We start from the raw sequence: 55,159 nt of genomic DNA, 5'->3' as shown, positions 1-55,159 counted from the left end.
GCTGGCGTACTCGGGCATCGAGGATGCGCAGTTCGCCATCCAGTTCGTGGTCAAGAAAGACCGGGTGAACGATCCGCTGGTGCAGAAGTTCATCCGCATCTACCAGCATTCGCAGGCCGTGCGCGAGGTGACGCGCAAGGCCTACAACAACGACGAGCGCCTGTACACGCTGGCGTGGCTGAAGAAGTGAGGGGCACCGCCATGGCTCGAGCTATCCGCATACCTCGCCGCGCCGCCGTGCTGGCCACGGCCGCCGTACTCGCCGCATTTGCATTGGCGGGCGCCGCATCGCCGGCGCTGGCCGCCGACAGGATCAAGATCGCCTCCACGCCCGGCGCCACCTCCGACGCGATCAAGGCCGCCATCGGCGACGCCAGGGCCCAGGGGCTGGACGTGGAGCTGGTGGAGTTCACCGACTGGACGGTGCCCAACGAGGCGCTGAACAACGGCGACGTGGACCTCAACTTCTTCCAGCACCAGCCGTTCCTGAACAATGCCATCAAGGAGCGCGGCTACAAGCTGCAGTTCATCGGCTATGGCCTGCTGCAGAACATCGGCATCTACTCCGACCGCCATGCCTCGCTCGACAAGGTGCCCGACAAGGCCAAGGTGGCGATCGCCAGCGATCCGGTGAACCAGGGCCGTGGCCTGCTGCTGCTGCAAAAGGCCGGCTTCATCAAACTGCGCACCGGCAACGCGCCGGGCGCCAGCCTCGCCGACGTGGCGGACAACCCCCGGCAGCTGCGCTTCTACGAGGTGGAGGGGCCGCAGCTCATCCGCTCGCTGCCCGACGTGGACCTGGCCGTGCTCTGGCCCAGCTACTTCGCCAGCGCCAGCCGCAAGGAGCAGGCCAGCAAGGGGCTGCTGTATTCGGGCATTGCCGACCGCTTCTATGCCATGGGCTTCGTTGCGCAGGCGGCGCGCGCCAACGATCCGAAGCTGCGCAAATTCGTCGAGGTGTTCCAGAACTCCAGCGCCGTGCGCCAGGCGATCAGCCAGCAGTTCAACCACGACCCCAAGCTGTACACACTGCCTTGGCTGGGAGCGCAATGATGGCGGCCACCACACTTCTGCCGCGCCGCCTGTTCGGTGGCGGCGTCGAGCTGCTGCGGCCCGGCGCGGCGCGGCGCGGCGGCGCCTTGGCGCCGGCCCCGGCACGGCCGGCGGGCGCCGGCGATGCGCCGCGCGCCGGCACGGTGCAGCTGCGCGAGCTGGGCAAGGTCTACCGCTCGCAGGCCGGCGAAGTGCCGGCGCTGCAAGGCATCACACTCGATATCGAGGCCGGCAGCGTCTTCGGCATCATCGGGCGCAGCGGCGCGGGCAAGTCCAGCCTGCTGCGCACCATCAACCGGCTCGAGCGCCCGAGCAGCGGCCAGGTGCTGGTCGACGGCGCCGACATCGGCACGCTGGACGAGGCCGGCCTGGTGCAGCTGCGCCGCCGCGTGGGCATGATCTTTCAGCACTTCAACCTGCTGTCGGCCAAGACGGTCTTCGACAATGTGGCGCTGCCGCTCAGGGTGGCGGGCACGCCCGCGGCAGAGATCGAGCGGCGCGTGAGCGAGCTGCTGGCGCTGGTGGGCCTGCAGGACAAGCGCCGCGCCTACCCCAGCCGCCTGTCGGGCGGGCAGAAGCAGCGCGTGGGCATTGCCCGCGCGCTGGCCACCGGGCCCGAGATCCTGCTGTGCGACGAGGCCACCTCGGCCCTCGATCCGGAGACCACGCAGTCCATCCTGCAGCTGCTGCGCGACATCAACCGCCGCCTGGGGCTGACCATCGTCCTGATCACGCACGAGATGAGCGTGATCCGCGAGATCGCCGACCGCGTGCTGGTGCTGGAGCAAGGCCGGATCGCCGAGCTGGGCGAGGTCTGGCAGGTCTTCGGCAACCCGCAGCATGCGGCCACGCGCGCGCTGCTGGCGCCGCTGCAGCATGGCCTGCCGCAAGAGCTGCGCGAGCGCCTGCTGCCCACCGCGCCCACGGACGGCCGCTTCGAGCAGGTGCTGCAGCTGGGCTACCGCGGCGAAGGCGGGCTGGAGCCGGACTTTCCACGCATCGCCCAGGCGCTGGGCGGCGCGGTGCGCCTGCTGCATGGCGGCATCGACCGCATCCAGGGCCACGCGCAGGGCCAGCTGGTGATCGCGCTGCAAGGCGCGGCCGCCCGGGGCGACTGGAGCCACCTGGCCCAGGGCGCCGAGGCCATCGCACATGACATCAAGGGTTTGGGCTATGTCGTTTGATCTGAGCATTTCCATCGACCGCTACGGGAAGGCGCTGGCCGACACGCTGGCCATGGTCTCGGCCTCCGCCGGCATCGCGCTGGTGGTGGGCATTCCGCTGGCGGTGCTGCTGATCGTCACCGCGCCGGGGGGCTTCCTGGAGTCGCCGCGCATCAACCGCGTGGTGGGCAGCGTGGTCAACGGCTTTCGGGCCACGCCCTTCATCGTGCTGCTGGTGGCGCTGATCCCGTTCACGCGCCTGGTCACGGGCACCACCATCGGGGTGTGGGCGGCCATCGTGCCGCTGGCCATCAGCGCCACGCCGTTTTTCGCGCGCATTGCCGAGGTGAGCCTGCGCGAGGTCGATCCGGGCCTGGTCGAGGCCGCGCAGGCCATCGGCTGCAAGAAATGGGACATCGTGCGCCACGTCTACCTGCCCGAGGCGCTGCCCGGCATCGTCGGCGGCTTCACGATCACGCTGGTGGCGCTGATCAGCTCGTCGGCCATGGCCGGCGCGGTGGGCGCGGGCGGGCTGGGCGACCTGGCCATCCGCTACGGCTACCAGCGCTTCGACACGCAGGTGATGCTGATCGTGATCGCGGTGCTGATCGCCCTGGTCACCATCGTGCAGACCGGCGGCGACTGGCTGGTGCGCCGGCTGCGCAATCGCTGAAGGTTTGCGCAGCGGCACCTTTCCATCCACTTTTTTCGAAAGCCAATCAATGACTTCAGCCGAAGTCGTGGGCGAAGCCTTGCCCACGCCAACCGAACCAGTGCCGCAGAGGCTGCCGCGGCCGCCCAGCCGGCCGCACCGCATCGCCAGCGAGGCCGAGGCCGTGCAGGCGGCGCAGCGCCTGGCCGCGGACTTTGCCCGCAACGCCGCGCAGCGCGACCGCCAGCGCCTGCTGCCGTGGGACGAGATCGAGCAGTACACCGCCAGCGGCCTCGGCGCGATCACCGTGCCGCGCGAATATGGTGGCCTGGGCGCATCGTACGAGACCCTGGCCCAGGTGTTCGCCACCCTCTGCGCGGCAGACCCGTCGCTGGGCCAGATTCCGCAGAACCACTTCGCGCTGGTGCAGAACGTCAAGGATTTGGGCACGCCCGCCCAGAAGCAGCGCTGGTTCGCCGATGTGCTGGGCGGCCACCGCCTGGGCAATGCCGGGCCCGAGCGCCAGTCGCGCGCCCGCGTCATCACCGAGGCCACCGCGCGGCTGCACCGCGATGCCGAGGGGCGGCTGCGCGCCAGCGGCACGCGCTTTTATTCCACCGGCGCGATCTTCGCGCATTGGGTGCCTTTCCGTGCGCAGGACGAGCAGGGCCGCCCGGTGCAGGTCTGGGTCAGGCGCGATGCGAGCGGCGTGACGGTGATCGACGACTGGGACAGCATCGGCCAGCGCACCACCGCCAGCGGCAGCGTGGTGTTCGACGACGTGGCGGTCGATGCGGGCGACATCATCGAGGTCTGGCGCCATGCCGACCGGCCCACGCTCAGCGGCCCGGTCTCGCAGCTGATCCAGGCCAGCATCGACGCGGGCATCGCGCGCGGCGCGCTGCGCGATGCGCTGGACTTCGTGCGCGACAAGGCGCGGCCCTGGGTGGACTCGGGCGTGGCCAGCGCCACGCAGGATCCGCACCTCGTCCACGAGGTGGGCGCGCTGCAGGTCGAGGTCGATGCGGCCCATGAGGTGCTGCTGGAGAGCGCGCGCCTGCTCGACGCGCTGGCCACCCGCCCGGTGGACGCCGCCGCCAGCGCCCGCGCATCGGCCGCGGTGGCCGAGGCCAAGATCCTCACCACCGAGGCGGCGCTGAACGCCAGTGAGCAGCTGTTCGCGCTGGCCGGCTCGTCGGCCACCCGCGCCGCGCACAACCTCGACCGCCACTGGCGCAATGCCCGGGTGCACACGCTGCACGATCCGGTGCGCTGGAAGTACCACCTGCTGGGCAACTACCTGCTCAACGGCGCCGCGCCGCAGCGCCACCAATGGAACTGAACACGGCCATGACACAGACCGCACACATCATCCGCACCGAAGCCGAGGCGCTGCAGGCCGCCGAGCAGTTCGCCCAGGGCATCGCCACCGGGGCGCTGGCGCGCGACCGCGACCGCATACTGCCGTTCGACGAGGTGGATCAGTTCAGCCGCAGCGGGCTCTGGGGCATCACCATCCCGCGCGAATACGGCGGCGCGGGCGTTTCCACCGGCGTGCTCACCCGCGCGGTGCTGCGCATCGCGGCGGCCGACGGCAATTTCGGCCATATTCCGCAGAACCACTACTACGCGCTCGAAGTGCTGCGCGTGGGCGCGACGCACGAGCAAAAGCAGTTCTTCTACAACGAGGTGCTGCAAGGCCGGCGCTTTGGCAATGCGCTGGCCGAGATCGGCAAGAAAGACTTCGTGCGCCGCACGCAGCTGCTCAAGGATGAGGGCGGCTGGTTCGTGGACGGCCGCAAGTTCTATTGCACCGGCTCGCTCTACGCGCACTGGATTCCGACGCTGGTGACGGCCAGGGAAGGCGCTGGCGAGCGCCTGTACCTTGCCTTCGTGCCGCGCAGCGCACCGGGCGTGGCGCTGACCGACGACTGGGACGGCTTCGGCCAGCGCGTCACCGGCAGCGGCTCGGTGGAGTTCAACCGCGTGCGGGTGGAGCCTGAGTGGGTGGTGCCGTTCACCGAGTCGTTCGAGCGGCCCACCACCATCGGCCCGTTCGCGCAGATCATCCATGCCGCGCTCGATCTGGGCATCGGCCGCGGCGCATTCGAGGCCACCCTGCCTTTCATCCGCGAGAGCGCCAGGCCGTGGATAGACGCGGGCGTGGACCGCGCCGCGCAAGACCCGCTGCTGCTGCACCAGATCGGCCATGTGCATGTGCGCCTGCGGGCGGCCGAGGCGCTGCTGGCGCGCGCCGCCCGCTTCGTCGATGCCGCGCAGCGCCAGCCCGATGAAGACAGCGTGGCCCAGGCATCGATCGCGGTGGCCGAGGCCAAGGCCCTGGCCACCAGCGCCAGCGTGCTGGCCGGCAGCAAGCTGTTCGAGTTGGGCGGCACCGGCGCCACGGCGGCCCGGCACGGGCTGGACCGCTACTGGCGCAACGCCCGCACCCACACGCTGCACGATCCGGTGCGCTGGAAATACCACGCCATCGGCAACTACGCGCTCAACGGCGTGCGCCCGCCGCGCCACGGAGCACTTTGAGGACACGACAATGCACCAGCAACGATTTTTCCAAAAACTCACCGCCCTCGTCGCCACCGCCTTGCTGGCCGGCGCCGCCGCCGCCGCGCCGCTCAAGATCGGCGTGGTGCCGGGCATCTTTGCCGACTCGGTCGAAATCGCCGCCAAGGAGGCCCGCAAGCAGGGCCTGGAGGTGGAGGTCGTCGAATTCACCGACTGGGCCACGCCCAACGTTGCGCTGGACGCGGGCGACATCGACCTGAACTACTACCAGAACAGCAACTACCTGGCCAATGCCGTGCGCGACAAGGGCTTCAAGATCAGCAGCGTGCAGGCGGGTATCCTCTCCTACCTGGGGCTGTATTCGCTCAGGCACAAATCGCTGGCCGAGCTGCCCGTGGGCGCCAAGGTGGCGATCGGCAGCGATGCCGTCAACCTGGGCCGCGGGTTGCGCCTGGTGCAGGCGGCGGGGCTGATCAAGCTGCGCCCCGACACCGGCCTGCTCGGCAAGCCCGGCGACATCGTGGACAACCCGAAGAAGCTGCAGTTCGTCGAGGTCGAGGGCCCGCAGCTGGTGCGCGTCACCCCCGATGTCGATCTGGCCGTGGGCTACCCGTATTTCATCCTGGCCTCCAAGGCCTTCGACGCCACCAAGGCGCTGGCGCTGACCAGCTACGAAGACGATTCCTGGGCGATACAGTTCGTCTCCCGCACCGAGCGCGCGGCCGACCCGCGCATCGCCAGGTTTCTCAGCGTATACAGCAACTCGCCCGCCGTGCGCAGCACCATCCACCAGTTCTACCAGGGCGAGCAAAAACTCTACCGGCTGGCCTGGCTGAAGAAGTGACGGCCATGCCCCAGAAGCACAAGCACATCCACGTCAACGCGTTCAACATGAACTGCGTCGGCCACATCCACCACGGCCTGTGGACGCATCCGCGCGACCGCTCCACCGAATACCACACGCTGCAATACTGGACCGACATCGCCCGGACCCTGGAAAAAGGCCTGTTCGACGGCATCTTCATCGCCGACGTGATCGGCTACTACGACGTCTACCAGGCCGGCGTGGACCTGACGCTGCGCGAAGGCATACAGCTGCCGGTGAACAACCCGTGGCTGCTGGTGTCGGCCATGGCGGCGGTAACCAGGCACCTCGGCTTTGGCCTCACGGCCACCGTGGGCGCGCACAACCCCTACACCTTCGCGCGCGACGTGAGCACGCTCGACCAGCTCACCAATGGCCGCGTGGGCTGGAACATCGTTACCGGCTACGTGGACAGCGGCGCGCGCGGGCTGGGGCGCGACGGCCTGGCCGAGCACGACAGCCGCTACGACCAGGCCGACGACTTTCTGGAGCTGGCCTACAAGCTCTGGGAGGGCAGCTGGGAAGATGGCGCGGTGATCGCCGACAAGGCCCGCCGCATCCACGCGCTGCCGCACAAGGTGCACCCGGTGGTCCACCAGGGCCCGTACTACCGCGCCAACGCTATCCACATGAGCGCGCCGTCGCCGCAGCGCACGCCGGTGCTGTTCCAGGCGGGCACCTCGGCGCGCGGCCTGCGCTTTGCCGGTCGGCATGGCGAAGGCATCTTCATTGGCGCGCGCACGCCCGAGGCGGCGCGCCAGGCATCGCGCCAGCTGCGCGCCGCCGCGGTGGCCGCGGGCCGCCGCCCGGACGACATCAAGATCTACGCGGGCGCGGCCGTCGTCGCCGCACCCACGCAGGCCGAGGCCGAGGAAAAGTACGCGGACTACCTGGCCCACGCCAACGCCGAGGCCGGCCTGGCCCATTTCGCCGCCAGCACCGGCGTGGACTTTGCCCGCTACGACCTGGACGAGCCCATCGCCTTCGGCCAAAGCAACGCGATCCAGTCCGCCGCGCAGGCGGCGCAGCAAAACGGCTGGACCACGCGCCGCAAGCTGCTGGAGCAGTTCGCGCTCGGCAGCCGCTACAACACCATCGTCGGCGATGCCAACCGCGTGGCCGACGAGATGGCGCGCTGGATCGACGAGGGCGAGATCGACGGCTTCAACCTCACCCGCATCGTGGTGCCAGAGACCTGGGAAGACTTTGCCGCCATCGCGGTGCCCGAGCTGCAGAGTCGGGGGCGCTACCGCACCGCCTACGAAGCGGGCACGCTGCGCCAGCAGCTTTTCGGGCGGGGCGACCGGCTGCCCGCCAATCATCCGGCGGCGCAGTGGCGCAGGACGGCGCAGGCACCCCAGCCGCAACCCACGGAGGAACTTGCCCAATGAAACACTATGCATTCATGCTGGCCGCGCTGCTTTGCGGCAGCGCCCTGGCCGCGCCGCTGAAGATCGGCGTCACACCCGGCTCGCTGGCCGATTCGGTCAACGTCGCCGCGCAGGAGGCGCGCCAGGCGGGGCTGGAGGTGCAGGTGATCGAGTTCACCGACTGGACCGCGCCCAACACCGCGCTGGATGCGGGCGACATCGATATGAACTACTTCCAGCACCAGGCCTTCCTCGACAACGCGATCCGCGAGCGCGGCTACCGCATCGAAAGCGTGGGCCTCGGCCTGCTGCCCAACATCGGCCTGTATTCCAAGAAATACCAGTCGCTGGCGGATATTCCCAACGGCGCATCGGTGGGCGTGGCCAACGATCCGGTGAACCAGGCGCGCGGCCTGCTGCTGCTGCAATCGGCGGGGCTGCTCAGGCTCAGGGACGGCGTGGGCGCCAAGGCCGGCGTGGCGGACGTAGTGGACAACCCGCGCAGGCTGAGGCTGGTGGAGGTGGAAGGGCCGCAGCTGGTGCGCGCCATCGACGACCTGGCGCTGGCCCAGGGCTATCCGGCGCACTTCGTCAATGCCGGCCAGAGCGAGCTGGCGCGCCGCGCCCTGCGCTACTCGACGGTGGACGACGTGTACTACGCGATCCGCTTCGTGGCGCGCAGCGACCGCAAGGGCGATCCGCGCATCGCGCGCTTCATCGGCATCTACCAGTCCTCCGATGCCGTGGCGCGGCAGATCGCCAAGTCCTTTGCCGGCGACGGCAAGCTGTACTCGCTGCCCTGGCGGGGCGCCGCTACCCGGTAGCCAGCCGCTGCATGCAGGTGTGAGGCCCGCGCGGCGCCTCTGGCGGATTGTGCATGGCGGCACCCTGTCACAGCCCCGTCACGGCGGCGGCAAAGAATAGGGCCCGTGCTCCACACAAGGCACGGTTTGCGTGCCTCCGCCATGAATTCCTATACTGCGGCCGCCGGCTCCACATACCCCTCATCCCCCGCTTCCCCGGTGCACCGTCCCCGGCTGGAGCAGCGGCCCAGCCTGGCCACCATCGTCTTGTTCGTCGGCCTGCTGGCCCTGGGGCTGGCCTATACCGCATGGAGCCTGGCCCGCGACATGGGCACCACGGGCGTGGAGGCAACGACCTATGTGTCCTTCATCCTGCTGGGCGTGGCGCTGCTGATAGCGCTGGGCTTCGAGTTCGTCAACGGCTTTCACGATACCGCCAACGCCGTCGCCACGGTGATCTACACCCACTCGCTGCCTCCGGGCGTGGCGGTGGTCTGGTCGGGGGTGTTCAACTTTCTCGGCGTGCTGTTCTCCAGCGGGGCGGTGGCTTTCGGCATCATCTCGCTGCTGCCGGTGGAGCTGATCCTGCAAGTGGGCTCGGGTGCCGGCTTCGCGATGGTGTTCGCGCTGCTGATCGCGGCCATCGTCTGGAATCTTGGCACCTGGTGGCTGGGGCTGCCGGCCTCGTCGTCGCACACGCTGGTGGGCTCCATCATCGGCGTCGGCATTGCCAATGCGCTGATGCGCGGCCGCGACGGCACCAGCGGCGTGGACTGGAGTCAGGCGGCATCGGTGGGCAAGGCGCTGCTGGTGTCGCCCATCGTGGGCTTCGCCTGCGCTGCCCTGCTGCTGCTGGCGATGAAGGCGCTCGTCAAGAAGCGCGAGCTGTACGAGGAGCCCAAGGCCGATGCGCCGCCGCCATGGTGGATCCGCGCACTGCTCATATTCACCTGCACTGGCGTGTCGTTTGCCCACGGCTCCAACGATGGGCAAAAGGGCATGGGCCTGATCATGCTGATCCTGGTGGGTACGGTGCCGCTGACCTATGCGCTCAACCATGCCGTGCCCGACAGCCACACGCCGCAATTTGCGGCCATGGCGCAGGTGACGCAGATGCAGCTGCGCGGCAGCCAGGTGGCCTCTGCGCCACAGCTTGCCCCTGAGGCCGCCCGCAAGCTGGTGTCGGACTATCTGCGCACCAAGACCGCCACGCCCGAGGTGGTGCCCGCGCTGGCTGCGCTGGTGGACAGCATCGGGCAGCAGGTCAAGGAGCACGGTTCGCTGTCCAAGGTGCCGGCCACCGCGGTGGCGAACGTGCGCAATGACATGTACCTGGCGTCGGAGGCGATCCGGCTGATCGAGAAAAGCGGCGCGCCCAGCCTGCCCGAGCAGACGCAAAAGCAATTGCATGCCTTCAAGGGCGAACTGGACCAGGCGACCAAGTTCATTCCGCTGTGGGTCAAGGTGGCGGTGGCGATCGCGCTGGGCCTGGGCACCATGGTGGGCTGGAAGCGCATCGTGGTGACCGTGGGCGAAAAGATCGGCAAGACCCATCTGACCTATGCGCAGGGGGCCTCGGCCGAGCTGGTGGCGATGGCCACCATCGGTGCGGCCGACATGTATGGCCTGCCGGTATCCACCACGCATGTGCTGTCGTCGGGGGTGGCGGGCACCATGGCCGCCAACCGCTCGGGCCTGCAGATGTCCACGCTGCGCAACCTGCTGCTGGCCTGGGTGCTGACGTTGCCCGCCGCGATGCTGCTGTCCGGCAGCCTGTACTGGCTGCTTTCGCACCTGTTCTGAGAGCGGCCACCTGTCCCAAGGCTTCCGAGAGAGAGAGTATTGCCATGAATTTTGACGACCGCGATGATTGGGTGCGCCGTATCGAGAGCGATTTGCTCGACAGCCTGGACGAAGAGCTGGAACTGGAGATCGAGGACCGCACGCACCATCTGGCCGAGCGCCCGGCCGGCCAGGAGGCGGGTGGTGAAGTGCGCGAGCAAAGCCGGGTGCAGCGGCTCGCGTATTTCAAGGAGCTGTTCCGGCTGCAGGGCGAGCTGGTCAAGCTGCAGGACTGGGTGGCCTCGACCCGGCAGAAGGCGGTGATCATTTTCGAGGGCCGCGATGCGGCGGGCAAGGGCGGCGTGATCAAGCGCATCACCCAGCGGCTCAATCCGCGCGTCTGCCGCGTGGTGGCGCTGCCGGCGCCCAACGACCGCGAGCGCACGCAGTGGTACTTCCAGCGCTACGCGGCGCATCTGCCGGCGGCCGGCGAGATCGTGCTGTTCGACCGCAGCTGGTACAACCGCGCCGGCGTGGAGAAGGTGATGGGCTTTTGCTCGGACGAGGAGTACGACGAGTTCTTCCGCTCGGTGCCGGAGTTCGAGCGCATGCTGGTGCGCTCGGGCATCAAGCTGCTCAAGTACTGGTTCTCGATCACCGACGAGGAGCAGCACCTGCGCTTTCTGGGCCGCATCCACGATCCGCTCAAGCAATGGAAGCTGTCGCCCATGGACCTGGAGTCGCGCCGCCGCTGGGAGGACTACACCCGCGTCAAGGAGGCCATGCTGGAAGAGACGCATATCCCCGAGGCGCCATGGTGGGTGGTGCCCGCCGACGACAAGAAGCGGGCGCGGCTCAACTGCATCAGCCACCTGCTGGAGCAGTTCCCCTACGAGGAGATCGCGCGGGCAGAGGTGCTCTTGCCGCAGCGCGTGCGCCATGCGGACTATATCCGCCAACCCGTTCCCGAAGCCATGATCGTGCCGCAGGTGTATTGAGGCTCCACCGCCCCGGCCGGGGCCTACGGCAGGAAGGCGGGCGACAGCAGGCGCAGGCCGATGGAGAACCAGCGCTCCCCGGTGCCGCTGCCCGCGCGGTTTCCATAGGTGGCATCCAGCTGCACGCGATCGGGCACCAGCCAGTAGCGCAGGCCCATCTGGTAGAAGGGGCGGCCCTGGTGCTGGCCAAAGGTTTCGGCGATCAGCCAGGTGGATTCGGCCAGCCGGGCCTCGGTGCCCAGGCCCCAGGTCAGGCGGTTCTTGTGGAACTCCCTGTCGCGCAGCCAGCCGAGGTTGGCATGCAGGAAGGCGCGGTCGTCGCGAAACGAGAAGGTGACCGGCACATAGGCGTAGAGGTCGCCGACCAGATTGCTGCCGCTTTGAATCGGCGGGTGGCGCACATTGCCCAGCGCCAGCCCCCAGGACCAGCCATTGGGCTGCAGCGTCTTGAACAGGGTCTTGCCCTGGATGAGCAGGTCGGTGGTCTGGGTGCCGAGATCGTCCTTGCCCCGGGCCGCGCCCAGCGCCAGTTCGAGATTGCCGCTGAAGTTGCAGGCGGGCTGCACCCAGTATTCGGTGCTGTTGCGGTTGGACTTGGCCCAGCTTTCGAGCTGGCAGGCCTTCGCATCGACGATGCGGGCATCGTCGGTGACCATGGGGCGCGCGCCATGGGCCGGGCCGGCGGCCAGCAGGGCCAGCACCAGTGGGGACAGCCGGAATGCGGAGGCTAAAGTTTGCGCCGCGGTCATGGGCATTTCAAGGAATGCCTTGCGTGGGTGGGGTTGGCCATGGGGGCCAAGTTTCCCAGAGTATTGTGACCGGCGCATGTGAGCCGATGCAGGCGGCTCTTTGGCGCCCGCGCTTGCTCTGGCCTGCCCGACAGGAATCGAACCTGTGACCCACGGCTTAGAAGGCCGTTGCTCTATCCAACTGAGCTACGGGCAGTCAAGAAGAGGCCGCATTATCGCTGAATTCGCGGCCTGCCACGGCTCAATGCTGGTGGCCGTGCCCGCCAGCCGGGGCCGCCGCCGTGCTGGCGGCGCGCACCGGCACGTCGATGGTGCGCTCGCGCCGCTGGCCCTTGGCGTCTTCCACGGTCAGGGTCAGCGCAATCGTCTGCCCCGCGGCCAGCGGCTGCTTGAGCTGCATCAGCATGATGTGGTAGCCCCCCGGTACGAGCTGCACCGGCTGGCGCGCGGGCAGCGCCAGCTTCGGGATGGCGCGCATGCGCATGACGTTGTCTTCCAGCTTCATCTCGTGCACCTCGGCGATGCCGGCGGCCGGCGTGCTCACCGCCACCAGCGCCCCGCCCAGCGGGGCCTGCAGCGTCATGAAGATGCCGGTGCCGCTTTGGCCGGGCACGGTGGCGCGGGCCCAGGGGTCGCGGGCATCGATGGCGGCGACGTTGGCGGGCAGCACCTCCAGCCGGGCGGCGGGCTGCCTGGGCTCGGGCTGGCCGGGCTGGGGGATCTGCGTCCAGGCGGTCTCGCCCACATCGCAGGTCTGGCGCACCGGGAAGTACAGCGTGCCGGGCTTGTCGGGCAGGGTGCCGCGCAGCACGAAGTCGGCCGCCGTCTTGCCGCGCAGCGCGGCCTCGGGCGATTCGGCGCTCCAGGCGACTTCGCCGCCCTGGCTGCCGGCGGCCGGCGCGCTCAGCTTCCAGCCGGCGCGCGGCAGGGCCTGCTGCAGGCGAAAGCCGGCGGGCAGCTGCACACGGATGGCGGTGGTGGCCTGGGCGCCCTCACAGGGGTGGCCCACATGGAAGGCGGCGTCGTAGCTGCTCGACACATTGGCGCCGCCCCGGGGCAGCGATACATGGCTGTGGGCCGGCAGGCTGGCCAGCAGCAGGGTGCCCAGCAGGCTGGCGGCGCAAAGGGAAGGGTGTTTCATGGGGGGCTCCTGTGAACTAGGCGTTGATGGCGATCAAGATGGAGGGCCTACATATCCCATTGCAGCGAGGCATGGTAGGTGCGCTGGGGGTAGGGGTGGAAGTTCCAGTACTGGTAGTTGTTGGCATTGTCGATGCCGAAGGCGGCGCTCCACTGGCGGTTGAACCAGTAGCGGGCGCGCAGGTCGACGGTGAAGTACTTGCTGGCGCCCATGTAGCTGAAGCCATTGACGTCGCTGTTGTCCAGCGCCGAGTACTGGCGGCCGCTGTAGCGCGCCGCCACGGTGAAGGCCCAGTGCTCGCCGGGCTGGTAGGTGGCGTAGGCGGTGGAGCGCCAGCGCGGCACGCGCGGCTGCCACTTGCCGACGCTGGCGGGGTTGGCGGCATTGGCGGCGATCCTGGAGTTGGCGAAGGTGAGGCTGGCGCCCAGGTCGAGCCCGCGCACCCCGACCGATTGCCCGGTGTAGGCCAGCTCCAGCCCCCAGGTGCGCACGCGGTCCACGTTCTGCACGCGCGAGGTGGTGGTGCCGGGCACCAGCTGGCTGTACAGCGCGTCGCGCGTCGTCTCGTGGAACAGCGTGGCGCGGGCCAGGCCGTTGTTCAGGTCTTTTTCCGCGCTCAGCTCGCCGGTCCACGATTGCTCGGGCTTGAGGTTCGGGTCGTTGATGAAGGACAGCGCGCCGCCCGAGGTGGCACCATACAGCTCGCCCACGGTGGGAAAGCGCACCGCCCGGCCGGCCGAGGCCTTGAGCACGGTGTCGGCGCTCCACTGGTAGGCCAGCGCGGCCTTGGGCGAGGCATGCGATTCGCTGCGCCTGGCGTAGCCGAGCTGGCTGCCGGCGTTGCCGGTATTGCCGTCCTGCGCGCGCCAGTTTTCCCAGCGCAGGCCCAGCACCGTGGTCCAGGCCGGGGCGAGGCGCCAGGTGTCCTGCGCCCACAGGTAGCGCGTGCTGCTGCGGCCGCCGACGCTGCTGAGCAGCGCCGCCGGGTCGGCCACGCCGCCCTGCCAGTCGCCGACGGTGGCGAACTTGTCGATCCGCAGCTTGTACGCGTCCTGCCCGGCGCCGAAGTCGACGATGTGCGCGCCGCGCATGCCATCCGGCCGCCAGGTGCCCTGGGCGGCCAGCGTGTGCCAGCCGGTGCCGTCCTGGCGCTGCACGGTGCCGGGGCCGCCTTGCAGTGCACCGGGCAGCGCGGTGCCGGGGGCGGTCTGGCGGTCCTGGCCGTAGTCGTAGAGGCTGGCCTTCAGTGCCCAGTCGAACACGCCGTTGGTGCGGCTTTGCAGCGCGAAGCCGTGCATGGTGTGGATCTGCGCATCGTTGGTGGACGGGAAGGCCGTGGGGCCCAGCGTGTAGCGGCTGCCGTCGATATTGACGTTGCCGCTGTATACCGGCTGGCCATCGGGTCCGCGCAGGTAGCTTTCGGAGCGGCCTTGCGCATCGTTGCGCCACCAGCCCAGCGTGTAGCTGGCACGCAGCGTGGCGTTGATGTCGTAGGCCAGCTTGAGCTTGGCCTGCTCCTGCACCGTGCGGTACTGCGTGCCGGTGCCCAGGATGTACCAGGGCTTGTTGGTGGTGTTGAGCCCGGGCACGGCGCCGGTCACCGGCGTGCCGCCCGCGCCCGGCATACCCGATGCCAGCGTGGCCGTGGCAAAGGTGAGCGGCTGGCTGTCGCTTTGCGAGCGGTTCAGCGCCAGCCACCACGACCAGTCGCCGCTCCTGCTGCCCAGCGTGGCGCTGCTCTGCCAGCTGTTGTAGGTCTGGCGCGTGCCGTACAACTCGTTCGGCTGCGACGCGAAGCCGGCCTTCACATGGGCCTCGAAGCTGGTGGGCATGCGGGTGACGTAGTCGACCACCGCGCCGGCCGAGTTGCCGGGGTAGGCGGCGGAGAACGGGCCGTACATCACGTCCACGCGCTCGATCTCCTCGGGGCTGAGCATGCCCCAGCGGGGCGCATAGTTGGTGCCGTTGGCAATGCCGTTGCCCAGGTAGTTGGACAGCAGGATGCCGTCGGCATACACCGCCGAGCGCGCGCTGTTGCCGGTGCCCGAGGCCCGGGTCGACAGGATGGCGTGGTTGTAGTCGCCGATGTAGCGCTTGCGCACCAGCAGGCTGGGCAGGTATTTGAGGGCATCCTCGCTGTCGGTGGCGTTGATGCGGGTGTCCACCTCGTCGCGGGTCACGCTCTCCAGCGTGGTGGGTATGTGCGTGGGCAGCGAGCTGGGCTGGCCGCCCTGCACGGTGACCACGCCCAGCGTCTTGCTGCGCTCGGCCGCCGATCCGGTGGCCTCCTGGGGTTCGTCCGCCGCCCAGGCGCTGCCCGCCAGGCAAGGCAGCAGCGCACCGCCGCACAGCAGTGCTCCATAAAGCTTGCTCATGAAAATCCTCGTGGCGCCGCGATCGGCACCGTGTCTTTGATGCGGCCGCGTGCATGGCAGGCGCCAGGCAGCGGGAGAGTCAGACGGCGAGGAGGGCGGGCGGGGCGCGCGCGGACAGCGGCGCGGCGGTCGCGGCCGCGATATGGGCGGCACGCACCGGCTGCAGCGCATGGGCCAGCGGCGATGGCGGGGGCAGCAGCGGGGCTGCGAACGGCGGCGGCGCCACCATGGGCAGGCACAGCGCGCAGTCCAGGTGGCCGTGGCCAATCTCGGCGGTGCCGTCGTCCAAGGTACTCACGAGCTTGATGCTGCCCGCCGAGGTACAGACCACCTGCATGGCCTGCGGATGCACCAGCGGCGCCGCGGTGGCCACCGCCAGCGACAGCAGCCACCATGCCAGCACCCAGCGGCCTAGGCGCAAAAGGAGGGAGCTGGGGCTGCTGCGGTACATGGCCGGGCAGCATACCATGGGCTGTGGCTATTAAAAAAGTGAGCTGCTAGCGCGTGCTATATAACGATTTCCAATATAAATCATATTGAAACCATTGTGTGGCAAGCGCTGGCAGCTCTTATTTTTGTGGCTGCTGCTGGCTTCAATCCGCCTCGTCGTAGACCAGGGACGGGTTGTTCATCGAGCGCGCCACATCCTGCAGGCTGTCGACGATGTGGTTGGCGAAGAAGCTGCTTTGCGTGTCGGGCTCCAGCGCGGCGATGGCCAGGTTGGCATAGGGCTGGTTCAAGGGCACGTAGTAGCTGCCGGCGGGTACGTCGACCGAGCTGCGCACCAGGTTCACCGTGACCCGCTCGACCGGCTGCTCGCCGCTGGCGGCGCCGCGCACGTCGTCGCGGGCCGCGCTGCGGCGGCTGGTTTCCTGGTAGGTGTCGGCCAGCAGCGAGCCGGGCTCGGCCACGCGCAGCACCTGCAGGCCCAGCAGCTTGAGCTTGTCGGCGGCCTCGGACGACGAGGCCGACAGCCAGTAGCCGCAGGGCCGGGCACGGGTGTTCAGCGTGCGCAGCTTGACCGACGAGTTCCAGTTCACCTCCTGCGGGCGGTCTTCCCCGGTGGCGGGGTCGAGGAAGATGATGCGGCGCTGCTCGGGCGTTTGCGCCACGTCCACCGCGAACTGGCCCTTGCAGGCCTGCGAGCTGATGTCGCGCCCCACGTAGGAGCGCACCTGGCGCAGGTCCTTGGCGCGCTGGGCGGTGGTCTGCAGCGCGCTGGTGGCGGCCAGCACATGGCTGTGCACGCGGCGCTGGATGTGCGCGCGGCCTATGCCTATGCCGCGGGTCTCGATCAGCAGGCTCGCGGCGTTGCGCAGGCCGTTGACATTGCGGCCGGTGTCGGGCCGCACGCCGCCCATCGACAGCGTGTGGTCATCCGGCCTGGCGGTGGTGGTGTAGTACCAGTTGGTGCTCTGGCCCTGGTCGGTCAGCGCCTTTTGCATCGGAAGCAGGTACCACTCGTTCGCGGCCTTGGCCACGAATTCATGGATGTTGCCGGTGGTCGGGGTCTGCAGCAGCGCATCGTAGCGCTGCACGCCCTGGAACTTCTCGACATAGCGTCCGGCGACCGTGAACTCGTGCGAGTCGAAGGTGGCGATGGGGCGGTAGGCGCGCACCAGCTCGGCCAGCGCCCGGGCCTCGGGTGTCTTGAGCAGCAGGTGGTCGCGGTTCATGTCGATGCCGTTGGCCGTGGTGCGGCGGTTGGCGGCGGCGCCGTCGGGGTTGGCGCGGGGCACGATCAGCACATTGACCTGCTCGAGCAGGCTGGCCAGCCTGCCGCCGCTCAGCTCGCGCGCCATCACCAGCAGCGCCTCGGCGCCGGCCGGCTCATTGCCGTGCTGCTGGCCCACCAGCATCACGGTGGGGCGGCCGCTTTCGTCCAACTGCTGCAGCGAGGTGCCGGCGGCGCGCGTGAGCAGCAGGGCCTGGATCGGCGCGCCCTCCTGCGAGGTGCCGGGCGTGAGCAGCTCGGCCTTGGAGCCGGCCTGCCGGGCGGTGCTCACCAGCTGGCGCAGCATCTGGCTCAGCTCGGCATTGGTGGTGAAGCTGCTGCGGCCATCGGCCAGGCCGGGCGTGTCGTAGCGCGTGGGCGGGTCGGGAAAGCGCGCGGCGACGCCGGGGCTTTCCTGCCAGCTGCCCAGCGGGCTGGCTTCCAGCGGCGTGGTGTCCACCGGGCTGGCGACGGCGCCGGGGGCACCGGGAACCTGCGCCTGTGGCTGCGGCGCGGCAGTGACGGTGCCCGGCGTGGCGCCCGACGAGGGCCAGGGCGGCAGCGGCGTGCTGCTGCAGGCGCTGAGCAGGACGGCCAGCGTGGCGGCGCCGAGCGTAGCCATGGGGCCGGCCGGGCGCAGGTGAGTGGGGCCTTGCGCCGCACGGGCGGCGCAAGGCGGGAACGGTATTGTGTTTTTCGTATGGCGGATCACGAAAACCCTCCGGGAGTGGGCCAGTAGCGGGATTATGCGGGAGGGGACGGGCCATTCCACGTAGGAAGCGAGCGATGAATGACAACAACCAGCTACGCCTGGGGCGCATCGCCAGCAGGCCCGCTGGCGCCCCCCGCCTGGCGCGGCAGCTGCATGCGCAGCAGGGCGCGCACGAAGCCATGGTCGGAGCGGGTGCGGTCGTGCCCCTCGTGCAGGTGGTCGTTGAAGTAGTCCACGCGGCGCACGTCGCCGATCGCATGGCGGCTGAGGGGATCGAACTCTTCGCTGACCAGGATCTGGTCCAGCACCGCGGGCGCTCCCTGGTGGATGTGCGAATAGGCCACGTCCTTCTTCAGCGCGGCGTTGCCCAGCAGGTCGCTGGCGTTGAACAGCGCCGAGTCGCGGGCGCCGCGGTCGTAGGCCACGTCGGAGGTGGCGGCCACCATCTGCGTGGTGACGCTGTCGGGCGTGTCGTTGAAGTCGCCCATGACCACCAGCGGCATGCGGGTGTTGTGCAGCAGGTCGATCACCAGGCAGCGCAGCGCGGCCGCCTCGACGCCGCGCATCATCAGCGCGCGCAGCGACGCCAGCGTGGCGATCTTGGGATCGTCGCGGTCTTCGAGCGGCTGGCCGTCCTCGCTTTGCAGGAACTTGGGGCGCTTGGACTTGAGGTGGGTGACCAGCACCGAAACCTGCTGGCCGCGCTTGAGCTCCAGCGTGGCCACCAAGGGCGGGCGCTCGAATTTGGCATGCACGCCCAAGCCCGGCACCGCGATGGCCAGGTTGGCGGGAAAGTCGCTGAACGACTGCGTCGCCAGCACCTTGAGGCGGGTGGCCAGGCCCACGCGCGGCGTGCCCTGGGCGCCGACGGCGCCATTGCCGTCCTCGGCGCCGGGCACGGCCACGAAACCGTAGTGCAGCCCGCTGGCCTTGAGCGCGGCCTGCAGGGCCGACAGGTCCCACACCTCCTGCACCGCCAGAATATCCGCGTTCAGCACCCGAAAGCGCTCGCCCAGCCACTGGATCTTGCGCTCGTACTGCTGCTCGGTATAGGGGTCCTGGTTGGGGTAGAACAGGCGCTGGGGACGGGCCAGGTTCAGCAGGTTGCAGGTGGCCACGGTGAGCGTGTCCAGGGTCGGAGGGGGATCGAAGGGCCGCATGGTGCAGAAAGAGTGGGCGACCCCGCAACCCTAGCCGAAGCTGGCCGAATCGGCAATCGGCAATCGGCAATCGGCATGGGAAGCCTGCGCCAGGCCTTCAGCTGCTCTCGCGCACGATGAGTTCGTAGCCCAGGTCGAGCTGGCGCTGCGCCGGCGCCTGCCGGCGCATCAGCTGCAGCAGCAGGCGCGAGGCCTCGGCGCCCATGGTGGCGCGCGGCGTGCGCACCGTGGTCAGCGGCGGCACCATCTGGTCGCTGCCCGGCAGGTCGTTGAAGCCGGCGATGGCGACCTGGCCCGGCACCGCGATGCCGCTGCGGTTGGCCTGCAGCAGCGCGCCCTGGGCGATATCGTCATTGCAAAAGAAGATGGCATCCGGTGCCGGCCGCCGCTGCAGCAGCTGCATGAAAAGCCGCGCGCCCAGCGCCATCGACGAATGCTCGGGGCACAGCAGCTCCAGCGCCGGGTCGTACCGGCCCGCGGCCCGCAGCTCGCTGCGGTAGCCCGACAGGCGCTGCATCACCCGCGCATCGAGCTGGGCGCCGCAAAAGGCGATGCGGCGGTAGCCGCGCGCCAGCAGGTGGCGGGTCAGCGCCGCCCCTGCCGCGGCCTGCGAGAAGCCCACGGCATGGGTGGCGGCGTCGCCGCCCAGCTCCATCAGGTGCACGCGTGGGATGGCGCTTTGCGCCAGCAGCTCCCGGGCGGCCGGGCTGTGCTCGAAGCCCGTCAGCAGCAGCCCGGCGGGGCGCATCGGCAGGTAGCTGCGCAGCAGCTGCTCTTCCTCGGCCGGGTCGTAGTGGGTCACGCCGATCAGTGTCTGGTAGCCCTGCGGAAAGAGTTCGCGGTGCACCGCGTCGAGCAGTTCCACGAACAAGGTGTTGGACAGCAGCGGCACCAGCACCAGCACCTGGTTGCTCTTTTGCGACGCCAGCGCGCGTGCGGCCGGGTCGGGCACATAGCCCATCTGGCGCGCCACCGCCTGCACCCGCTCGACCAGCTCGGGCGCCACGCGCCGCTCGCCGCGCAGCGCCCGCGACACGGTGATGGGGCTGACGCCGGCGGCCTGCGCCACGTCGCTCAGCGTGACGCGGCCGCTGGCGCGCGAGGAGCGCGCCTTGTTCCCGGCGGGCTGGGCCGGCTGGGCAGATGAATCGGGCGGTGGGCGGCGGCGTTCGGGCAAGGGATTCTCCTAGGTGGAGCCGGCTTGGAGGCAGGCTATGATAGCGCTATCCAAGCCGTTGTGAACCGGGTTTTCTCCAAGCCGGATTGCAGGCGGGAAGCTGCGGTGGAGCATGCTCTGCCTTCTTTTTAGCATCTATAGGATAGCGCTGTCCCATGACGAAACCAAGCACTTTGAAACCAACCGCTCTCGTGGTGATGGGTGTTTCCGGCTGCGGCAAGTCGAGCGCCGCCGCCGCTGTGGCCGAAGCCCTGGGCTGGCAGCTGCTGGAAGGAGACGCCTTCCACCCGGCCGAGAACGTGGCCAAGATGCGCCAGGGCACGCCGCTGAACGACGGCGACCGCCAGGGCTGGCTGGCCGAGCTGGCGGCCCAGCTGGCGCAGGCCGGCGAAGCCCATCCCCGGGTGCTGACCTGCTCGGCGCTGAAGAAGAAATACCGCGACCAGCTGCGCGCGGCCCAGCCCCGGCTCGGCTTCGTGTTTCTCGATCTGGACTATGCGACCGCGCTGGCGCGGGTGCAGTCGCGCGCCGGCCATTTCTTTTCGCCCGAGCTGGTGGCCAACCAGTTCCAGACGCTGGAAAGCCCGGTCGGCGAGGGCGACGTGCTGCGCGTGGACGCCACCGCCAGCCTGGAGCAGATCACGGCCCAGGTGCAGGAGTGGTTGCGCTCTTGGCAGCACTCTTGAGCGGGACAAGGCATTGGCCTGCATTGGCCCGCCTTGCCCCGCAGCTACGATAACGCCCATGCCTATACCGCTACACCGATTGGCTCTGGCAGACATCAGGAAGACCCCCACATGAAACTCCACGCAACTATCGATGCGGTCACGCGCCGCATCCGCGAGCGCAGCGCCGCCACGCGCGCCGACTACCTGGCCCTGGTGGACGAGATGGCGGCCCGCCCGCCCGGCACCCAAAGCCTGGGCTGTGCCAACGTGGCCCATGCCTTCGCCGGCCTGCCGGGTTCGGACAAGATCCGCATCGTCGAGCAGAAGGCGCCCAACGTCGCCATCGTCACCGCCTACAACGACGTGCTCTCGGCCCACGCGCCGCTGGCGCGCTACCCCGACATCCTGAAGGACGAGGCCCGCAAGCTCGGCGCCACCGCCCAGGTGGCCGGCGGCGTGCCGGCCATGTGCGACGGCGTGACGCAGGGCGCCCCCGGCATGGAGCTGTCGCTGTTCAGCCGCGACAGCATCGCGCTGGGCACGGCCGTTGCGCTCAGCCACGACGTGTTCGACGCCGCGCTGATGCTGGGCGTGTGCGACAAGATCGTGCCCGGCCTCTTGATCGGCGCGCTGCATTTCGGCCATTTGCCGACGGTGTTCGTGCCCGCCGGGCCCATGACCTCGGGCCTGTCCAACACCGCCAAGGCCAAGGTGCGCGAGCAGGCCGCGCAGGGCCTGGTGGGCCGCAAGGAGCTGCTGGCCGCCGAATCGGCCGCCTACCACGACCAGGGCACCTGCACCTTCTACGGCACCGCCAACAGCAACCAGATGCTGCTCGAAGCCATGGGCCTGCATGTGCCGGGCACGGCCTTCATCAACCCGGGCGACGCCGAGCGCGAACTGCTCACCCGCGAAGCCATGCGTAGCGTGCTGGCCATCACCAAGGCCGGGCGCTTCGCACCCATCGGCCGCGTGGTGGACGAGCGCTGCATCGTCAACGCCATGATTGCGCTGCTGGCCACCGGCGGCTCGACCAACCACCTCATCCACTGGGTGGCCGTGGCGCGCGCGGCCGGCATCGTCATCGACTGGAACGACTTTGCCGAACTGTCGGCCGTGGTGCCGCTGCTGGCCCGCGTCTACCCCAACGGCAGTGCCGACGTGAACCAGTTCCAGGCCGCCGGCGGCCCGGGCTATGTGATCGGCGAGCTGCTGCGCGCCGGACTCATGCATGGCGACGTGCTCACCGTACGCGACGATGGGCTGCAGGCCTATGCGCGCATTCCGCGGGTCGAAGGCGCCAGCCTCGCCTGGCATGACGCGGCCGAGTCCGGCGATCTGGCGGTGCTGCGCCCGGCCGGCGATCCGTTCAGCCCCAGCGGCGGCCTCAAGCTGCTCACCGGCTCGTTGGGCCGCAGCGTGATCAAGGTCAGCGCGGTGCCCGAGGACCGCCACGTGATCGAGGCGCCGGCGCGCGTGTTCGACTCGCAAGAGGCGCTGCAGCAGGCCTTCAAGGCCGGCGAGCTCGAACGCGACGTGGTCTGCGTGGTGCGCTGGCAGGGCCCACGCGCCAACGGCATGCCCGAGCTGCACAAGCTCACGCCGCCGCTGGCGGTGCTGCAGGGCAAGGGCTTCAAGGTGGCGCTGGTGACCGACGGGCGCATGAGCGGCGCTTCGGGCAAGGTGCCAGCGGCCATCCATGTCTCGCCCGAGGCCTGTGTCGGCGGTCCGCTGGCGAAGGTGCAAGACGGCGATATCATCCGCCTCGACGCCCTGGCCGGCACGCTGCAGGTGCTGGTCGGCGAGGCCGAATGGAGCCAACGCCAGGCCGCCACGATGCCGCAGGCTTTGCGGCAGGCCAATGGCCGGGGCTTTGGACGTGAACTTTTTGCCGGATTCCGGCGCCACGCGCTCAGCGCAGAAGAGGGAGCTTGCACATGGCTGGACAATTGACAGCTTTGGCGATCATGCAGGACGCGCCGGTAATCCCGGTGATCGTGCTGCACAAGGTGGAACACGCGGTGCCCATGGCCGAAGCCCTGGTGGCCGGCGGCATCCGCGTGCTGGAGGTGACGCTGCGCACGCCCGAGGGCCTGGCCAGCATCGAGGCGATCGCCAAGGCCGTGCCCGGCGCCATCGTCGGCGCGGGCACGGTGCGCAATGCCGCCGATGCCAAGGCGGCCGCGCAGGCGGGCGCGCGCTTCGCGGTCAGCCCCGGCTACACCAGCGCGCTGGGCCAGGCCTGCCAGGATCTCAAGCTGCCGCTGCTGCCCGGCGTGGCCACCAGCGGCGAGATCATGATGGCGCAGGCCGACGGCTTTAGCGAGCTCAAGTTCTTCCCGGCGGTGCAGGCCGGCGGCCTGGCCATGCTCAAGGCCTGGCAGGGGCCGTTCGGCGATGTGCGCTTTTGCCCCACGGGCGGCATCTCGCCGGCGAATGCGGCGGAGTTCCTGGCGCTGAAGAACGTGGTCTGCGTCGGCGGCTCGTGGCTGGTGCCCACCGACACGCTGGAGCGCGGCGACTGGAGCCACATCAGCGCGCTGGCCCGCGAGGCCGCGGCGCTGCCGCGCAAGGCTTGAAGACCTGGCGATGGGCGGCTGCCGGCACTACATCGTTGTCCAGCCGCATGTCAGCGAATTCCCAAGGCCCATGGCCTTGGTGAAGGGTGATCGGGTCTCGGTCGGCGCGAGCTATGCCGGCCCCGAAAGCGCGGCGAACGCCGCTTGAACGGCTGGTTGTGGGTCACAAGGCACCTCTGACGCTGCTGTCGGGTGGGTGCCTCTGAATTTCTGGCGTCAGGCTGGCCGCCGCCAGTCCTTGAATTTTCCTGTATCGATTCGATCTTGTGGTTCACAGGCGCAATCCTCATTTGGTGGGACCTGTATGAATCAATAGCTTGTGTTGATCTCTGAGTCCGCGCAACGCCTCAAAGCGCTTCAAAAGTGACGATAAACGCCACAAGGTGGCGGCTGACATTTAGTTAAACCATGCGATGAACCAGACTCTGAGCGATCTCAAGGCATACGCGATACTATACAAAAAATGTCAACTTCCGCGTATGATTTGGGTATGTCGTCCATTGAATCGTATTTCGAAGGGCATCTTGCCCAAGGCCGCGCCTACTTCACGCGGGAGGAGGCCCAGGCTGCGCTCGGTCTGTCGTCGCACGCATTGAGCGTTGCGCTGATGCGGCAGGCCAAGAAAGGGCGCCTCGCCCATCCTCGGCGCGGCTTCTACCTGATCCTGCGTCCGGAAGATCGGGTTTTCGGTGCACCCGACCCGGTGCGCTGGATCGACCCGCTGATGAATTACTTGCAACTGGACTACCGCGTTGCCTTGCTGCGCGCTGCTGCGTTCCACGGTGCATCGCATCAGGCGGCGATGGTGTTTCAGGTCATCGTGCCCCGGCAGATGCGTGGCTTCGAGGTAGGTCGGCAGCGGCTGGAATTTGCCTATCAGGGCGCGGAAGCGTTCGCCCAGGTCAACCGGCCCGGTTGGCTGAGGTCGCTCAAGAGCGAGGCCGGGTTTGCGAAGGTTGCGGGTCTGGAACTGACGCTGCTGGACTGTGCCCGCTACTTTCACAAGGCGGCGGGCATCAATGGCCTGGCGCAGACCGCCAAAGACCTGGGCGGGCAGGCCAGGCCCGACGAGTTGGCGCAGATCGCGGCGCACTACGAGAACTCGGCGGTGCGTCGCCTGGGCTACCTGCTGGAGCGGGCAGGCCATGCGGCGCAGGCCGATGCGCTGCGGCCGTTCGCGCGTCAGGCCAAGACGGCCGCGCTGCTCGACCCATCGGTAAAACCGCTGGTGCAAGGGCTGCCCGACCTGCACGAGAAAGTACCCGGCTGGCGTCTCATCATCAACGAATCGGTAGAGGTCGATTTTTGATTCCACAAGCCTATCTCCAAGCCTGGAGCGCGACGGCGCCGTGGCCCGACTTCCGCCAGATCGAGCAGGATCTCATCATCTGTCGCGCTCTGTGCGATCTGTTCAATGCGTCGGCGCTGCGCGGCAAGATCGCGTTTCGCGGTGGCACCGCGATCAACAAGCTGCTGTTCGAGCAGCCGCTACGCTACTCCGAAGACATCGACCTCGTGCAAATGCAGCCGGAGCCGATCGGCGCTACTGTCGATGCGATCCGCGAGGCACTGGCATGGCTCGGGCCGTGCAAGCGCGAGCAGGCAGGGCATTCGATGCACCTGGTGTTTCGCTTCGAGCCGGAGGCCGACCCGCAGTCGACGCTCAAGCTGAAGGTGGAGATGAATACGCGGGAGCACGAATCCTTGTTGGGCGTGCAGTCCTATCCCTTCACGGTGGAGAACGGCTGGTATCGGGGCCAGGCCGAGATCGCATCCTTCGCGCCCGAGGAGTTGTTCGGCACCAAACTGCGCGCGCTGCTGCAACGGCGCAAGAACCGCGACCTGTTCGACCTGGCTCAGGGATTGGAGCAGTTGGCGTTCGATGTGGACAAGCTGGTGGCCAGCTTCGAACACTACCTCGCTCTGGAGGACAAGGCCATCACCCGTGCGATGGCCGAGCAGCGCATGCTGGAAAAGCTTACGCGCAATTTGACGGAAGACATCGCGCCACTGCTGCCGGCAGGCATCCGCTTCGATGAAACTGATGCACTACGGGCCTTTGAGCGCGTTTGGACCGAATTGGTGGCACGGCTCAAGGGTGACCCGTGGAAGTCCACGGACGCGGTAGTCGCTGCATTGCGTGAGAAGGGCTATCCAGCACTACTCCGGCCAAGAGGGTGATGAGGCGTGGAATGCCTGTTCGGGCCTACGGCCGCTTGGCAGCGGTTGCTGACGGTCGTCAGTGCGCAGGATTGCGACCGGTGCGCGACCGACTCCGGTCATTCACCGTGGAAAGGCGCCGTGCTTTCCATCCGGACATCGCCCGCAGCCGCAATTAGTTCCATTTCTGACGAGTCGAATGCGCTTTGGGGTCACCTGTGAACTAGACCAAGGTGACCATACCGCGGGTCGAAAGATCGGTCAGACTGCTAGATCCATCGGACATTTCTGTCGGCCAACCACCGGAGAAGCTTTGAGTAAGCGCAGGACCTAGCAAGGACACATACGCAGGACCAGAATCCTTTTCATCGCTGAACGATGAGCAGACCAGTCCGACAAGTTGGCCAAGTGTATTGAAGACCGGACCGCCGCTCATCCCGCCCCAAGCCGGACAACGGACTTCGACGGATGGCCAGGGTAGCATCGCGCGATCACGCCCTTGTGGAAACACTTGCGACACTTCGCCTCGGCAGCACAGCAAATTTCCAGCAAAGTGCAGCACCATTGACTGGCCCGCAATTTCTGCCTCCGTATGATCTAGCCGAAAGCCGCAAAGCGTCAGACTCTCACCGACCTCTGGGATGCGCGCCGAGACAACTGCTCGATGGAAAGTCCCCGATTTCGGCACGTTGCTCGCAAACGTAAGCCCAATTATGTAGAGGTCCGTGTTGGGGACTTCATTGATCTTCGATACTCTCCAAGCCTGCAGGCCCTCCTCGTTGGCGCCGGTGGCAAGACATGCGATCTGACCCGACAGCAAGCCTTCGAGGTGTGGTTCCACCACGTGCTTCGCGCAAAGGGCAATTTCTGGGGCAACGACTATCGCAGACCCGTCAACGGTGTGACCGTCTGCACCTCCGAAGTGAATTGCAAGCAGCATTCCATTGAAGACGTGCCAATTTCGTAGCCATGTTGCCTTTTCTGATTGGTTAGTCGTGATCAATCCCGCTTCGAAAATCAGCGAGGTCCCAATGGGCACCTGAGGCCCCGGATCCTCAACAATTTCAGTTTGAAGGACCTTGCTGAAGTCTTGAGATACGTCGAGCGATGGCATTTGGCTAGTATCACCGACAGCGGCAAGCGTTCGCCTCAAACTGAGCGGCACCGATAGCGGATTCGCCGCCGGTTAGATCGTTCGCCAGCCGGGCGAAGGCAGGTCAGACTACGGGCTTCCTGATATTCTGCGGATGCCGCCAGCATGGCAAAGTTTGTATTTGACCCGGCAGAACACACAGTGCCCGACAGCGAAGCCATAGGCTTGGTGATCGGCTGAGCCTTCTTACGTTTCTTCTGAAACACAGCGGGAAGCGGACCTAGACCTTGATTGGCTCGAAGGACCGCATCCAGCCTTGAAGAGCCATTCGACTCAACGAACTATGCAGCTCCCGTCGAGGGCGGACGTTGGTGGCCATGACCATGCAACGGCAATCCCACTGCTGCACACAGAAGGAAACCCGCTTACGCGGGCTTCTTGTTGTTCATCCGCTACGCGCTGCGCAACGGATCTATGTCTTTGGCGCCTGCATGGCGGCCATCGCCATAAGCCCTTGAATTCTCTTGTATCAATTCGATCTTGTAGCCATCGGGATCGGTCACGAAGGCGATCACCGTGCTGCCGCCCTTGACCGGGCCGGCTTCGCGGGTGACGTTGCCGCCGGCGGCCTTGATCTTCTCGCAGGCGGCGTAGGCGTCGGGTACGCCCAGCGCGATGTGGCCGTAGGCCGTGCCCGGCTCGTAGCTGTCGACGCCCCAGTTGTAGGTCAGCTCGATCTCGGCCTGGCCGGGGTTGCCGCCGTCGAAGCCGAGGAAGGCCAGCGAGTACTTGTACTCTGGGTTTTCGGAGGTGCGCAGCAATTGCATGCCCAGCACCTGGGTGTAGAAATCGATGGAGCGCTGGAGGTCGCCAACGCGCAGCATGGTGTGCAGGAATCTCATGGGCTGTATTTTGCCCGCGCCGCCAGGGGCTTGCACGGGCTGGGTCTTGGTGTTTTCTCAGCGCCTGAGCACCAGCCAGGTGAAGGCGGCCAGCGAGAGTATCGAATAGATCAGGCCCGGCGCCGCGGCGGTGATCATCGGCGGCCAGTGCTGCAGGTTGCCGGCATAGCCGAACACGTTGTTCAGCATGAAGAAGCTGATGCCCGCCATCACCCCGGCGAACACATAGCCGGCGATGCCGCCGGAGCGAAAGTGCAGGTAGGCGAACGGTAGCGCCAGCACCACCATCACCAGGCAGCTGATGGGGTAGAAGACCTTGCGCCACAGCTCGATCTCGTAGCGCTGCGTGGTCTGGCCGTTGGCCTGCAGGTGGCGCACGTACTGGAACAGGTCGTAGGTGCTCATCTGGTCGGGCTTGAGCACCGCTGCCGCGACCATGTTGCGCGTGATCTGCGTGGGCCAGTTCCATTCGGGCAGCTGCCGCGTTTCCACCTTGGCCTCGCTGCCGCCATCGATGTGGTAGATGCGCTGGGTGACCTCGCCCAAGCGCCAGTGGCCGTCGTCGTCGATGCTGCCCGTCTTGGCGAACCACTGCAGGCTCAGGTGGCCGTTGCCGTCGAAGCGGTAGGCGCGGATGTTCTGCAGCCCGCCGCTGGTGGCGATGGCGCCCACGTTGACGGCGACCATGCCGTCGTCGTGCCGTTCGCGCAGCCAGGCGCCGGTGCGGCCGGTGGTGAGCTGGCCGAAGCGCTGCGCCCGTATCAGCTGCGAGGTCTTCTCGCCCATGGGCGAGATGTAGTCGCCGACCACGAAGGTCAGCGCCACGAAGGCCACGCCGATCGAGGCCAGCAGCGACAGCGCCCGCCAGGGCCCCAGGCCGCTGGTGCGCATGATGGTGAACTCCGAGGTCTGTGCCATGCGCGCCATCACGAAGATGGTGCCGATCAGCACGGTGATGGGCAGCAGCTCGTAGATGTGGGTGGGAATGTTCAGCGCCACCGCGAGCATGGCATGGCGCGTGGTGTAGGCGCCGCCGGTCCAGCGCAGCTCGTCGACCAGGTCGAAGAAGAAGAACAGCGCCAGGAAGGCGAGGGTGACGAAGCCCACCGAGACCGCGATGTCGCGGTAGATCATGCGGCGCAAGGTGTTCATGCGCGCCTCCACAGGCGCCCTGCCAGGCCGGCGAGCGTCATCTGCTGGCTGCGGGCCGCGAGCAGCAGCAGCGCCAGCAGCATGGCGCTGCCATGCAGCAAGACGAAGGAGGTGGCCAGCGAGGTCTTCTCCGCGGCGATCCAGGTCTGGGCAAAGGTCATCAGGTTGTAGTAAACGACAAAGGCAAAAAGCGCGAACATCAGGCTGCTGCTGCGCCCGGCACGCGGGTTCACGCTGGCCATGGCCAGGCCAAGAATAACAAAATTAATAGCTGCAAATGCAAGGCCTATGCGCCATGCCAGCTCGCCCATATAGGCGGGAGTGGGCTTGGCGATCAGATCCAGCGTGGACACCACCTTGGTGGCGCCGTCGCCGGATGCATCGGACGAGCTGGCACTGCCCACCCGGGTGCCGTATTCCTTGAACTCGCTGATCTTGAGGCCGGGCTTGCCGTTTTCGGTCTCCACGCGCTGCCCGTTGTTGAGCACCGCCAGCTTCACGTCCTTTTGCACTTCCAGGCGGGCGGACTGGGCGCTGGTCACCGTGTCCTTGCCGTTGACCGAGGTCACGATGAAGACATTGCTGGCCTCGGTGTCCGACGAGCGCTCGCGGTCGATGAAGAAAACGCGCGAGCCGTCGGCCGACTCCTGGAATTCGCCGGGGGCGATGCGGTCCACGTCGCTGCGCTGCTCGTACTGCGTGCGCAGCTGCACGATCTGCTGGTTGGCCCAGGGCCAGACCATGAGCGACAGCACGGCGATGACGGCCAGCACCGGCCAGGCAAAGCGCAGCAGCGGCCGCAGGAACAGCGCCAGGCTCTGGCCGCTGCTGAACCAGATGACCATCTCGCTGTCGCGGTACATGCGCGACAGCGTTGCCACCACCGCGATGAACAGGCACAGGCCGAGGATGGTGGGCAGCTGGCCCAGCACGGTGTAGCCCATGACCAGCAGCACGTCGGAGGGGTTCACGCTGCCCTTGGACGCCAGGCCGAGCACGCGTATGAGCATCATGGTCATCACGATGGTCACAATCACCACCAAAGTAGCGCCGAAGCTGCGCGAAAGCTCTTTGCGAATGGATGAATCGAATAACATTGGCGAGAAGGATGACACCGATGACGAATTTTGACCTCAAAACCCTGGACCTGGCCGCCGCAGCCTCGCAAGCCTGCGACCTGCTGCTGGTATTGATGGCTGCAGACGCCCCGAAGAGCAGCGACCCGCTCTCCGTGCTGGCGGCACATGCGCAGAAGAATGGCGACTTCGAGGCCAAGGCCGGCCAGACACTGTCCCTCTACCAGGTGCCCGCGGTAGCGGCGCGCCGCGTGGTGCTGGTGGGCATAGGCGACGGCAAGGCCAAGGGCATGCGCCAGGGCTTGAGCGCGGTGGCGCCATTATTGCAGCTGGACAGCACCAAGGCCGTGTGGATGGCCGCAGCCTGCGCTCTGGTACCCGAGGCCGTGCAGGCCTCGGTGCAGTGCCTGGGCGATTTGCTCTATGTCTACCGCACCAGCAAGCCTTCGGCCAAGGCGCGAAAGGACATGCACTGCACGCTGGGCGTGCCCAATGCCGAGGCTGTGCGCCCGGTGTTCGACGTCGCCGTCGCGGCCGCGGCCGGTGTGGGCCTGGCGCGCGAGTGGGCCAATCGCCCCGCGAACTACGCCACGCCCAAGATGCTGGCCGCGGCGGCCGAGGCGCTGGCCGGCGGCAAGCGCATGCGCTGCAAGATCCACAAGAGCGAGGATGTGGAGAAGCTCGGCATGGGCGCCTTCATGGCGGTGGCCCAGGGCTCGGCCGAGCCGCTGCGGCTGATCGAGCTGCACTACGAGGGTGGCGCCAAGGACGAGCCGCCCCAGGTGCTGGTCGGCAAGGGCATTACCTTCGACACCGGCGGCATCTCGCTGAAGCCGGCCGCCGAAATGGACGAGATGAAGTTCGACATGAGCGGCGCCGCCAGCGTGCTGGGCACCTTCAAGGCGCTGTCGCTGCTCAAGCCGAACATCAATGTGGTGGGCCTGATTCCGGCCTGCGAGAACATGCCCGATGGCCGCGCGGTCAAGCCGGGCGACGTGGTCACCAGCATGAGCGGCCAGACCATCGAGGTGCTGAACACCGACGCCGAGGGCCGGCTGGTGCTCAGCGATGCGCTGACCTACGCGCAGCGCTTCAAGCCGGCCGCGATCATAGACATCGCGACGCTCACCGGCGCCTGCGTGATCGCGCTGGGCGCCCAGCGCAGCGGCTTGTTCTCGAACGACGATGAACTGGCCGCCGCGCTGCAACAGGCCGGCGACGCGGCGCTCGACGGCTGCTGGCGCATGCCGCTCGACGACGAGTATGGCGAGGGCCTGAAGAGCAATTTTGCCGACATGGCCAACGTGGCCGGCCGGGCCGCGGGCGCGGTGACCGCGGCCAAGTTCCTGCAGCGCTTCGTCGAAGACACCCCGTGGGCGCATCTGGACATTGCCGGCACCGCCTGGAAGAGCGGCGCCGGCAAGGGCGCCACCGGTCGTCCGGTGGCGCTGCTGCTGAACTACCTGCTGGCGCGCGCCAGGCGTGGGTAAGCGATGAGCGCGCTGGCGGTGGCCTTTCATTTCAACGTGCCCGACAAGCTGCTGTACACCTGCAAGCTGGTGCGCAAGCTGCAGCGCATGGGCATGCCGCTGGTGATCTCGGCCGACGCCGGCACCGCGGCGGCGCTGAGCGAGCGGCTGTGGTCCTTTGGCGGCGGCGCGCAGTTCCTGGCGCACTGCCATGCCGATGCGGCACCCGAGGTGCTTGCTGCTTCGCCCACCGTGCTGGCGCAGCAGCTCGGCGCAGGCCTGCCGCACCACAAGGTGCTGCTCAACCTGCAGGCGGCCACGCCCGCGGGCTTTGAGCGCTTCGAGCGCGTGATCGAGGTGGTGAGCGAGCAGGACGAGGCCGACCGCAGCGCCGCCCGCCAGCGCTGGCGCGCCTACCAGTCGGGCGGCTACGCCATAGAGCGGCACGATCTGAACATGCGCGGCGACGCGCAGGAGTGATGGACATGGAGCCGAGGACGCCGCCAAAGTTTGTGCCAACCCTGACCGAGGTAGTGGCTTTCGACGAAGATTTCCACGAGGATGTGGAGGGCCTGCCGCCAGCGCAGCCGCCGGCACGCCAGGCGCCCGTCGATCCCGCGCCGCATACGGTGCCGGATACGGTACCGGATACAGTGCCGCCGCGCGAAGCAGCTGCGCTGGATAATGGCGATTTGCCAGCTGACTTCGCGGCCGACATGACGCGCCGCGTGCTGCAGCGAGTGCAGCCTGCGCTACAGGCGCAGCTGGCCCAAGCCGTCGAAGACCTGGTGCGGCAACACACACAGGCTATGCTTGCGGCCTTGAGCGAAACGATGGCAACCGTCGTGCGGGAGGCTGTGGCGCAAGCCGTGCGGCAGGAGCTCGATGCCGGCAGGTAGGACTGCGGAACAAGGCCGGGCGCTCGCAAGACAAAACAATCATTTCTTATCAATAACGGAAGAAAGCGGAGAGTTCGATGCAAATGAAGCACAGTATCGTGGCGCTTGCGGCCCTGGGCGCGCTCGCGGGCAGCGCCTTGGCGCAAGACGTGGTCGTGGTGAAGATTGGCCACGTGGGGCCGGCATCCGGCCCGCAGGCCCATTTCGGCAAGGACAATGAAAACGGCGCGCGCATGGCCATCGACGAGGCCAATGCACAGGGCGTGACCATCGGCGGCAAGAAGGTCAAGTTCGAGCTGGTGGCCGAAGACGATGCGGCCGACCCCAAGCAGGGCACGGCCGTGGCGCAGAAGCTGTGCGATGCCAAGGTCGCCGGCGTGGTGGGGCACCTGAACTCCGGCACCACGATTCCCGCATCCAAGATCTACCACGACTGCGGCATCCCGCATGTGACCGGCGCGGCCACCAACCCCGACCTGACCAAGCCCGGCTACGACACCACCTACCGCATCATCGCCAACGACAATGCGCTGGGCGCGGGCCTGGCGCTGTACTCGGCGCACACGCTGGGCGTCAAGCGCGTGGCGGTGGTCGACGACCGCACGGCCTACGGCCAGGGCGTGGCCGGCGTGTTCAAGAAGGCATCGGCCGAGATGGGCGTGAGCGTGGTCAGCGAGCAGTTCACCACCGACAAGGCCACCGACTTCATGGCCATCCTCACCGCGATCAAGGCCCAGAAGCCCGACGCCATCTTCTACGGCGGCATGGATCCGCAGGCCGGCCCCATGCTGCGCCAGATGCAGCAGCTGGGCATGACCAAGGTCAAATACTTCGGCGGCGACGGCATCTGCACCACCGAGCTGCCCAAGCTGTCGGCCAACTCCAAGGCGCTGGACAGCGTGGTCTGCGCCGAGGGCGCGCTCTCGCTGGCCAAGATGCCCGGCGGCACCGCCTGGAAGGCCCGCTACGACGCCAAGTACCCCGGCCAGTACGTGCTCTACAGCCCCTACACCTATGACGCGACCATGCTGCTGATCGACGCGATGAAGCGCGCCGGCTCGTGGGACCCGAAGGTGTACATCCCCGAGCTCAAGAAGTCGCACTACAAGGGCGTGACGGCGAACATCGAATTCGAGTCGAATGGCGACCTGAAGAACCCCGCGATCACGCTGTATGTGTACCGCAATGGCAAGAAGACGCCGCTGAACTAACTCTGGCCAGCAGCGACGACGGCAACCTGGGCTCCCGGGTTGCCGTTTTTGTTTGCAGGATGCCAGCATCGAGGCGCAGGTTCAGCTTGTCTTGCGGATGGGTGTGGCTAGGTGTAGTATGTAAAAAATTTTAGACATTTTCTCAGGCTGCAGCTGCCATGAACCTCATTGATATTGGCCGAGCCATACGGATCCGGCGCACCGAGCTGGGCTTGTCCCAAGCACAATTGGCACACCTGAGCGGCTTGTCTCGCCAAACCTTGGTCGGCCTGGAAAACGGCACGCTGGGCGATTTGGGTGTCAACCGCGTAGGGCAGGTGATGGCGGTGCTGGGATTGGACAGCCCGAAGCTGGATACCCAGGCGCGGCGCAAGAAGCGCGGCCTGTGGATGGCCGCCAAGACGGCCAGTGTCAGCTATGCGCGCGAGCTGGCACCCGAGGCGCTGGAGCAGGCTTTGGCAAGCGGCGAGGTCTCTGCGCCATTTGTAGCCCACCTGACTCATTTGCTCGACGAGGCGCCCGTGCCCATCGTCGTGATGGCCGTGGAGGAGGCGGCGGTGCGCGCGCACCTGCCACCCAGGCAAGTCTGGCGCAACGTGGCGAAGCTGGCCGGATCCTTGTGCGTGCATCGTCGGGCGCTGTGGGCATGAAATCCGCGGCACTGCCCGGCGGTCCGTGGGAGGTGCTGTTTCCGCGGGCACTGCTACTCATCGATGAGGTCAGCCGGCATGGCGGCATCGCGAACCCATTCTGGACTCTGGGCGGTGGAACCGTGCTGATGTTCCGCTACCGCCTTCGGCTGAGCAAGGACATCGACATCTTCGTGCCTGATCCACAGTATCTCGGATTCGTTACGCCACGGTTGAGCGATGCGGCGGCAGATCTGACGCAAGACTACACCGAGCAACCGGGCTCTTTCGTCAAGCTGCAGTTCGAGGAGGGTGAGATCGACTTCGTTGCCGCTCCCAATCTGCTGGCTGATGCTTGGGAGACCTGGGAAATCAGCGGCCGCGCCGTGAAGGTGGAGATGGCCGCTGAAATCATTGCCAAGAAGATGTACCATCGCGGCGATCGGGTTTCAGCGCGTGATCTGTTCGACTTGGCTCTCGTGATTGAGCACGAGAGCCAGCCACTTTTAGCGGCGACGCCGTTCTTGCTACGCTACCGCGATGCGTTCCTCTCTCAGATCCGGGCGCCCCATGCTGGCTTGCGCACTGCGTTCGACGCCATTGCCATGCTTGATTACACACCTAGCTTCGATCATTGCGTAGCCGTGGCCGAGAACTTTCTGGGCCGGCTGTAGGCCTTTCGCATCTGCGCTTTCCCGGGAAAACTGGAGTGCGCGGAATTGCCTTCTTGAGCTCTTGCCTCCTGGTCGACGATGCGGTCGAAGGTCTTGGCACCCAGCCAGTCGTTCCTTTGCGCACCAGAGCTCGCTTCGGCTGCAAATATCGGGAAAACCCTTGCTCAAATAACTTCTGCTGCCAAGCCACTAAAATTTCGTCCTTTGGCGCGCGCGCCGCGATGGCTTGCAGTGCCGCGTTGCCTTTCTTCACTAGCTTCTTTCGGGCGCCGGGCCTGGTCCACGGCGCCTTGTTGTTTGTTTCCATGATCGAATTAAAAGGTATCACCCAGGTCTATCCGGGGCCTGAGGGTCCGGTGCATGCGCTGCGCGGCATCGACCTGGCGATCGGCGCGGGCGAGGTATTCGGCATCATCGGCCGCAGCGGCGCGGGCAAGAGCTCGCTGGTGCGCAATATCAACCTGCTGAACCGGCCGACGAGCGGGCAGGTGATCGTGGGCGGGCAGGATCTGACGCAGTTGAGCGTCGCGCGGCTGCGCGCGGCGCGGCGCGACATCGGCATGGTGTTCCAGCACTTCAACCTGCTGTCGTCGCGCACCGTGTTCGACAATGCCGCCTTGCCGCTGGAGCTGGCGGGCACCGATAAGGCGGCCATCAAGCGGCGCATCGATCCGCTGCTCGACCTGGTGGGCCTGGCCGGCCTGCGCGACCGCTATCCGGCGCAGCTGTCGGGCGGCCAGAAGCAGCGCGTGGGCATTGCCCGTGCACTGGCCAACCATCCCAAGGTGCTGCTCAGCGACGAGGCCACCTCGGCGCTGGACCCGGAGACCACGCGCGCCATCCTGGCGCTGCTCAAGCAGGTCAACCGCGACATGGGCCTGACGGTGGTGCTCATCACGCACCAGATGCAGGTGGTCAAGCAGATCGCCGACCGCGTCGCGGTGATGGAGGCCGGACGCGTGGTGGAGATGGGGCCGGTGATCGATGTGTTCACCCGCCCGCAGCAACCCATCACCAAGAGCCTGATCGACGAGATCGTGCCGCAGGAGCTGCCCGCCAGCGTGCTTGAGCGCGTGCGCGCGCTGGATGCGCAGCGCAGCCGGGGCAGCGGCAAACTGCTGCGCCTGGCCTATGCGGGCGAGCAGGCCTACCAGCCCATTTTGTCGCGGCTGATCCGCGACTTCGGGCTGGACTTGAACATCCTGAACGGCCAGGTCGACGAAATCCAGGAGCAGACCTTCGGCTTTCTCGCGGTCTATGCCAGCGGCGAGCCGCAGCAGCTGGAGGCGGCCATCGCCGCGCTGCAGGCCGGCGGCGTGCAGGTGCAGGAAGTAGAGCATTGAAGGCGTAGGCATCCATGTTTGAGAATTTTTCGGAAATGATGCTGCAGCTGTTTGCCACCTCGCTGTGGGAGACGCTGGTGATGGTTGGCATTTCGGGCATCGCGGGGGCGCTGATCGGCATTCCGCTGGGCGTGTTCCTGCGCCTGACCGACCGCGGCGGCGTGCTCGAGAACGGGCCGCTGAACCGCATCGTGGGCTGGGTGGTGAACGCGGTGCGCTCCACCCCCTTCATCATCTTGCTGGTGGCGATCATCCCGTTCACGCGGCTGGTGGTGGGCTCGTCCATCGGCACCGCGGCGGCGATCGTGCCGCTGACGCTGGCGGCCGCGCCTTTCGTGGCCCGCCTGGTGGAGGCCTCGCTGCGCGAGGTGGACAACGGCCTGATCGAGGCGGCCCAGGCCATGGGCGCGACGTCGTGGCAGATCGTCTGGAAGGTGCTGCTGCCCGAGGCCATGCCCGGCATCGTGGCCGGCCTGACGATCAGTTTCGTGAGCCTGACCGGCTACTCGGCCATGGCCGGCGCGATCGGCGGCGGCGGCCTGGGCGACCTGGGCATACGCTACGGCTACCAGCGCTTCTTGCCCGACGTGATGCTGGCCGTGGTGCTGATCCTGATCCTGTTCGTGCAGCTGATCCAGAGCCTGGGCGACTGGGCGGTGCGCCGGCTCAGCCACAAATAGGGCCAAGCCATGGCCGCCTGCGCCGGCTGCCATTGAAATCCGAGATTCGCTGACAAGGCCGGCGCCCCGCAAACCCTTTAATATCTGCTTGGCCCGGCCGGTTGCCGGGATGCAAGCAAGGGGTGTGCATGCCATTGGAGTCTGTCAGCCAGGAGCCGCCGGAGCGCGCGGCCGTATCCCTGCCAGCCCCGCTCCAGCCGGCCGCGCCCCAGCGCCAGCAGTTGGCGCAGTACCAGGCGCTGGCGCAGCTGGCGTCGCTGGTGCCGGGTCTGCGGCTGATGGTGGGCCTGGTGATCGGCGCGTTGGTCATTCTGGCGCTGTACGTCGGGCGCGACCTGCTCATCCCGCTGGCCCTGGCCTCGCTGCTGGGCTTTTTGCTCGACCCCATCGTCAGCCTGCTGCAGCGCCTGAAGCTGCCGCGCATGGTGGCGGTGCTGCTGGTGGTGGCGCTGGCGGTGGGCGGCATCGGCGCCGGCGGGCTGTACCTGGGCAGCCAGGTCTCCCAGCTGAGCTCGGAGCTGCCCACCTACCAGAACACGATACGCAAGAAGCTGCAGAACCTGCGCGTCTACGCCCAGGGCCCGGGCGTGCTCGACGGCGCGCGGCAGGTCTACAACACGGTCGAGACCGAAATCGCCAAGGTGGCGCCCGGCGACGCCTCGGGGCGCGCCGCGGCCGCGCGGCCGGCGCGGGTGCAGAAGGTCGAGATCCAGCCGCCCGCCAGCCGGCCGCTGCAGCAGGCCGCGGAAATGTTGGCCCGCCTCGGCGAGCCGGTAGCCATGGCGGGCATCGTGCTGCTGTTCGTGATCCTGATCCTGCTGGACCGCAGCGACCTGCAGGACCGGCTGATCCGGCTGATGGGCCCGAACATGCACATGGCCACCGATGCGCTGGACGAGGCCGCGAGCCGCATCGGCCAGTACCTGCGCATGCAGCTGGTCGTCAATGTCAGCTACGGCATTCCGATGGCGCTGGGGCTGTGGTGGATAGGCGTGCCCGGCGCGGTGCTGTGGGGGGCGCTGGCGGCGGTGATGCGCTTCGTGCCCTATATCGGGCCCATGGTGTCGGCGATCTTCCCGCTGCTGTTGGCGTTTGCGGTAGACCCCGGCTGGCACCTGCTGCTGTGGACCCTGGGGCTGATCGTGCTGCTCGAACTGGTGAGCAACAACGTGATCGAGCCCTGGCTGTACGGTGCGAGCACCGGGCTGTCGACGCTGTCCATCATCCTGGCCGCCACCTTCTGGACCGCGCTGTGGGGGCCGATAGGCCTGATCCTGTCGACGCCGCTGACCGTGTGCCTGCTGGTGCTGGGGCGCTACATACCGGCGCTGGGCTTCATGGAGGTGCTGCTGGGCAGCAAGGCGGTGCTCGATCCGGCCGAAAAGCTTTACCAGCGCCTGCTCAGCGGCGATGTGGAGGCGGCGGTGGAGGTGGCCACGCAGTCGATCCGCGACGCGCTGCCGTCGCGCCCCGAAGCGCAGCACACCGCGGCGGCGGTCACCCAGTTCTACGATGAGGTGGCGATCCCGGCGCTCACCATCGCCAGCCGCAACAACAGCGAGTACATCACCGCGGAGCACCGGCTGCGCCTGTCGCTGGGCACCTCGGAGCTGATCGAGGAGCTGGAGCAGCGCTTCGAGCCCCGGCTGGCCCAGGCCGGGGCGGCGGTGCATTGCGTCGGCATCCGCTGGGAGATCGATGCGCTGGCCGCCGCCATGCTGGCGCACATGCTGGGCGTGCAGGGCTATGACGCGCGCTGCTCCGAATACGCGCTGCCGCACATGGCGGTGAACGACGATTTCGCCAGCTGGGGCCGGCCGCAGCTGGTGTGCCTGTCGACCTTCAGCCCGCATCCGCAGGCCGCGGTGCGCCAGATGAGCCGGCGCCTGCGCGAGCGCTGGCCGCGGGTGAGGATCGCGGTGGCCGCCTGGAACGCGGGCGAAGAGCTGCGCCAGCCGCAGGCGGCCGAGGCGCTGGGGGTGGACATGGTGGTGCATGGCGCGCGCGAGCTGGCGCTGCGCATCGAGCAGGTACTGCAGCCGGCCGGGCTGGCGCATGCCGCGGCCGAACGCCCGCGCGGCGACGCCCAGCGGGTTGCGGCCCTGCATGCCAGCGGCGTGCTGGGCCCGGCCTGCATGGATGCCTGCCAGGAGTGCGCGGTGCAGGCGGTCCATGCCTTCCAGGTGCGCTGGGCCCATGTGGCCTGGGTCGACGAGGACTGGGTGCATACCCCGCGCAGCCTGCTCATCAAGGGCAGCGCGGATGCGCCGCTGCACGGGCTGCCGCGCGACGAATCGATCAGCGCCCACGTGGTGGCCGAGAACGGCATGCTGGTGGTGCCCGACGTGCAGCGCGATCCGCGCTTTGCGCACCATCCGATGCTGCTGGAGCACGGCATCCGCTTCTTCGCGGCGGTGCCGCTGGCCGACCGCAAATCGCACATCCTGGGCGCGCTGGTGATCTTCGACGACCAGCCGCGCCAGCTGGACGAGCGCGAGAGCGAGCTACTGCAGAACATGGCGGCCCGCCTGATGCAGGCGCTGCTGCAGGCGGAAGGGGCAGAAAAGATATAAAAACAGGAGCTTCTAGCGCTTTGTCAACAATGTTTTCAGATATAAATCACATTGAAAACAAAGTATATCAAGCGCCAATAGCTATAGTTTTTAATAGGCCCTGGGCCAAAAAACAAACCCCCGGCGCGGGCCGGGGGCTTTGCAGTGCCGAAGGCGGCGGCGGGTTTATTCCACCTTGGCCTTTTCGCGCAGTTCCTGCTGGTACTTCTGAACGCCTTGCTGGCGCAGCTGCTGGATGATCTGGGGCTTCACGTCCTCGAACTTGGGCAGTTGCGCATCGCGGATGTCGTCCACGCGGATGATGTGGTAGCCGAACTGGGTCTTGACGGGCTTGTCCGTCATCTCGCCCTTCTTCAGCTTGGTCATGGCCTCGGAGAATTCGGGCACGTAGCTGGCTGCATTGGCCCAGTCCAGGTCGCCGCCGCGCTGGCCGGATCCGGGGTCCTTGGATTCCTTCTTGGCCAGGTCGGCGAACTTGGCGCCCTTCTTGATCTGGGCGATCAGGCTCTTGGCCTTGTCTTCGCTGTCCACCAGGATGTGGGCGGCATGGTATTCCTTGCCGGTATTGGCGGCCACGAACTTGTCGTACTCGGCCTTGGCGGCCTGGTCGGAGATCGGGTGGGCCTTCTCATAGCTGGCGAACAACTCCTGCGCCAGGATGCCCTGGCGAGCCAGCTCCATCTGGGCCTTGAACGAGTCGGTGGCGTCCAGGCCCTGCTTGCGGGCTTCCTGGGCGTAGATCTCGCGCTCGACGATGGCATCCTTGATCTGGGCTTCCTGCTCGGCGGTGACCGGGCGGCCACTGCGCTCCAGTTGCTGCTTGAAGGTGTTCATCAGCGAGGCGGGGACCGGCTTGCCGTTCACCACGGCAATGTTCTGGGCCAGCGCTGGCACTGCGGCCGTGCCCATCACGGCGGCGGCAACGAAGGCGGACAGGAGCTGTTTTTTCATGCGTTTTCCAAACGGTTTATGAAATGGATATGAGAGCAATGCACAGGCCGGAGTTCCTTCGCCGGCCGGTAGATCACAGGATTTCGATGGCCAGGGCGTGCAGCCCCGCATCCATGAATTCTCGCAGCGCATCATACACAAGGCGATGCTGCGCCACCCGGGAGCGAGTCGTAAAAATCGGTGAACCGATGCGCACCCGGAAATGCGTGCCGAAACCGCTGCCGTTGGCGCCCGCATGGCCGGCATGCTGCCAGCTCTCGTCGACGACTTCGAGCTGCGTTGGCTGGAATGCGCTGCGCAGGGCCGCCTCGATCGCGGCCGCGGTGATGTCCTGGGCTTGCATGCGGCTCATTCGTGGGCGGACGAGCCGGTTTCGCCATCCTTCAGGTAGCGGCTCAGGTAGATGGCCTGCACGATGACGAACACCACCATCAGGCCCAGGCCGCCGAACATCTTGAAGGTGGCCCAGGTGTCCAGGTCGAAGTTGAAGGCCACCCACAGGTTCAGCACGCCCATGAGCGCAAAGAACACCGCCCAGCTGTAGTTCACCGTGTTCCACACCGGCGCGGGCAGCTGCATCTGCGCGCCCATGAGCTTTTGCATCAGGTTCTTCTTGAACAGCCACTGGCCGCCCAGCAGCACCGCGGCCATCACCCAGTACAGCACCGTGGGCTTCCACTTGATGAAGGTGTCGTTGTGCGAGATCAGCGTGGCGCCGCCGAACAGCACGATCACCGCCAGGCTGATCCACTGCATGGGCTCGACCTTGCCGTGCTTGTAGCGCAGCCAGCCGATCTGCGCCACGGTGGCGACGATGGCGACGGCCGTGGCCACGAAGATGCCCCACAGCTTGAAGGCCGCGAAGAACAGCAGGATGGGGAAAAATTCAATGAGCAGCTTCATGGCGTGGGGCTGGCGTCAACAATGCAAAAAAGGGAGATTATCGGCAGAGACGGTGCGCGCCGAGTCTAGAGCTTGTCGCCGGCCTCGAAGTCGAGCGAGGCCGAATTCATGCAATAGCGCTGCCCGGTGGGCGCCGGGCCGTCGGGAAACACATGGCCCAGGTGGGCGCCGCACTGCGCGCACACGGTTTCGGTGCGCACCATGCCATGGCTGCGGTCCACATGCTCGGCGATGGCGCCGGGCACCGCCTCGGAAAAACTCGGCCAGCCGCAGCCGGCGTCGAACTTGGTGGCCGAATCGAACAGCTTGGCGCCGCAGCAGATGCAGTGGTAGCTGCCATCGGCCCAGTGCGCCTCGTACTTGCCGGTGAAAGGGCGCTCGGTGGCCGCGCGGCGCGTAACCTCAAAGGCCTGCGGCTCGGCATGCTTGGCGGCCAGCTCGGCCTGCCACTGGGCGTCGGTCTTGGTGATGGGATAGGTCATGATGAACAGCTGATCGCAATGTGCCGCGCCCCATCGGGCGGCGGCTCGGCCCAGCCCTCGAAGGCCGGGTGCTCTTCATATGGAGACTGCAGCACGGCTTGCAAGTCGTGCAGCGCCTGCCAGTCGCCACGCTGAGCGGCTTCGATCACCGATTGTCCCAGGTAGTTCCGCAGCACGTACTTGGGGTTGGTCTTGAGCATCGAATCTGCCATCTGCGCCGTATCCATGGCTGCCATCAGCGTTCGGTACTGCCGCAGCCAGTCCTGCCAGCCGCCGCTGTCGTCGAACAGCTCGGCGACGGAATCATAGCGGCCGCCTGCCACGGCATGCGACAGCCGGCGCCAGAACAGCGTGTAGTCCGCCGCATGCGCCTGCAGCAGGGTCAGCAGCGGGGCGATCAATGCATCGGCACCGCCAGCATCCAGGCCCAGCTTGGCCGCCATGCGGGCCGCAAAGCCTTGCTGCAGGCGATCCTTGTAGACGTCGATGGCCGCCACGGTGGCCTTTTCGTCCTCGATCAGCGGCAGCAGCGCCTGGCCCAGGCAGAACAGGTTCCAGTAGGCGATCTGCGGCTGGCGCGCAAACGCATAGCGGCCCGAGCTGTCGCTGTGGTTGCAGATGTGGTTGGCGTCGAAATGGTCGAGGAACTGGAAGGGCCCGTAGTCCAGCGTCAGGCCCAGGATGCTCATGTTGTCGGTGTTCATCACCCCATGGCAAAAGCCTATGGCCTGCCAGTGGGCCAGCAGGTCGGCGGTGCGCAGCGCCACCTCGCGCAGCAGGCCCGCATAGCAGGCGGGTGCCGGCTGGGACTGCAGCGCGGGGTAGTAGCGCCGGATCACATAGTCCGCCAGCGTGCGCAGCGCATCCATCTGGTTGCGCGCGGCAAAATGCTCGAAATGGCCGAAGCGCACGAAGCTGGGCGCCACCCGCGCCACCACCGCGGCGCTCTCCTGCGTTTCGCGGTAGACCGGCTGGGGCGAGGCCACCAGGCTCAGCGCCCGCGTGGTGGGCACGCCCAGCGCATGCATGGCTTCGCTGCACAGGTATTCACGGATGCTGGAGCGCAGCACCGCGCGCCCGTCGCCCATGCGTGAATACGGCGTCATGCCGCTGCCCTTGAGCTGGATCTCCTGGCCGCCGGCGGTTTCGCCCAGCAGGATGGCGCGGCCATCGCCCAGCTGCCCGGCCCATTGGCCGAACTGGTGGCCGCTGTAGACCGTGGCGATGGGGTCCATGCCATCCAGCAGCGCATTGCCGCCCAGCACCTGGGCCGCCTCGCCGCTGGCGAGCCAGGCGGCATCCCAGCCCAGCCCGGCCGCGACCTGGGGCGACCAGGCCTGCAGCGTCGGCTCAGGCAGCGGGGTGGGGCGCAGCCGGGTGTAGAACGCCGGCGGCAGCTGGGCAAAGCCGTTGATCCAGGCCGAGGGCTGCTCGCTCACGGCGGTTTCGCTATCCGCTTGGAGATCGTTGTCGGTAAGAGACATCCGGGCATTGTCACCCAGTGGCAAAAACCTTATCCCGGATGCTCCTGCAGGGCTGGCTCAGGCGCCGAAGCCCATTCCGCCAGCACCTGTGCGGTGTGCTCGCCCAGGCGGGGGGCCTTGTCGCCGGCGCGCAGCGGCGTGCGCTGCCAGCGCACACTGGGGTTGATGCCGCGGTAGGCCCGGCCCTGCGCGTCGTGGTAGCGGCCGAGCAGGCCCTGGCCGCCTTGCTCCAGCGCCTCGATCAGCTCGCCGAGCTGCGCCACCGGGGCGGCGGGAATGTCGGCCTGCGAGAGCAGACGCACCCAGGTGGCCGTGTCGCGGTCGGCGAGCCGCGCTTCGACGTAGGCGTAGACCGCGTCGATATTGCGGGTGCGGCTGGCCATGCTCCGGAAGCGCTCGTCGGTGTGCCACAGATCTGCGTCGCCCATCAGCCGCAAGAAGCTCTCCCAATGCCTGTCGGTATAGACGATGGTGCTGAGCCAGCCGTCTGCGGTTTTGTAGGGCCGGCGGTAGCGCGACAGCAGCCGGGGGTTGCCGGCTGCGCTGGCCGCTTCGTCGGCAAAGGTGGCGGCGCCCAGGTGGTCCGACAGCATGAAGCCGGCCATGGTCTCGTACATGGGCACCTCGATGTACTGGCCTTCGCCCGACGCCATGCGCTCCAGCAGCGCCGCCAACACGGTCTGCACCACGAAGAGCCCTACGGTCTTGTCGGCGATGTTGATCGGCAGGTAGCCGGGGCGTTCGCCGGTGGCCGTCTGCACCAGGTCGGGCAGCGCGGCCATGCCCTGGATCAGGTCGTCGTAGGCCGGCTTGCCGGCATGCGGGCCATTCTCGGCAAAGCCGGCCAGGAACACGTAGATGAGCCTGGGGTTGTGGCGCGACAGCGTCTCCCAGTCCAGCCCCAGTTTCTGCAGCGCCTTGCGGCGCATGTTGGTGACGAACACGTCCTGGTGGCGCACGGCCTGGGCCACGGTGTGCCGCGCCTGGGGCTGCTTCATGTCCAGCACCACGCTGCGCTTGCCGCGGTTCAGGTTCAGGTAGACCGGACCCATCTGCGGCTCGCGGTGCGGGCCCATGTTGCGCATGATGTCGCCCTCGGGCGGCTCCAGCTTGACGACGTCGGCGCCGTACTCGGCCAGCATCTGCGTCGCGTAGGGCCCCATGATGACGCTGGTGAGGTCGAGGATGCGGGTGCCGGCCAGCGGCAGCCGGCGAGTGCTGCCTGCCGTGGTCATTGGGGCTCGATGCCGGCTTTCTTCACGATCTCGCTCCACTTGCGGATCTCGCTGGAGACATAGCTGCGGGTCTGGGCCACGTCCATGCTGCCTGCCGTGGTGGCTTGCTCGTCCAGGGTCTTCTTGAAGGCGGGCTCGGTCATGGACTCGTGCGCCAGCTTGTTGAGCTGCTCCAGGATGGCGGGCGGGGTGCTGGCGGGCGCATACAGGCCGATCCAGATTTCCGTCTCGTAGCCGGGCACGCCCTGTTCGGCGATGGTGGGCACCTCGGGCAGCATGGGGTTGCGCTCGCTGGTCGAGACTCCGATGGCGCGCAGCGTGCCGGCCTTGACATAGCGCAGCGCACTCAGCCCGTCGACGAACGAGGCCTGGATCTGCCCGCCGAGCAGGTCGTTCACTGCCAGCGCCGTGCCCTTGTAGGGCACGTGGATGAGCGGCGCGCCGGTCTTGCTGGCCAGTAGCTCGCCCGAGAGGTGGGTGGTGCCACCGGTGCCCGACGAGCCGTAGCTCACGCCGTTGTGCTTGCGCGCATAGTCCAGCAGCTCGGGTACGGTCTTGACCGGCAGCGACGGGTTCACCAGCAGCACGTTGGGTGTGCGCGCCAGCATGGCGATCGGGGCGAAGTCCTTTTCGGTGTTGTACGGCAGGTTCTTGGTGATCGACGGGTTCACCACGTGCGCCGTGGTAGTGATGAGCAGCGTATAGCCATCCGGCTTGGCGCGGGCCACGCGGGTGGCGCCGATGATGCCGCCGGCGCCGGGCTTGTTGTCCACCACTGCGGCCTGCCCGGTGCCGGTCTGCAAGGTCTTGGCGAACTGGCGCGCCAGGATGTCGGTCATGCCGCCGGCCGCAAACGGCACGACGAGGGTCACGGGCTGGGCCGGGTAGTCTGCGGCCAGGGCGCCGCCGGCAGCGAACGCGGTGGCCAGCACCAGCAGGCTGCGCCGGATTTTGTGGAATGTCATGTTGGTCTCCTGCAGGGGGCGGGGTTCAGTCGGCGCGGCGCTTGCGGCTGGCGAGGAAGGCTTCCATGTAGCGCTTGGGCTCGTCGGTGTCGTAGGCCGAGACCAGTCCGGCTATGCCGATGTTGATGGCTTCCTGCAGCGGCATCCGCTCCCAGTCGCGGATCAGCTTCTTCTGGATGCGCATGGACACCGGGCCGTTGGCCAGGATCTCGGCCTTCCAGTGCGTCACCGCGGCGTCAAGCCCTGGCTGGCCGGGCTCGGCGGCCACCTCGGTGACCAGGCCCCAGGCCTGCGCCAGGCCGGCCGGGATGATGCGGCCGCTGAGCAGCAGGTCGCGCGTATGGGTCCAGCCGATCATGCCGGGCAGCATGGCACCGTGGATCACTGAGGGCACGCCGAGCTTGACCTCGGGCATGCCGAACTGCGCATCGGCCGCGGCGATCTTGAAGTCGCAGACGGCGGCCACCTCCATGCCGGCGCCCAGGCAGTAGCCCGAGATCACCGACAGCGTGGCATAGGGGATGTCGCGGATGGTCTCGCACAGCCGGTAGACGCTGCGGATATAGGCGTCGATGTCGGCCTTGCCGGCGTCCTTGAGGAACTTGATGTCGGCGCCGCCGAGAAAGGCCGAGGCGCCGCCCTGGATCACCAGCAGGCGGATGTCTTCGCGCCGGCCCAGCTCGCCCAGGGCCTGGGCATAGATGTTGGCGGCGTCCTCGGTCAGCAGGTTCAGGCGGCCGTTGTCGAAGCGCACGGTGGCCACGCCGTCTTGCGTGCAGGACACATGGCATTGGGGGATGGAGGCTGGGGTGTTCATGGGCAGGCTTTCAAGGAAACGCCCAAATTATTCAAGCCGTCATCTCATGACACAATGGAATTTTTCTAATTCATTGAGTAGATTTTGGAATGAATATCACCTTCCGGCAGCTGCAGGTATTCCTGGCGGTTTTCCGTTCCGGCAGTTTCACCGAGGCGGCGGGCAAGCTGCATGTGACCCAGTCGGCCGCCAGCAAGATGATTGCCGAGCTGGAGAGCCAGCTCGGCCTGCCGCTGTTCGAGCGGACCACGCGCCGCGTCGTGCCGAGCAGCGCCGCCACCGAGTTCTACCATTTCGCGCTGGATGTCACCGCCACCATGGAGACCGCCAAGCGCAGCGTGCAGGAGCTGATCACGCTGGAGCGGGGCCGGGTGAGCGTTGCGGCCTCGCCGCTGATGCTGTATGGCTTTCTCTCGCCGGTGATTGCCAGCTACCGGCGCAGGCATCCGGGCATAGATTTCGAGATATTCGAGTACTCCACCGACGAAACCGTCGACAGCGTCATGTCCGGTACGGTGGATTTCGGTTTTTGCGCCACCGACACGCAGCTACCCGAGATGCAGAGCGCGGTGATCCGGGAGGACACGATGCATGCCATCGTCAGCCGCGAACACGCGCTGGCGGGGCGCGAAGAGCTTGGCCTGCAGGATTTGCTGCCCTACAACTACATTTCGCTGCGCGGCTCCTACAGCATCCGCCGCAGCCTGGACCAGATCTTCGCCAGCACCGGCATCGGCTACGAAAGCCATATCGAGGTGGGCACGCTGACCGCGGCCCTGGGCCTGGTGAAGGAGGGCGCGGGGTTTCTGATCGCGCCGGGCTACACCGCGGCGATTGCCGGCCAGTGGGGCATGCAGGCGCTGGGCATCGCCGACCTGGCGCCGTTTCGCCACCGGGTGTCGCTGGTCCGCAGGAACGCCCAGCGCCTGTCGGTGTCGGCCCGCAGCTTTCTGGGCCATCTGCGGCAGAGCTTTCCCTTGCTCGATCCGCAAGAGGCCTGAGCCCGTCTCCTACTTGACCTGCGCCAGCAGGGTCTTGAACTCGGGATGCTCGCAGGTGCGCAGCCACTCGAAGGCCACCATCTCGGTGGTGACCAGCTCGGCGCCGGCGCCGGCCAGGCGGTCGAAGGCGGCGTCGCGGTTGCGCTCGGTGCGCGAGCTGCAGGCATCGGTGACCACCCACACGTCGAACTCGTCGTCCAGCAGCTCCAGCGCGGTCTGCAGCAGGCAGACATGGGCTTCGCAGCCGGCGATCACGATGCTGTTACGCTGGGCCGCGGGCGCCGCGGGCTTTTGCAGGTGCCGCGGCAGGCTGCGGGCATTGCCGGCGGGTGCCTTGGCGGGCGGGCGCAGCCACTCGTTCAGGCCCTCGGGCACGGCGCTGAAGTACAGCTTGCGCAGCGTCCGCTCGCACAAGGCCTTGAGATCGGCATGGTTGGCGCCGAGCTTGTCGGGATTCTGTTCGGTGCCGAACACGGGCACCTCGATGGCCCGTGCGATGCGCGCCAGGCGCAGCGCGTTTTGCAGGGCCTGCTCGCCCTCGAAAATGGCGGGCATCAGTTTGGCCTGGTAGTCCACCAGCACCAATTGCGAATCTTCAACGTCCAATAGCATTCAGGTACCCAAAAACAGATGGCATCAGGAGCCTGTGGCCGGCGGCAGCGCCAGGCCGGCCGCATGGGCCACCTTGACGCAGTCGCGCAGGTGCTGCTCCCCGAGGTAGCGTAGTGTGGCATAGCCCAGGGCCGCCGAAACCGCTTGCCCCGCAATCGGCACATACTTGGATGCCTGCTGCGCGGTCAGCCGCAGGCCGAGCTTGCGGGCCGCGCGCAGGATCACGTCCTTGGTGATCAGCTTGCCGATCAGCACGCCGCCCAGGGTGTTCACGGTGCGCTGCACCTTGTCGCGGCGCTCGGGCGAGAGCTGGGCGATCTGGGCGTCGCTCAGGCCGAAATGGGTATTGATCTGCGGCAGCAGGCGCGACAGCAGCGCGGCGTCCACCGCCATGTCCAGGCCGGGCAGCGGGGTGGCGCTGGCCACGGCGGCCACCAGCGCCTTGCGGTGCAGCAGCTTGCGCGAGGCATGCACGGCTTGCACCAGGGCGTCGTTGCCGCTGGCATGGGCCAGCTCCAGTGCATCGGGCTGGCGGGGGCGTTGGCGCAGTTTCATCGGGTGGCGCTTTCACGAAAGAGAAAAGACAAAGCCGCTTGCGCCATGCCGATTCTGGCTGGGGCAAGCGGCTGCGAGGAGTAGGGCGTATCAGCGCTTGCTGCGTACCAGGCCGTAGATGAACAGCAGGATGATCGCGCCGACGATGGAGGCGATCCAACCGGCGGATTCGCCTTCGCGGTACCAGCCCATGGCGACGCCGGCATAGCTCGCCAGCAGCGAGCCGGCGATGCCCAGCAAAATGGTCATGATCCAGCCCAGCTTGTCGTCGCCGGGCTTGAGGGCGCGCGCGAGCAGGCCGACTATCAGACCCACAAAAATCGTACCGATGATGGACACTTGCTTTCTCCCAGAGAGTGATGAATGGCGGACTCGGATGCTGCAGGCAGCATAGCCCGGCGATGGTTGCGCGAGTGTAGGACTATTCACCGTTACATCTGTGCAGGCCCAACATAATTCACAAATCGGCGGGGACGGCGAGCGCGGCGGCTATGGCTTGCCATCGGGCGGTGTGCCGGGCGCGCAAGAGGGCGCGCCCGCGCGCTCCTGTTCGAGCTGGCGGCGGCGCAGCGCGCGCTTGCGCGCGGGTGTGCCGACCACGTACAAGACGATGGACAGCGGCAGCAGTCCATAGAGCAGCAGCGTGAAGAACGCGCCCAGCAGGCTGCCCTGCGGACTGGTTGCCTCCACAACTGCCATCATCACCGCAACATACAGCCAGGCTATGGCAATCAGGTACATCTGTTTTCAAACGGCGTATAGGTGGAAATATGGCGTAAATACGGCTTGATGCCCCCTTTTTTGCATCTAAGATGGTTCCCGGGAATGTGCAGGGGAGACACATGGACCGTGGCCTGCCGTCCTTGCCGTATCGTTTCGGCCATACGGCGTTCATTGTCCATCAGATAGAGCAGAGGCTATGAATCAGCAAGCATTTTGGGGCGCTGGAAACGAGCAGATGACGCAGATGTTGAGCAACGGCTGGGCGCAGGCGCTCAAGGCGTTCCAGAATGTGCCAGGCGCGCCCGCTTCAGGCGCGGTGGACGCGCTGCCCGCCGTGGCCTTCGACCAGGACCGGCTGCGCGAGCTGCAGCAGCAGTACATGCAGGAGGCCATGGAGCTGTGGAAGCAAAGCGCGCAGGGCGCGGTGAACGCGCTGCGCGACAAGCGTTTTTCCGCCGCCGCATGGCAGCAGAATCCGCTGGCAGCCTTTTCGGCCGCCAGCTATGTGCTCAATGCCAAGACCATGATGGGCCTGGCCGACGCGGTGGTCGGCGACGAGAAGACGCGGGCCCGCATCCGCTTCGGCGTCGAGCAGTGGATGGCGGCGATGGCGCCGAGCAACTTCCTGGCCTTCAATGCCGAGGCCCAGCAAAAGGCGATGGAAACCAAGGGGCAAAGCCTGGCCCAGGGCATGCAGAACCTGCTCAATGACCTGCGCCAGGGCCATGTCTCGATGACCGACGAGTCGAAGTTCGAGGTGGGCAAGAACGTGGCCACCACCGAAGGCGCGGTGGTCTACGAGAACGAGCTGTTCCAGCTGATCGAGTACAAGCCGCTGACCACGCAGGTCTACGAGCGGCCGCTGCTGTTCGTGCCGCCGTGCATCAACAAGTTCTACATCCTCGACCTGCAGCCGGACAATTCGCTGATCCGCTATGCCGTCAGCGAAGGGCACCGCACCTTCGTGGTGAGCTGGCGCAATCCCGACGAGGGCCTGGGCAACCAGACCTGGGACGACTACATCGAGAACGCGGTCATCCGCGCGATCGAGGTGGCCAAGGACATCAGCGGCCAGCCGCAGATCAACACGCTGGGTTTTTGCGTGGGCGGCACCATGCTGGTCAACGCGCTGGGCGTGATGGCCGCGCGCGGCGACGACTCGGTGGCCAGCACCACGCTGCTGACCACGCTGGTCGATTTCTCCGACACAGGGGTGCTCGATGTCTTCATCGACGAGGCCTTCGTGCGTTTCCGCGAAATGTCCATTGGCAACGGCGGGCTGATGCGCGGGCAGGAGCTGGGCTCGACCTTCAGCTTCCTGCGCCCGGTGGACCTGGTGTGGAACTACGTGGTGGGCAACTACCTCAAGGGCGAGACGCCGCCGCCGTTCGACCTGCTGTACTGGAACAGCGACTGCACCAACCTGCCCGGCCCATACTATGCCTGGTACTTGCGCAACTTCTACCTTGAAAACCGCCTGCCCCGGCCGGGCGGCGTGACGGTGTGCGGCGAGCAGATCGACCTGTCCAAGGTCAAGATGCCACTGTACATCTACGGCTCGCGCGAGGACCATATCGTGCCCATCGGCGGCGCCTATGCCAGCACCCAGGTCTTCAAGGGCAAGAAGCGCTTCGTGATGGGCGCATCGGGCCATATCGCCGGCGTGATCAATCCGCCGGCGAAGAACAAGCGCAGCCACTGGCTGCGCGAGGACAACAAGTTCCCGGCCTCGGTCGACGAATGGATCGCCGGCGCCGACGAATACCCCGGCAGCTGGTGGACCGACTGGGCCGAATGGCTGCAGAAGTCGGGCGGCAAGAAGGTCGCCGCGCCCAAGAGCTATGGCGCGGCGCGCAAGTACAAGGCCAAGGAGCCGGCGCCGGGCAGCTATGTGCTGCAAAAGGCGTGATCGCGCCGGCAACCCCATACACCATCGAAGCAAGCGCTTTGTTTTTTACATAGAAGGAAACTCAGAATGGAAGACGCAGTCATCATCTCCGCCGTACGCACCGCCGTGGGCAAGTTCGGCGGCTCGCTGGCCAAGGTGCCGGCGACCGAGCTGGGCGCCACCGTCATCAAGGAGGCGCTGCAGCGCGCCAAGGTGAGCGCGGACCAGGTGGACGAAGTCATCATGGGCCAGGTGCTGGCCGCAGGCGTGGGCCAGAACCCCGCGCGCCAGTCGATGATGAAGGCCGGCGTGGCCAAGACCACGCCCGCGCTGACCATCAACGCGGTGTGCGGCTCGGGCCTGAAGGCGGTCATGCTGGCGGCCCAGGCCATCCGCAACGGCGATGCCGACGTGGTGGTGGCCGGCGGCCAGGAAAGCATGAGCCTGTCGCCTCACGTGCTCAACGGCTCGCGCGACGGCCAGCGCATGGGCGACTGGAAGATGACCGACACCATGATCGTCGACGGCCTGTGGGACGTGTACAACCAGTACCACATGGGCATCACCGCCGAGAACGTGGCCAAGGAATTCAACATCAGCCGCGAGAAGCAGGACGCGCTGGCCCTTGCCAGCCAGCAAAAGGCCGCGGCGGCGCAGGATGCCGGCAAGTTCGCCGACGAGATCGTCACCGTGAGCATCCCCCAGCGCAAGGGCGACCCCATCGAGTTCAAGGTGGATGAATTCATCAACCGCAAGACCAATGCCGATGCGCTGGGCAGCCTCAAGCCCGCATTCGACAAGGCCGGCTCGGTCACCGCTGGCAACGCCTCGGGCCTGAACGACGGCGCCGCCGCCGTGGTGGTGGCCAGCGCCAAGAAGGCCAAGGAGCTGGGCGCCACGCCGCTGGCGCGCATTGCCGGCTTCGCCACCGTGGGGCTCGACCCCAAGATCATGGGCATGGGCCCGATGCACGCGGTGCGCAAGGTGCTGGCCAAGACCGGCTGGAAGCAGGAAGAGGTTGATCTCTTCGAGCTGAACGAAGCCTTTGCCGCCCAGGCCTGCGCAGTCAACCAGGAGCTGGAGCTGGATACCTCCAAGGTCAACGTCAATGGCGGCGCCATCGCCATCGGCCACCCCATCGGCGCATCCGGTTGCCGCATCCTGGTGACGCTGCTGCACGAAATGCAGCGCAGCGGCGCCAAGCGCGGCGTGGCCAGCCTGTGCATCGGTGGCGGCATGGGCGTGGCACTGGCGGTGGAGCGCCTGTGAGGCCTGTGAGAATTGGGTGAGCCCGATGGCTTTCTGATGTAAATCCCTGGGGCTTAGTCGAGCATCACCCTCACAAAAAGCGCATCTGATGCAGGTGCGCTTTTCTTTTTTTATACCGCTGTAGACTGCGCCAAGAATAAGTTTAATGCCATGAATTTGATAGCGCTGAGTGTTAACCAGAGGTGCGGCCCCCTATTTCTTGGGTACAGTGGATATCGAGTATTTCGCAAGCACAAAGGAGATATTGCATGACTCAAAAAGTGGCCTATGTGACTGGTGGCATGGGAGGCATCGGAACGGCCATCTGCCAGCGTTTGCACCAGGATGGATTCAAGGTGATCGCGGGTTGCGGCCCTACGCGCGACTTCCAGAAATGGCTCGACGAGCAAAAAGCGTTGGGCTACACCTTCCATGCATCGGTGGGCAATGTGGGCGATTGGGCTTCCACGGTCGAGGCTTTTGAAAAGGCCAAGGCCGAGCACGGCAAGATCGATGTGCTGGTGAACAACGCCGGCATCACCCGCGACCGCATGTTCGTGAAGATGTCTCCGGAAGACTGGCAGGCGGTGATCGAGACCAACCTCAACTCCATGTTCAACGTGACCAAGCAGGTGGTGGCGGACATGGTGGAAAAGGGCTGGGGCCGCATCGTCAACATCAGCTCGGTCAACGGCGCCAAGGGCCAGGCCGGACAGACCAACTACTCCGCCGCCAAGGCCGGCATGCACGGCTTCTCGATGGCGCTGGCGCAGGAGCTGGCAGGCAAGGGCGTGACGGTGAACACCGTGAGCCCGGGCTACATCGGCACCGACATGGTCAAGGCCATCCGCCCCGACGTGCTGGAGAAGATCGTGGCCACCATTCCCACCAAGCGCCTGGGCGAGCCCAAGGAAATCGCCTCCATGGTCGGCTGGCTGGCCTCGGATGACGGCGGCTATGCCACCGGCGCCGAGTTCTCGGTCAACGGCGGCCTGCACACCCACTGAGCAGGCATCCTCCCAAGCAAAAAAGCGCACCTCGCAAGGTGCGCTTTTTTAATGGTTGGGCTGCGAAAGCGCCAAATACGCGCTGGCTGGCTTATTCGCCGCCTTCGCCTTCACTTTCAGCGGGCGCTTCTTCCGGCTGCTGATCTGCCTGTGCCGAACGCACCGCGGCCTTGTCGCCGGCGCTGGCGAACTTGCTGTACTTGCCCAGGATGCCGACCAGCTGGCCATAGATGCGCGGATTGCCGGCCAGGCACTCGCGCTGCTCCAGAAAGTCAGCCTCGCCGGTGAAGTTGCCCACCAGGCCGCCGGCCTCGGTCACCAGCAGCGAGCCAGCGGCCACGTCCCAGGGGCTCAGGCCGGTCTCGAAGAAGCCATCGGAAAAACCCGCGGCCACATAGGCCAGGTCGAGCGCCGCCGCGCCGGGGCGGCGCAGGCCGCTGGCGCGCTGCATCACATCGCCCAGCATGGCCATGTAGTGCTGCAGGTTGTCGCCCGGGCGGTAGGGGAAGCCGGTGGAGATCAGGCTGTCGCGCAGCATGGTGCGCTTGGACACGCGGATGCGGCGCTCGTTGAGGAAAGCGCCGCGGCCGCGCGTGGCGGTGAACAGATCGTTGCGCGTGGGATCGTAGACCACCGCCTGCTCGATGCGGCCGCGCACGGAAAGCGCAATGCTCACGCAATAGACCGGAAAGCCGTGGATGAAGTTGGTGGTGCCGTCCAGCGGATCGATGATCCACACGTATTCGGAATTGCGGTTGCCGTATTCGTTGCCGGTTTCTTCGGCCAGGATGCCGTGGTCGGGATAGGCGGTGAGCAGGGTGTCGATGATGGCCTGCTCCGAGGCGCGGTCCACCTCGGTCACGAAGTCGTTCACCTGCTTTTGCGACACGCGCACGGCCTCGATATCGAGCGCGGCGCGGTTGATGATGGCGCCGGCAGCGCGTGCGGCCTTGATGGCCATGTTGAGCATGGGGTGCAGGGAGGAGGACGACATGGGTTGTAAGGCGCGGCGCAGCCGCCGCGCTGGATGAAGATCGGTTTGGCCATGCCCGGCGATGCGGGCGGCGACAATAGGGGGGTGATTGTACCTAGCTCGGCATTCCTTTGCTTGCCCTTTAGTTTATGAAGACCCGTTTTGTCCTGATCGAAACCAGCCATGCCGGCAATGTGGGCGCGGCCGCCCGCGCCATCAAGACCATGGGGTTCGACGACCTGGTGCTGGTGCGCCCGCGCTGGGCCAACGTGCTGCGCAAGGCCGAGACCATCCAGCGGGCCAGCGGCGCGCTCGACGTGCTGGACAACGCCCGCATCGTGGCCACGGTGCCAGAGGCGCTGGATGGCATGACCCACCTGTGCGCCACCGCGATGACGCCGCGCGACTTCGGCCCGCCCGCCCGCTCGCCGCGCGAGCATTTCGAGATGCTATTGAAAGGAGAGCTGTCAGCGCATTCTGCATATGGACTGGAGCTCGAAAATTCCAAAAACCATGCCGCGCCGCCCGTGCCGCAGGAATCGGGCATCGCCTTTCTGTTCGGCTGCGAGCGCTACGGCATGGCCAACGAAGACGTCTACCGCTGCGACGTGGCGCTGTCGATACCCACCAATCCGCAGTTCGGCTCGCTGAACCTGGCCTCGGCCGTGCAGGTGGTGGCCTACGACTGGCGCCAGGCGCTGGGCGGCTATGGGGTGGAAGACGCGGTGCGCCAGCGCGAGCGCGCCGACGCCGCGCAGCTGGCCGGCATGCTGGGCCACTGGGAGCAGGCGCTGGCGGCGGTGGGTTTTCTCGACCCGGCCGCACCCAAGAAGCTCATGCCGCGGCTGAACCAGATGTTCAACCGCGCGCAGCTCACGCAAGAGGAAATCCACATACTGCGCGGTGTTGCCAAGGCCATGCTGCAGACGGCCGCGGCGGCAAACCGCTAGACTGTGCGCCCACACAA

General features: G+C 67.0%; 55 protein-coding genes and 1 tRNA gene (1 of these 56 running past the window's edge). 31 read left to right on the top strand and 25 right to left on the bottom strand.

Annotation, left to right across the window (positions count from 1 at the left end; all coding sequences use genetic code 11):
• The 11 genes from ACODRX_RS01975 to ppk2 all read left to right on the top strand — a co-directional run.
• On the top strand, positions 1-190 hold the end of the coding sequence (locus ACODRX_RS01975; protein WP_488869356.1) for a MetQ/NlpA family ABC transporter substrate-binding protein. The gene continues 635 nt to the left of window position 1, outside the view; only the last 190 of its 825 coding nucleotides appear in the window; its start codon lies off the left edge, out of view; it ends in the stop codon at positions 188-190.
• 11 nt (positions 191-201) lie between these two features.
• A complete protein-coding gene (locus ACODRX_RS01970; RefSeq protein ID WP_488869355.1) occupies positions 202-1,053 on the top strand; it encodes a MetQ/NlpA family ABC transporter substrate-binding protein in 852 nt (283 codons plus the stop codon).
• Positions 1,053-2,237 carry a methionine ABC transporter ATP-binding protein gene (locus tag ACODRX_RS01965; protein ID WP_488869354.1) on the top strand — a complete coding sequence of 395 codons (1,185 nt, stop codon included), beginning with the start codon at positions 1,053-1,055 and terminating at the stop codon, positions 2,235-2,237. The genes ACODRX_RS01970 and ACODRX_RS01965 overlap by 1 nt, the downstream gene beginning before the upstream one ends.
• A complete protein-coding gene (locus ACODRX_RS01960; RefSeq protein WP_488869353.1) occupies positions 2,227-2,889 on the top strand; it encodes a methionine ABC transporter permease in 663 nt (220 codons plus the stop codon). Before ACODRX_RS01965 ends, ACODRX_RS01960 begins: the two co-directional genes overlap by 11 nt.
• A 49-nt stretch (positions 2,890-2,938) precedes the next feature.
• On the top strand, positions 2,939-4,210 hold the full coding sequence (locus ACODRX_RS01955; protein ID WP_488869352.1) for an SfnB family sulfur acquisition oxidoreductase: 1,272 nt from the start codon (positions 2,939-2,941) through the stop codon (positions 4,208-4,210).
• 8 nt (positions 4,211-4,218) lie between these two features.
• A complete protein-coding gene (locus ACODRX_RS01950; protein WP_488869351.1) occupies positions 4,219-5,412 on the top strand; it encodes an SfnB family sulfur acquisition oxidoreductase in 1,194 nt (397 codons plus the stop codon).
• Between the two features lie 10 nt (positions 5,413-5,422).
• Positions 5,423-6,238 carry a MetQ/NlpA family ABC transporter substrate-binding protein gene (locus tag ACODRX_RS01945; RefSeq protein WP_488869350.1) on the top strand — a complete coding sequence of 272 codons (816 nt, stop codon included), beginning with the start codon at positions 5,423-5,425 and terminating at the stop codon, positions 6,236-6,238.
• A 5-nt stretch (positions 6,239-6,243) separates the two neighbouring features.
• The gene (locus tag ACODRX_RS01940; protein WP_488869349.1) at positions 6,244-7,650 is read left to right on the top strand and encodes an LLM class flavin-dependent oxidoreductase; all 1,407 of its coding nucleotides are present in this window, start codon (positions 6,244-6,246) and stop codon (positions 7,648-7,650) included.
• Positions 7,647-8,453 (top strand): MetQ/NlpA family ABC transporter substrate-binding protein, encoded by an 807-nt coding sequence (locus tag ACODRX_RS01935; RefSeq protein WP_488869348.1) that lies wholly within the window; start codon positions 7,647-7,649, stop codon positions 8,451-8,453. The genes ACODRX_RS01940 and ACODRX_RS01935 overlap by 4 nt, the downstream gene beginning before the upstream one ends.
• Positions 8,454-8,594: 141 nt before the next feature.
• Positions 8,595-10,235, top strand: coding sequence for an inorganic phosphate transporter (locus ACODRX_RS01930; RefSeq protein ID WP_488869347.1), 1,641 nt, complete (start codon positions 8,595-8,597; stop codon positions 10,233-10,235).
• A 44-nt stretch (positions 10,236-10,279) separates the two neighbouring features.
• Positions 10,280-11,212: a polyphosphate kinase 2 gene (ppk2, locus tag ACODRX_RS01925; RefSeq protein WP_488869346.1), complete on the top strand. Its 933-nt coding sequence runs from the start codon at positions 10,280-10,282 to the stop codon at positions 11,210-11,212.
• Positions 11,213-11,235: 23 nt separating this feature from the next.
• Here the strand turns inward: ppk2 and ACODRX_RS01920 are convergent, their stop codons facing one another.
• From ACODRX_RS01920 to gntR, 8 genes are all read right to left on the bottom strand, one after another.
• Positions 11,236-11,961 carry a hypothetical protein gene (locus ACODRX_RS01920; protein ID WP_488869345.1) on the bottom strand — a complete coding sequence of 242 codons (726 nt, stop codon included), beginning with the start codon at positions 11,959-11,961 and terminating at the stop codon, positions 11,236-11,238.
• A 119-nt stretch (positions 11,962-12,080) separates the two neighbouring features.
• Positions 12,081-12,157: transfer RNA gene (locus tag ACODRX_RS01915), tRNA-Arg, on the bottom strand.
• 45 nt (positions 12,158-12,202) lie between these two features.
• Entirely contained in the window at positions 12,203-13,102 is a 900-nt protein-coding gene (locus tag ACODRX_RS01910; protein ID WP_488869344.1) for a copper chaperone PCu(A)C domain-containing protein, read from the bottom strand.
• 47 nt (positions 13,103-13,149) lie between these two features.
• Positions 13,150-15,477: a TonB-dependent receptor gene (locus ACODRX_RS01905; RefSeq protein ID WP_488869343.1), complete on the bottom strand. Its 2,328-nt coding sequence runs from the start codon at positions 15,475-15,477 to the stop codon at positions 13,150-13,152.
• Positions 15,478-15,556: 79 nt separating this feature from the next.
• Positions 15,557-15,928: a hypothetical protein gene (locus ACODRX_RS01900; RefSeq protein ID WP_488869342.1), complete on the bottom strand. Its 372-nt coding sequence runs from the start codon at positions 15,926-15,928 to the stop codon at positions 15,557-15,559.
• Between the two features lie 142 nt (positions 15,929-16,070).
• Entirely contained in the window at positions 16,071-17,813 is a 1,743-nt protein-coding gene (locus ACODRX_RS01895; RefSeq protein ID WP_488869341.1) for a M14 family metallopeptidase, read from the bottom strand.
• Positions 17,814-17,995: 182 nt separating this feature from the next.
• On the bottom strand, positions 17,996-19,063 hold the full coding sequence (locus tag ACODRX_RS01890) for an endonuclease/exonuclease/phosphatase family protein (RefSeq protein ID WP_488869340.1): 1,068 nt from the start codon (positions 19,061-19,063) through the stop codon (positions 17,996-17,998).
• A 97-nt stretch (positions 19,064-19,160) separates the two neighbouring features.
• Positions 19,161-20,240, bottom strand: a complete 1,080-nt coding sequence (gntR, locus tag ACODRX_RS01885) for an HTH-type transcriptional regulator GntR (RefSeq protein ID WP_488869339.1) — start codon at positions 20,238-20,240, stop codon at positions 19,161-19,163.
• A 197-nt stretch (positions 20,241-20,437) separates the two neighbouring features.
• Here gntR and ACODRX_RS01880 point away from each other — a divergent pair, with 197 nt between their 5' ends.
• From ACODRX_RS01880 to ACODRX_RS01860, 5 genes are all read left to right on the top strand, one after another.
• Positions 20,438-20,926, top strand: coding sequence for a gluconokinase (locus ACODRX_RS01880; protein WP_488869503.1), 489 nt, complete (start codon positions 20,438-20,440; stop codon positions 20,924-20,926).
• Between the two features lie 111 nt (positions 20,927-21,037).
• Positions 21,038-22,861 (top strand): phosphogluconate dehydratase, encoded by a 1,824-nt coding sequence (gene edd / locus ACODRX_RS01875; RefSeq protein WP_488869338.1) that lies wholly within the window; start codon positions 21,038-21,040, stop codon positions 22,859-22,861.
• Positions 22,846-23,487: a bifunctional 4-hydroxy-2-oxoglutarate aldolase/2-dehydro-3-deoxy-phosphogluconate aldolase gene (gene eda / locus ACODRX_RS01870; RefSeq protein ID WP_488869337.1), complete on the top strand. Its 642-nt coding sequence runs from the start codon at positions 22,846-22,848 to the stop codon at positions 23,485-23,487. The genes edd and eda overlap by 16 nt, the downstream gene beginning before the upstream one ends.
• A gap of 490 nt (positions 23,488-23,977) precedes the next feature.
• Positions 23,978-24,796, top strand: coding sequence for a type IV toxin-antitoxin system AbiEi family antitoxin domain-containing protein (locus ACODRX_RS01865; protein WP_488869336.1), 819 nt, complete (start codon positions 23,978-23,980; stop codon positions 24,794-24,796).
• A complete protein-coding gene (locus ACODRX_RS01860) occupies positions 24,793-25,668 on the top strand; it encodes a nucleotidyl transferase AbiEii/AbiGii toxin family protein (protein ID WP_488869335.1) in 876 nt (291 codons plus the stop codon). The genes ACODRX_RS01865 and ACODRX_RS01860 overlap by 4 nt, the downstream gene beginning before the upstream one ends.
• A gap of 202 nt (positions 25,669-25,870) precedes the next feature.
• Here ACODRX_RS01860 and ACODRX_RS01855 read toward each other — a convergent pair whose 3' ends face one another.
• The 4 genes from ACODRX_RS01855 to lptF form a co-directional block, all read right to left on the bottom strand.
• Entirely contained in the window at positions 25,871-26,761 is an 891-nt protein-coding gene (locus ACODRX_RS01855; protein WP_488869334.1) for a trypsin-like peptidase domain-containing protein, read from the bottom strand.
• 431 nt (positions 26,762-27,192) lie between these two features.
• Complete coding sequence (gloA, locus tag ACODRX_RS01850) at positions 27,193-27,642, bottom strand: lactoylglutathione lyase (protein WP_488869333.1); 450 nt, start codon at positions 27,640-27,642, stop codon at positions 27,193-27,195.
• Between the two features lie 57 nt (positions 27,643-27,699).
• Entirely contained in the window at positions 27,700-28,794 is a 1,095-nt protein-coding gene (gene lptG, locus ACODRX_RS01845) for an LPS export ABC transporter permease LptG (RefSeq protein ID WP_488869332.1), read from the bottom strand.
• Complete coding sequence (gene lptF, locus ACODRX_RS01840; RefSeq protein WP_488869502.1) at positions 28,791-29,831, bottom strand: LPS export ABC transporter permease LptF; 1,041 nt, start codon at positions 29,829-29,831, stop codon at positions 28,791-28,793. Before lptF ends, lptG begins: the two co-directional genes overlap by 4 nt.
• Here lptF and ACODRX_RS01835 point away from each other — a divergent pair.
• The 10 genes from ACODRX_RS01835 (at position 29,797) to ACODRX_RS01790 (ending at position 39,348) form a co-directional block, all read left to right on the top strand.
• The gene (locus tag ACODRX_RS01835) at positions 29,797-29,925 is read left to right on the top strand and encodes a hypothetical protein (RefSeq protein WP_488869511.1); all 129 of its coding nucleotides are present in this window, start codon (positions 29,797-29,799) and stop codon (positions 29,923-29,925) included. The genes lptF and ACODRX_RS01835 overlap by 35 nt on opposite strands.
• Entirely contained in the window at positions 29,912-31,360 is a 1,449-nt protein-coding gene (locus tag ACODRX_RS01830; RefSeq protein ID WP_488869331.1) for a leucyl aminopeptidase, read from the top strand. The genes ACODRX_RS01835 and ACODRX_RS01830 overlap by 14 nt, the downstream gene beginning before the upstream one ends.
• Before the next feature lie 3 nt (positions 31,361-31,363).
• The gene (locus tag ACODRX_RS01825; RefSeq protein ID WP_488869330.1) at positions 31,364-31,819 is read left to right on the top strand and encodes a DNA polymerase III subunit chi; all 456 of its coding nucleotides are present in this window, start codon (positions 31,364-31,366) and stop codon (positions 31,817-31,819) included.
• Positions 31,820-31,824: 5 nt separating this feature from the next.
• Positions 31,825-32,238, top strand: a complete 414-nt coding sequence (locus ACODRX_RS01820) for a hypothetical protein (RefSeq protein ID WP_488869329.1) — start codon at positions 31,825-31,827, stop codon at positions 32,236-32,238.
• Positions 32,239-32,315: 77 nt separating this feature from the next.
• Entirely contained in the window at positions 32,316-33,449 is a 1,134-nt protein-coding gene (locus tag ACODRX_RS01815) for a branched-chain amino acid ABC transporter substrate-binding protein (RefSeq protein WP_488869328.1), read from the top strand.
• A 158-nt stretch (positions 33,450-33,607) separates the two neighbouring features.
• Positions 33,608-34,099, top strand: a complete 492-nt coding sequence (locus ACODRX_RS01810; RefSeq protein ID WP_488869327.1) for a helix-turn-helix transcriptional regulator — start codon at positions 33,608-33,610, stop codon at positions 34,097-34,099.
• The gene (locus ACODRX_RS01805) at positions 34,096-34,752 is read left to right on the top strand and encodes a nucleotidyl transferase AbiEii/AbiGii toxin family protein (protein ID WP_488869326.1); all 657 of its coding nucleotides are present in this window, start codon (positions 34,096-34,098) and stop codon (positions 34,750-34,752) included. Before ACODRX_RS01810 ends, ACODRX_RS01805 begins: the two co-directional genes overlap by 4 nt.
• 305 nt (positions 34,753-35,057) lie before the next feature.
• Positions 35,058-36,095, top strand: coding sequence for a methionine ABC transporter ATP-binding protein (locus ACODRX_RS01800; protein WP_488869325.1), 1,038 nt, complete (start codon positions 35,058-35,060; stop codon positions 36,093-36,095).
• Positions 36,096-36,109: 14 nt separating this feature from the next.
• Positions 36,110-36,775, top strand: a complete 666-nt coding sequence (locus ACODRX_RS01795; protein ID WP_488869324.1) for a methionine ABC transporter permease — start codon at positions 36,110-36,112, stop codon at positions 36,773-36,775.
• A 128-nt stretch (positions 36,776-36,903) separates the two neighbouring features.
• Positions 36,904-39,348, top strand: a complete 2,445-nt coding sequence (locus ACODRX_RS01790; protein WP_488869323.1) for an AI-2E family transporter — start codon at positions 36,904-36,906, stop codon at positions 39,346-39,348.
• Between the two features lie 165 nt (positions 39,349-39,513).
• Here ACODRX_RS01790 and ACODRX_RS01785 read toward each other — a convergent pair whose 3' ends face one another.
• The 8 genes from ACODRX_RS01785 to ACODRX_RS01750 form a co-directional block, all read right to left on the bottom strand.
• A complete protein-coding gene (locus ACODRX_RS01785) occupies positions 39,514-40,299 on the bottom strand; it encodes a peptidylprolyl isomerase (protein ID WP_488869322.1) in 786 nt (261 codons plus the stop codon).
• Between the two features lie 73 nt (positions 40,300-40,372).
• The gene (locus ACODRX_RS01780) at positions 40,373-40,642 is read right to left on the bottom strand and encodes a BolA family protein (protein WP_488869321.1); all 270 of its coding nucleotides are present in this window, start codon (positions 40,640-40,642) and stop codon (positions 40,373-40,375) included.
• Positions 40,643-40,647: 5 nt separating this feature from the next.
• On the bottom strand, positions 40,648-41,202 hold the full coding sequence (locus ACODRX_RS01775) for a septation protein A (protein ID WP_488869320.1): 555 nt from the start codon (positions 41,200-41,202) through the stop codon (positions 40,648-40,650).
• Between the two features lie 65 nt (positions 41,203-41,267).
• Complete coding sequence (msrB, locus tag ACODRX_RS01770; protein WP_488869319.1) at positions 41,268-41,684, bottom strand: peptide-methionine (R)-S-oxide reductase MsrB; 417 nt, start codon at positions 41,682-41,684, stop codon at positions 41,268-41,270.
• Entirely contained in the window at positions 41,681-43,168 is a 1,488-nt protein-coding gene (locus tag ACODRX_RS01765) for a protein adenylyltransferase SelO (RefSeq protein ID WP_488869318.1), read from the bottom strand. The genes msrB and ACODRX_RS01765 overlap by 4 nt, the downstream gene beginning before the upstream one ends.
• A 29-nt stretch (positions 43,169-43,197) precedes the next feature.
• Positions 43,198-44,403: a CaiB/BaiF CoA transferase family protein gene (locus ACODRX_RS01760; protein WP_488869317.1), complete on the bottom strand. Its 1,206-nt coding sequence runs from the start codon at positions 44,401-44,403 to the stop codon at positions 43,198-43,200.
• Positions 44,400-45,368: a Bug family tripartite tricarboxylate transporter substrate binding protein gene (locus ACODRX_RS01755; protein ID WP_488869316.1), complete on the bottom strand. Its 969-nt coding sequence runs from the start codon at positions 45,366-45,368 to the stop codon at positions 44,400-44,402. The genes ACODRX_RS01760 and ACODRX_RS01755 overlap by 4 nt, the downstream gene beginning before the upstream one ends.
• A gap of 25 nt (positions 45,369-45,393) precedes the next feature.
• Entirely contained in the window at positions 45,394-46,185 is a 792-nt protein-coding gene (locus ACODRX_RS01750) for an enoyl-CoA hydratase-related protein (protein WP_488869315.1), read from the bottom strand.
• Between the two features lie 89 nt (positions 46,186-46,274).
• On the opposite strand from ACODRX_RS01750, the gene ACODRX_RS01745 reads away from it, so the two are divergent.
• A complete protein-coding gene (locus ACODRX_RS01745; RefSeq protein ID WP_488869314.1) occupies positions 46,275-47,186 on the top strand; it encodes a LysR family transcriptional regulator in 912 nt (303 codons plus the stop codon).
• A gap of 9 nt (positions 47,187-47,195) precedes the next feature.
• Here ACODRX_RS01745 and ACODRX_RS01740 read toward each other — a convergent pair whose 3' ends face one another.
• The 4 genes from ACODRX_RS01740 to ACODRX_RS01725 form a co-directional block, all read right to left on the bottom strand.
• Positions 47,196-47,798 carry an isochorismatase family protein gene (locus tag ACODRX_RS01740; protein ID WP_488869313.1) on the bottom strand — a complete coding sequence of 201 codons (603 nt, stop codon included), beginning with the start codon at positions 47,796-47,798 and terminating at the stop codon, positions 47,196-47,198.
• A gap of 24 nt (positions 47,799-47,822) precedes the next feature.
• Entirely contained in the window at positions 47,823-48,353 is a 531-nt protein-coding gene (locus ACODRX_RS01735; RefSeq protein WP_488869312.1) for a hypothetical protein, read from the bottom strand.
• Positions 48,354-48,443: 90 nt separating this feature from the next.
• Positions 48,444-48,692: a GlsB/YeaQ/YmgE family stress response membrane protein gene (locus tag ACODRX_RS01730; protein ID WP_488869311.1), complete on the bottom strand. Its 249-nt coding sequence runs from the start codon at positions 48,690-48,692 to the stop codon at positions 48,444-48,446.
• 150 nt (positions 48,693-48,842) lie between these two features.
• Complete coding sequence (locus ACODRX_RS01725) at positions 48,843-49,094, bottom strand: hypothetical protein (RefSeq protein ID WP_488869310.1); 252 nt, start codon at positions 49,092-49,094, stop codon at positions 48,843-48,845.
• Between the two features lie 178 nt (positions 49,095-49,272).
• Here ACODRX_RS01725 and ACODRX_RS01720 point away from each other — a divergent pair, with 178 nt between their 5' ends.
• The 3 genes from ACODRX_RS01720 to phbB all read left to right on the top strand — a co-directional run bounded on the left by ACODRX_RS01720 (position 49,273) and on the right by phbB (position 53,219).
• A complete protein-coding gene (locus tag ACODRX_RS01720) occupies positions 49,273-50,985 on the top strand; it encodes a PHA/PHB synthase family protein (RefSeq protein WP_488869309.1) in 1,713 nt (570 codons plus the stop codon).
• 66 nt (positions 50,986-51,051) lie between these two features.
• Positions 51,052-52,233, top strand: coding sequence for an acetyl-CoA C-acetyltransferase (locus ACODRX_RS01715; RefSeq protein WP_488869308.1), 1,182 nt, complete (start codon positions 51,052-51,054; stop codon positions 52,231-52,233).
• Between the two features lie 248 nt (positions 52,234-52,481).
• Complete coding sequence (gene phbB, locus ACODRX_RS01710; RefSeq protein WP_488869307.1) at positions 52,482-53,219, top strand: acetoacetyl-CoA reductase; 738 nt, start codon at positions 52,482-52,484, stop codon at positions 53,217-53,219.
• Between the two features lie 91 nt (positions 53,220-53,310).
• On the opposite strand, the gene ACODRX_RS01705 is transcribed toward phbB, so the two are convergent.
• Positions 53,311-54,213: an inositol monophosphatase family protein gene (locus ACODRX_RS01705; protein ID WP_488869306.1), complete on the bottom strand. Its 903-nt coding sequence runs from the start codon at positions 54,211-54,213 to the stop codon at positions 53,311-53,313.
• Positions 54,214-54,341: 128 nt separating this feature from the next.
• Between ACODRX_RS01705 and ACODRX_RS01700 the strand changes: the two genes are divergently transcribed.
• Complete coding sequence (locus ACODRX_RS01700; RefSeq protein ID WP_488869305.1) at positions 54,342-55,142, top strand: RNA methyltransferase; 801 nt, start codon at positions 54,342-54,344, stop codon at positions 55,140-55,142.
• Positions 55,143-55,159 lie beyond the last annotated feature (17 nt).

Source organism: Comamonas sp. FG99 (assembly GCF_057808605.1).
The sequence above is the reverse complement of the archived record's forward strand: the minus strand, read 5'-3'. Positions and strand labels throughout refer to the sequence as shown.

Excerpts from the sequence above, each read along its gene's own strand:
- ACODRX_RS01970 (WP_488869355.1), top strand. The coding sequence starts at position 202 with ATGGCTCGAGCTATCCGCATACCTCGCCGCGCCGCCGTGCTGGCCACG.
- ACODRX_RS01965 (WP_488869354.1), top strand. The coding sequence starts at position 1,053 with ATGGCGGCCACCACACTTCTGCCGCGCCGCCTGTTCGGTGGCGGCGTC.
- ACODRX_RS01960 (WP_488869353.1), top strand. The coding sequence starts at position 2,227 with ATGTCGTTTGATCTGAGCATTTCCATCGACCGCTACGGGAAGGCGCTG.
- ACODRX_RS01955 (WP_488869352.1), top strand. The coding sequence starts at position 2,939 with ATGACTTCAGCCGAAGTCGTGGGCGAAGCCTTGCCCACGCCAACCGAA.
- ACODRX_RS01950 (WP_488869351.1), top strand. The coding sequence starts at position 4,219 with ATGACACAGACCGCACACATCATCCGCACCGAAGCCGAGGCGCTGCAG.
- ACODRX_RS01945 (WP_488869350.1), top strand. The coding sequence starts at position 5,423 with ATGCACCAGCAACGATTTTTCCAAAAACTCACCGCCCTCGTCGCCACC.
- ACODRX_RS01940 (WP_488869349.1), top strand. The coding sequence starts at position 6,244 with ATGCCCCAGAAGCACAAGCACATCCACGTCAACGCGTTCAACATGAAC.
- ACODRX_RS01935 (WP_488869348.1), top strand. The coding sequence starts at position 7,647 with ATGAAACACTATGCATTCATGCTGGCCGCGCTGCTTTGCGGCAGCGCC.
- ACODRX_RS01930 (WP_488869347.1), top strand. The coding sequence starts at position 8,595 with ATGAATTCCTATACTGCGGCCGCCGGCTCCACATACCCCTCATCCCCC.
- ppk2 (WP_488869346.1), top strand. The coding sequence starts at position 10,280 with ATGAATTTTGACGACCGCGATGATTGGGTGCGCCGTATCGAGAGCGAT.
- ACODRX_RS01920 (WP_488869345.1), bottom strand. The coding sequence starts at position 11,961 with ATGACCGCGGCGCAAACTTTAGCCTCCGCATTCCGGCTGTCCCCACTG.
- ACODRX_RS01910 (WP_488869344.1), bottom strand. The coding sequence starts at position 13,102 with ATGAAACACCCTTCCCTTTGCGCCGCCAGCCTGCTGGGCACCCTGCTG.
- ACODRX_RS01905 (WP_488869343.1), bottom strand. The coding sequence starts at position 15,477 with ATGAGCAAGCTTTATGGAGCACTGCTGTGCGGCGGTGCGCTGCTGCCT.
- ACODRX_RS01900 (WP_488869342.1), bottom strand. The coding sequence starts at position 15,928 with ATGTACCGCAGCAGCCCCAGCTCCCTCCTTTTGCGCCTAGGCCGCTGG.
- ACODRX_RS01895 (WP_488869341.1), bottom strand. The coding sequence starts at position 17,813 with ATGGCTACGCTCGGCGCCGCCACGCTGGCCGTCCTGCTCAGCGCCTGC.
- ACODRX_RS01890 (WP_488869340.1), bottom strand. The coding sequence starts at position 19,063 with ATGCGGCCCTTCGATCCCCCTCCGACCCTGGACACGCTCACCGTGGCC.
- ACODRX_RS01880 (WP_488869503.1), top strand. The coding sequence starts at position 20,438 with ATGGGTGTTTCCGGCTGCGGCAAGTCGAGCGCCGCCGCCGCTGTGGCC.
- edd (WP_488869338.1), top strand. The coding sequence starts at position 21,038 with ATGAAACTCCACGCAACTATCGATGCGGTCACGCGCCGCATCCGCGAG.
- eda (WP_488869337.1), top strand. The coding sequence starts at position 22,846 with ATGGCTGGACAATTGACAGCTTTGGCGATCATGCAGGACGCGCCGGTA.
- ACODRX_RS01865 (WP_488869336.1), top strand. The coding sequence starts at position 23,978 with ATGTCGTCCATTGAATCGTATTTCGAAGGGCATCTTGCCCAAGGCCGC.
- ACODRX_RS01855 (WP_488869334.1), bottom strand. The coding sequence starts at position 26,761 with ATGCCATCGCTCGACGTATCTCAAGACTTCAGCAAGGTCCTTCAAACT.
- gloA (WP_488869333.1), bottom strand. The coding sequence starts at position 27,642 with ATGAGATTCCTGCACACCATGCTGCGCGTTGGCGACCTCCAGCGCTCC.
- lptG (WP_488869332.1), bottom strand. The coding sequence starts at position 28,794 with ATGAACACCTTGCGCCGCATGATCTACCGCGACATCGCGGTCTCGGTG.
- ACODRX_RS01835 (WP_488869511.1), top strand. The coding sequence starts at position 29,797 with ATGAGCATCATGGTCATCACGATGGTCACAATCACCACCAAAGTAGCG.
- ACODRX_RS01830 (WP_488869331.1), top strand. The coding sequence starts at position 29,912 with ATGACGAATTTTGACCTCAAAACCCTGGACCTGGCCGCCGCAGCCTCG.
- ACODRX_RS01825 (WP_488869330.1), top strand. The coding sequence starts at position 31,364 with ATGAGCGCGCTGGCGGTGGCCTTTCATTTCAACGTGCCCGACAAGCTG.
- ACODRX_RS01820 (WP_488869329.1), top strand. The coding sequence starts at position 31,825 with ATGGAGCCGAGGACGCCGCCAAAGTTTGTGCCAACCCTGACCGAGGTA.
- ACODRX_RS01815 (WP_488869328.1), top strand. The coding sequence starts at position 32,316 with ATGCAAATGAAGCACAGTATCGTGGCGCTTGCGGCCCTGGGCGCGCTC.
- ACODRX_RS01810 (WP_488869327.1), top strand. The coding sequence starts at position 33,608 with ATGAACCTCATTGATATTGGCCGAGCCATACGGATCCGGCGCACCGAG.
- ACODRX_RS01805 (WP_488869326.1), top strand. The coding sequence starts at position 34,096 with ATGAAATCCGCGGCACTGCCCGGCGGTCCGTGGGAGGTGCTGTTTCCG.
- ACODRX_RS01800 (WP_488869325.1), top strand. The coding sequence starts at position 35,058 with ATGATCGAATTAAAAGGTATCACCCAGGTCTATCCGGGGCCTGAGGGT.
- ACODRX_RS01795 (WP_488869324.1), top strand. The coding sequence starts at position 36,110 with ATGTTTGAGAATTTTTCGGAAATGATGCTGCAGCTGTTTGCCACCTCG.
- ACODRX_RS01790 (WP_488869323.1), top strand. The coding sequence starts at position 36,904 with ATGCCATTGGAGTCTGTCAGCCAGGAGCCGCCGGAGCGCGCGGCCGTA.
- ACODRX_RS01785 (WP_488869322.1), bottom strand. The coding sequence starts at position 40,299 with ATGAAAAAACAGCTCCTGTCCGCCTTCGTTGCCGCCGCCGTGATGGGC.
- ACODRX_RS01780 (WP_488869321.1), bottom strand. The coding sequence starts at position 40,642 with ATGCAAGCCCAGGACATCACCGCGGCCGCGATCGAGGCGGCCCTGCGC.
- ACODRX_RS01775 (WP_488869320.1), bottom strand. The coding sequence starts at position 41,202 with ATGAAGCTGCTCATTGAATTTTTCCCCATCCTGCTGTTCTTCGCGGCC.
- msrB (WP_488869319.1), bottom strand. The coding sequence starts at position 41,684 with ATGACCTATCCCATCACCAAGACCGACGCCCAGTGGCAGGCCGAGCTG.
- ACODRX_RS01765 (WP_488869318.1), bottom strand. The coding sequence starts at position 43,168 with ATGTCTCTTACCGACAACGATCTCCAAGCGGATAGCGAAACCGCCGTG.
- ACODRX_RS01760 (WP_488869317.1), bottom strand. The coding sequence starts at position 44,403 with ATGACCACGGCAGGCAGCACTCGCCGGCTGCCGCTGGCCGGCACCCGC.
- ACODRX_RS01755 (WP_488869316.1), bottom strand. The coding sequence starts at position 45,368 with ATGACATTCCACAAAATCCGGCGCAGCCTGCTGGTGCTGGCCACCGCG.
- ACODRX_RS01750 (WP_488869315.1), bottom strand. The coding sequence starts at position 46,185 with ATGAACACCCCAGCCTCCATCCCCCAATGCCATGTGTCCTGCACGCAA.
- ACODRX_RS01745 (WP_488869314.1), top strand. The coding sequence starts at position 46,275 with ATGAATATCACCTTCCGGCAGCTGCAGGTATTCCTGGCGGTTTTCCGT.
- ACODRX_RS01740 (WP_488869313.1), bottom strand. The coding sequence starts at position 47,798 with ATGCTATTGGACGTTGAAGATTCGCAATTGGTGCTGGTGGACTACCAG.
- ACODRX_RS01735 (WP_488869312.1), bottom strand. The coding sequence starts at position 48,353 with ATGAAACTGCGCCAACGCCCCCGCCAGCCCGATGCACTGGAGCTGGCC.
- ACODRX_RS01725 (WP_488869310.1), bottom strand. The coding sequence starts at position 49,094 with ATGTACCTGATTGCCATAGCCTGGCTGTATGTTGCGGTGATGATGGCA.
- ACODRX_RS01720 (WP_488869309.1), top strand. The coding sequence starts at position 49,273 with ATGAATCAGCAAGCATTTTGGGGCGCTGGAAACGAGCAGATGACGCAG.
- ACODRX_RS01715 (WP_488869308.1), top strand. The coding sequence starts at position 51,052 with ATGGAAGACGCAGTCATCATCTCCGCCGTACGCACCGCCGTGGGCAAG.
- phbB (WP_488869307.1), top strand. The coding sequence starts at position 52,482 with ATGACTCAAAAAGTGGCCTATGTGACTGGTGGCATGGGAGGCATCGGA.
- ACODRX_RS01705 (WP_488869306.1), bottom strand. The coding sequence starts at position 54,213 with ATGTCGTCCTCCTCCCTGCACCCCATGCTCAACATGGCCATCAAGGCC.
- ACODRX_RS01700 (WP_488869305.1), top strand. The coding sequence starts at position 54,342 with ATGAAGACCCGTTTTGTCCTGATCGAAACCAGCCATGCCGGCAATGTG.